Annotated in this window: 50 protein-coding genes and 1 riboswitch (2 of these 51 cut by a window edge); of the genes, 21 read left to right on the top strand and 29 right to left on the bottom strand. The window is 64.6% G+C overall.

Features of this window, described 5'->3' with window-relative positions; genetic code table 11:
- Positions 1-350, top strand: partial view of a cytochrome c-type biogenesis protein gene (locus tag QX135_RS18325; RefSeq protein ID WP_315812609.1) — the 3' portion only. 139 nt of this gene lie to the left of the window's left edge; the window shows 350 of its 489 coding nt (coding positions 140-489); its start codon lies beyond the left edge, outside the window; the stop codon is at positions 348-350.
- Between the two features lie 48 nt (positions 351-398).
- Here the strand turns inward: QX135_RS18325 and QX135_RS18320 are convergent, their stop codons facing one another.
- Entirely contained in the window at positions 399-530 is a 132-nt protein-coding gene (locus QX135_RS18320; protein WP_315739833.1) for a hypothetical protein, read from the bottom strand.
- 152 nt (positions 531-682) lie between these two features.
- On the opposite strand from QX135_RS18320, the gene QX135_RS18315 reads away from it, so the two are divergent.
- On the top strand, positions 683-2,026 hold the full coding sequence (locus QX135_RS18315; protein ID WP_315756466.1) for a methyl-accepting chemotaxis protein: 1,344 nt from the start codon (positions 683-685) through the stop codon (positions 2,024-2,026).
- A gap of 494 nt (positions 2,027-2,520) precedes the next feature.
- On the opposite strand, the gene QX135_RS18310 is transcribed toward QX135_RS18315, so the two are convergent.
- The gene (locus QX135_RS18310; RefSeq protein WP_316179243.1) at positions 2,521-3,294 is read right to left on the bottom strand and encodes a hypothetical protein; all 774 of its coding nucleotides are present in this window, start codon (positions 3,292-3,294) and stop codon (positions 2,521-2,523) included.
- Positions 3,295-3,417: 123 nt separating this feature from the next.
- Here QX135_RS18310 and QX135_RS18305 point away from each other — a divergent pair, with 123 nt between their 5' ends.
- From QX135_RS18305 to QX135_RS18285, 5 genes are all read left to right on the top strand, one after another.
- Positions 3,418-3,684, top strand: a complete 267-nt coding sequence (locus QX135_RS18305) for a hypothetical protein (RefSeq protein WP_316179245.1) — start codon at positions 3,418-3,420, stop codon at positions 3,682-3,684.
- Between the two features lie 707 nt (positions 3,685-4,391).
- The gene (locus QX135_RS18300) at positions 4,392-5,975 is read left to right on the top strand and encodes a Do family serine endopeptidase (protein ID WP_315777576.1); all 1,584 of its coding nucleotides are present in this window, start codon (positions 4,392-4,394) and stop codon (positions 5,973-5,975) included.
- A 259-nt stretch (positions 5,976-6,234) separates the two neighbouring features.
- Complete coding sequence (locus QX135_RS18295) at positions 6,235-6,915, top strand: response regulator transcription factor (protein WP_315739932.1); 681 nt, start codon at positions 6,235-6,237, stop codon at positions 6,913-6,915.
- A complete protein-coding gene (locus QX135_RS18290; protein ID WP_316179248.1) occupies positions 6,899-8,356 on the top strand; it encodes a sensor histidine kinase in 1,458 nt (485 codons plus the stop codon). Before QX135_RS18295 ends, QX135_RS18290 begins: the two co-directional genes overlap by 17 nt.
- A complete protein-coding gene (locus QX135_RS18285) occupies positions 8,353-11,310 on the top strand; it encodes a bifunctional [glutamine synthetase] adenylyltransferase/[glutamine synthetase]-adenylyl-L-tyrosine phosphorylase (RefSeq protein WP_316179250.1) in 2,958 nt (985 codons plus the stop codon). The genes QX135_RS18290 and QX135_RS18285 overlap by 4 nt, the downstream gene beginning before the upstream one ends.
- A 33-nt stretch (positions 11,311-11,343) precedes the next feature.
- On the opposite strand, the gene QX135_RS18280 is transcribed toward QX135_RS18285, so the two are convergent.
- Genes QX135_RS18280 through QX135_RS18260 form a run of 5 tightly spaced genes read right to left on the bottom strand, consistent with a single transcriptional unit; the run spans position 11,344 to position 17,358 of the window.
- Positions 11,344-11,586 carry a formate dehydrogenase subunit delta gene (locus QX135_RS18280; RefSeq protein ID WP_315739826.1) on the bottom strand — a complete coding sequence of 81 codons (243 nt, stop codon included), beginning with the start codon at positions 11,584-11,586 and terminating at the stop codon, positions 11,344-11,346.
- Positions 11,576-12,424 carry a formate dehydrogenase accessory sulfurtransferase FdhD gene (fdhD, locus tag QX135_RS18275; RefSeq protein WP_315785182.1) on the bottom strand — a complete coding sequence of 283 codons (849 nt, stop codon included), beginning with the start codon at positions 12,422-12,424 and terminating at the stop codon, positions 11,576-11,578. The genes QX135_RS18280 and fdhD overlap by 11 nt, the downstream gene beginning before the upstream one ends.
- Before the next feature lies 1 nt (position 12,425).
- The gene (fdhF, locus tag QX135_RS18270) at positions 12,426-15,305 is read right to left on the bottom strand and encodes a formate dehydrogenase subunit alpha (RefSeq protein ID WP_315785184.1); all 2,880 of its coding nucleotides are present in this window, start codon (positions 15,303-15,305) and stop codon (positions 12,426-12,428) included.
- Positions 15,306-15,328: 23 nt separating this feature from the next.
- A complete protein-coding gene (locus tag QX135_RS18265; protein ID WP_315785187.1) occupies positions 15,329-16,885 on the bottom strand; it encodes an NADH-quinone oxidoreductase subunit NuoF in 1,557 nt (518 codons plus the stop codon).
- Positions 16,882-17,358 carry a formate dehydrogenase subunit gamma gene (locus tag QX135_RS18260; protein WP_315739931.1) on the bottom strand — a complete coding sequence of 159 codons (477 nt, stop codon included), beginning with the start codon at positions 17,356-17,358 and terminating at the stop codon, positions 16,882-16,884. The genes QX135_RS18265 and QX135_RS18260 overlap by 4 nt, the downstream gene beginning before the upstream one ends.
- A 261-nt stretch (positions 17,359-17,619) precedes the next feature.
- On the opposite strand from QX135_RS18260, the gene QX135_RS18255 reads away from it, so the two are divergent.
- Positions 17,620-18,513 (top strand): LysR family transcriptional regulator, encoded by an 894-nt coding sequence (locus QX135_RS18255; protein WP_315739822.1) that lies wholly within the window; start codon positions 17,620-17,622, stop codon positions 18,511-18,513.
- A gap of 200 nt (positions 18,514-18,713) precedes the next feature.
- Here QX135_RS18255 and QX135_RS18250 read toward each other — a convergent pair whose 3' ends face one another.
- Together QX135_RS18250 and QX135_RS18245 are read right to left on the bottom strand one after the other, a co-directional pair.
- Positions 18,714-19,055 (bottom strand): antibiotic biosynthesis monooxygenase, encoded by a 342-nt coding sequence (locus tag QX135_RS18250; protein ID WP_316179355.1) that lies wholly within the window; start codon positions 19,053-19,055, stop codon positions 18,714-18,716.
- Positions 19,056-19,311: 256 nt separating this feature from the next.
- Positions 19,312-19,824, bottom strand: coding sequence for an isoprenylcysteine carboxyl methyltransferase family protein (locus tag QX135_RS18245; protein WP_315739821.1), 513 nt, complete (start codon positions 19,822-19,824; stop codon positions 19,312-19,314).
- Here QX135_RS18245 and QX135_RS18240 point away from each other — a divergent pair.
- Positions 19,808-19,954, top strand: coding sequence for a hypothetical protein (locus tag QX135_RS18240; protein ID WP_315739820.1), 147 nt, complete (start codon positions 19,808-19,810; stop codon positions 19,952-19,954). The two genes, QX135_RS18245 and QX135_RS18240, sit on opposite strands and share 17 nt — an antisense overlap.
- A gap of 242 nt (positions 19,955-20,196) precedes the next feature.
- Here QX135_RS18240 and QX135_RS18235 read toward each other — a convergent pair whose 3' ends face one another.
- The 10 genes from QX135_RS18235 to QX135_RS18190 all read right to left on the bottom strand — a co-directional run bounded on the left by QX135_RS18235 (position 20,197) and on the right by QX135_RS18190 (position 32,597).
- On the bottom strand, positions 20,197-22,521 hold the full coding sequence (locus QX135_RS18235; protein WP_315739819.1) for a PAS domain-containing sensor histidine kinase: 2,325 nt from the start codon (positions 22,519-22,521) through the stop codon (positions 20,197-20,199).
- 207 nt (positions 22,522-22,728) lie between these two features.
- The gene (locus tag QX135_RS18230; protein WP_316179253.1) at positions 22,729-24,117 is read right to left on the bottom strand and encodes a cation diffusion facilitator family transporter; all 1,389 of its coding nucleotides are present in this window, start codon (positions 24,115-24,117) and stop codon (positions 22,729-22,731) included.
- A gap of 108 nt (positions 24,118-24,225) precedes the next feature.
- Positions 24,226-25,194, bottom strand: a complete 969-nt coding sequence (locus QX135_RS18225; protein ID WP_316179255.1) for a zinc-binding dehydrogenase — start codon at positions 25,192-25,194, stop codon at positions 24,226-24,228.
- 138 nt (positions 25,195-25,332) lie between these two features.
- Entirely contained in the window at positions 25,333-25,752 is a 420-nt protein-coding gene (locus tag QX135_RS18220; protein WP_315812599.1) for a CBS domain-containing protein, read from the bottom strand.
- A gap of 221 nt (positions 25,753-25,973) precedes the next feature.
- Complete coding sequence (gene oxlT, locus QX135_RS18215; RefSeq protein ID WP_316179258.1) at positions 25,974-27,287, bottom strand: oxalate/formate MFS antiporter; 1,314 nt, start codon at positions 27,285-27,287, stop codon at positions 25,974-25,976.
- 242 nt (positions 27,288-27,529) lie between these two features.
- Positions 27,530-28,816, bottom strand: a complete 1,287-nt coding sequence (gene oxlT / locus QX135_RS18210; RefSeq protein WP_316179259.1) for an oxalate/formate MFS antiporter — start codon at positions 28,814-28,816, stop codon at positions 27,530-27,532.
- Positions 28,817-29,026: 210 nt separating this feature from the next.
- Positions 29,027-30,526, bottom strand: a complete 1,500-nt coding sequence (locus QX135_RS18205; RefSeq protein WP_316179261.1) for a tripartite tricarboxylate transporter permease — start codon at positions 30,524-30,526, stop codon at positions 29,027-29,029.
- Positions 30,527-30,567: 41 nt separating this feature from the next.
- The gene (locus tag QX135_RS18200) at positions 30,568-31,062 is read right to left on the bottom strand and encodes a tripartite tricarboxylate transporter TctB family protein (RefSeq protein WP_315739812.1); all 495 of its coding nucleotides are present in this window, start codon (positions 31,060-31,062) and stop codon (positions 30,568-30,570) included.
- A 9-nt stretch (positions 31,063-31,071) separates the two neighbouring features.
- Entirely contained in the window at positions 31,072-32,058 is a 987-nt protein-coding gene (locus tag QX135_RS18195; protein ID WP_409998124.1) for a Bug family tripartite tricarboxylate transporter substrate binding protein, read from the bottom strand.
- Positions 32,059-32,459: 401 nt separating this feature from the next.
- Positions 32,460-32,597, bottom strand: coding sequence for a hypothetical protein (locus QX135_RS18190; RefSeq protein ID WP_315739810.1), 138 nt, complete (start codon positions 32,595-32,597; stop codon positions 32,460-32,462).
- 449 nt (positions 32,598-33,046) lie between these two features.
- Here QX135_RS18190 and QX135_RS18185 point away from each other — a divergent pair, with 449 nt between their 5' ends.
- Entirely contained in the window at positions 33,047-33,523 is a 477-nt protein-coding gene (locus tag QX135_RS18185; protein WP_316179264.1) for a peptidoglycan-binding domain-containing protein, read from the top strand.
- A gap of 53 nt (positions 33,524-33,576) precedes the next feature.
- Here QX135_RS18185 and QX135_RS18180 read toward each other — a convergent pair whose 3' ends face one another.
- The 4 genes from QX135_RS18180 to QX135_RS18165 all read right to left on the bottom strand — a co-directional run bounded on the left by QX135_RS18180 (position 33,577) and on the right by QX135_RS18165 (position 38,953).
- A complete protein-coding gene (locus QX135_RS18180; protein ID WP_316179266.1) occupies positions 33,577-34,404 on the bottom strand; it encodes a hypothetical protein in 828 nt (275 codons plus the stop codon).
- Positions 34,405-35,120: 716 nt separating this feature from the next.
- On the bottom strand, positions 35,121-36,398 hold the full coding sequence (frc, locus tag QX135_RS18175; RefSeq protein ID WP_315739807.1) for a formyl-CoA transferase: 1,278 nt from the start codon (positions 36,396-36,398) through the stop codon (positions 35,121-35,123).
- A 64-nt stretch (positions 36,399-36,462) separates the two neighbouring features.
- A complete protein-coding gene (gene oxc / locus QX135_RS18170; RefSeq protein WP_315739806.1) occupies positions 36,463-38,196 on the bottom strand; it encodes an oxalyl-CoA decarboxylase in 1,734 nt (577 codons plus the stop codon).
- A 61-nt stretch (positions 38,197-38,257) separates the two neighbouring features.
- On the bottom strand, positions 38,258-38,953 hold the full coding sequence (locus QX135_RS18165) for a GntR family transcriptional regulator (RefSeq protein WP_409998125.1): 696 nt from the start codon (positions 38,951-38,953) through the stop codon (positions 38,258-38,260).
- Between the two features lie 226 nt (positions 38,954-39,179).
- Between QX135_RS18165 and QX135_RS18160 the strand changes: the two genes are divergently transcribed.
- From QX135_RS18160 to hyi, 5 genes are all read left to right on the top strand, one after another.
- Entirely contained in the window at positions 39,180-41,321 is a 2,142-nt protein-coding gene (locus QX135_RS18160) for an acetate--CoA ligase family protein (protein WP_315739805.1), read from the top strand.
- Positions 41,322-41,446: 125 nt separating this feature from the next.
- Positions 41,447-42,280, top strand: a complete 834-nt coding sequence (locus QX135_RS18155) for an IclR family transcriptional regulator (RefSeq protein ID WP_316179269.1) — start codon at positions 41,447-41,449, stop codon at positions 42,278-42,280.
- A 958-nt stretch (positions 42,281-43,238) separates the two neighbouring features.
- Complete coding sequence (locus QX135_RS18150; RefSeq protein WP_316162656.1) at positions 43,239-45,041, top strand: adenine deaminase; 1,803 nt, start codon at positions 43,239-43,241, stop codon at positions 45,039-45,041.
- Between the two features lie 169 nt (positions 45,042-45,210).
- Entirely contained in the window at positions 45,211-46,998 is a 1,788-nt protein-coding gene (gene gcl / locus QX135_RS18145) for a glyoxylate carboligase (RefSeq protein WP_316162654.1), read from the top strand.
- 45 nt (positions 46,999-47,043) lie between these two features.
- A complete protein-coding gene (gene hyi / locus QX135_RS18140) occupies positions 47,044-47,835 on the top strand; it encodes a hydroxypyruvate isomerase (protein ID WP_316162652.1) in 792 nt (263 codons plus the stop codon).
- A gap of 143 nt (positions 47,836-47,978) precedes the next feature.
- Here the strand turns inward: hyi and QX135_RS18135 are convergent, their stop codons facing one another.
- Positions 47,979-48,458: an energy transducer TonB gene (locus QX135_RS18135; RefSeq protein ID WP_316179271.1), complete on the bottom strand. Its 480-nt coding sequence runs from the start codon at positions 48,456-48,458 to the stop codon at positions 47,979-47,981.
- Between the two features lie 189 nt (positions 48,459-48,647).
- Positions 48,648-48,757, top strand: a riboswitch (SAM-I-IV-variant riboswitch).
- A 45-nt stretch (positions 48,758-48,802) separates the two neighbouring features.
- On the opposite strand from QX135_RS18135, the gene QX135_RS18130 reads away from it, so the two are divergent.
- Positions 48,803-49,273 (top strand): GNAT family N-acetyltransferase, encoded by a 471-nt coding sequence (locus QX135_RS18130; protein ID WP_315739799.1) that lies wholly within the window; start codon positions 48,803-48,805, stop codon positions 49,271-49,273.
- 226 nt (positions 49,274-49,499) lie between these two features.
- Here QX135_RS18130 and QX135_RS18125 read toward each other — a convergent pair whose 3' ends face one another.
- Entirely contained in the window at positions 49,500-49,817 is a 318-nt protein-coding gene (locus QX135_RS18125) for a hypothetical protein (protein WP_316162650.1), read from the bottom strand.
- Positions 49,818-50,114: 297 nt separating this feature from the next.
- On the opposite strand from QX135_RS18125, the gene QX135_RS18120 reads away from it, so the two are divergent.
- Together QX135_RS18120 and arr are read left to right on the top strand one after the other, a co-directional pair.
- Positions 50,115-50,747: a glutathione S-transferase family protein gene (locus QX135_RS18120; protein ID WP_316162648.1), complete on the top strand. Its 633-nt coding sequence runs from the start codon at positions 50,115-50,117 to the stop codon at positions 50,745-50,747.
- Between the two features lie 122 nt (positions 50,748-50,869).
- A complete protein-coding gene (gene arr / locus QX135_RS18115; protein WP_316162646.1) occupies positions 50,870-51,283 on the top strand; it encodes an NAD(+)--rifampin ADP-ribosyltransferase in 414 nt (137 codons plus the stop codon).
- A 171-nt stretch (positions 51,284-51,454) separates the two neighbouring features.
- Here the strand turns inward: arr and QX135_RS18110 are convergent, their stop codons facing one another.
- Positions 51,455-52,858 carry an ABC transporter substrate-binding protein gene (locus QX135_RS18110; protein WP_316179275.1) on the bottom strand — a complete coding sequence of 468 codons (1,404 nt, stop codon included), beginning with the start codon at positions 52,856-52,858 and terminating at the stop codon, positions 51,455-51,457.
- Between the two features lie 389 nt (positions 52,859-53,247).
- On the opposite strand from QX135_RS18110, the gene QX135_RS18105 reads away from it, so the two are divergent.
- Both QX135_RS18105 and QX135_RS18100 read left to right on the top strand, forming a co-directional pair.
- Positions 53,248-53,856 (top strand): hypothetical protein, encoded by a 609-nt coding sequence (locus QX135_RS18105; RefSeq protein WP_316186401.1) that lies wholly within the window; start codon positions 53,248-53,250, stop codon positions 53,854-53,856.
- Between the two features lie 859 nt (positions 53,857-54,715).
- Positions 54,716-55,105 carry a DUF1236 domain-containing protein gene (locus QX135_RS18100; protein WP_315718467.1) on the top strand — a complete coding sequence of 130 codons (390 nt, stop codon included), beginning with the start codon at positions 54,716-54,718 and terminating at the stop codon, positions 55,103-55,105.
- Between the two features lie 52 nt (positions 55,106-55,157).
- Here the strand turns inward: QX135_RS18100 and QX135_RS18095 are convergent, their stop codons facing one another.
- The 3 genes from QX135_RS18095 to QX135_RS18085 all read right to left on the bottom strand — a co-directional run bounded on the left by QX135_RS18095 (position 55,158) and on the right by QX135_RS18085 (position 56,789).
- Positions 55,158-55,511 carry a VanZ family protein gene (locus QX135_RS18095; protein WP_315739787.1) on the bottom strand — a complete coding sequence of 118 codons (354 nt, stop codon included), beginning with the start codon at positions 55,509-55,511 and terminating at the stop codon, positions 55,158-55,160.
- 130 nt (positions 55,512-55,641) lie between these two features.
- Positions 55,642-56,241 (bottom strand): thiamine pyrophosphate-dependent enzyme, encoded by a 600-nt coding sequence (locus QX135_RS18090; RefSeq protein ID WP_316179279.1) that lies wholly within the window; start codon positions 56,239-56,241, stop codon positions 55,642-55,644.
- Positions 56,238-56,789: a thiamine pyrophosphate-binding protein gene (locus QX135_RS18085; RefSeq protein ID WP_316179281.1), complete on the bottom strand. Its 552-nt coding sequence runs from the start codon at positions 56,787-56,789 to the stop codon at positions 56,238-56,240. The genes QX135_RS18090 and QX135_RS18085 overlap by 4 nt, the downstream gene beginning before the upstream one ends.
- Before the next feature lie 159 nt (positions 56,790-56,948).
- On the opposite strand from QX135_RS18085, the gene QX135_RS18080 reads away from it, so the two are divergent.
- Positions 56,949-57,083, top strand: partial view of a hydroxyacid dehydrogenase gene (locus tag QX135_RS18080; protein WP_316179284.1) — the beginning only. 915 nt of this gene lie beyond the right edge of the window; 135 of the gene's 1,050 nt are visible here — the first part of the coding sequence; the start codon lies at positions 56,949-56,951; its stop codon lies beyond the right edge, outside the window.

The following is a 57,083-nucleotide window of genomic DNA, read 5'->3' as shown; positions in this document are numbered from 1 at the left end:
GCATGGTCTGCCAGAACCAGTCGATCGACGATTCCGATGCGCCGCTGGCGCGCGACCTGCGCCTCCTGGTGCGCGAGCGTCTCGCCGCCGGTGATAGTGACAATCAAGTGCTGGATTTCCTGGTCGCGCGCTACGGCCAGTTCGTGCTGCTGAAGCCGCGCTTCGAGCGCCAGACCCTGTTGCTGTGGCTGCTGCCGCCGGTGCTGCTGCTCGGCGGCGGCCTCGCGCTGTGGCTGCAGGTGCGCCGCCGCGGCCAGCGCGGCCCGGAGGCCACGCCGAAGCTGACGGCCGACGAGGAGGCGCGGCTTGCGGCGCTGATGGCCGCGGAAAAGCAGCCGCCGGCGACATGAAGTGCGCGACTCATGGTCGATGCGCCGCGCCGGTTTCGGAGCTCACCCTCATGGTGAGGAGGCGCGCAGCGCCGTCTCGAACCATGAGGCCACAGCGCGGGCCTCGCCCTTCGAGACGCCCGCCTGCGGCGGGCTCCTCAGGGTGAGGAGCGGAAGGCAGAACGTGGCCGGAGTGCTCATGGTCAGCGTCCAGCACGCCTTCGATGCTCCATCTTGCTTCGGCCGGTAGCCCGCAAAACCCCGTGCTCGCCCCGCCCCCGTGCTTTCATCTTATTTTACCTTTGTCTGGAAGTGTGCGTTGACATTCCGTCTGACGTACCCGGGCAAATCCGATGTTCTCCAACAGTAATCTGACGATCCGCTTCCTCGTGGGGGGCGTCGTGGCCTCTCTCCTCATGCTGTTGGCGATCGGCGGCGGCACCGGCTTCATCGCGGTGCTCTATCTCAACAACCAGATCACCAGCCTGTCGTCGGATTTCGCCAGTCTCAGCGGCCCCGCGCGCGATCATGCGATGCTGACCTATCAGCAGGCGCAGTCGGCGTTCTCCTACTTCCTCATGGCCTGCGTCGCCATTGCCGTGTTCGCCAGCGCCGTCTGCCTGATGACCTACGCCGCCGTGCAGAACGGCATCCTGCGCCCGCTCGCCGCGATGGTCAGCGCCATGCGCGACGTTGCCGACCAGAAATTCGACACCCGCATTCCCGGCCTCGGCCTCAGCAACGAGATCGGCCAGCTCGCCGGCGCGCTGGAGGTGTTCAAGACCAACGGCATCGAGCGCCAGCGCCTCACGGAGCGCGAGCTGCAGGAGGCGCAGCGCCAGGGTGAGCGCTCGCGCTTTCTCGACGGCCGCATCCACTCCTTCAACGAGCTCGTCGCCAGCGTCGTCGGCAGCGTGGCGTCCTCGGCGGTCCGGCTGAAGAGCAATGCCGAGACCCTGTCGCGCGCCGCCAACGACACGTCAGCCAAAGCCAATGCGGTCGAGGCCGCCGCCAACCACGCCAATCGCAGCGTCCAGACGGTGGCCGGCTCGGCCGAGGAGATGTCGAGCTCGATCGGCACCATCAGCCGCCGCGTCTCCGACGCCACCCAGCGCGCCGAGGGCGCGGCGTCGCAGGCCGAGAAGAGCAAGAACACCATCCATTCGCTGTCGGACGCCGCCGAGAAGATCGGCGCCGTGGTCCAGCTGGTGCAGGCGATCGCCTCACAGACCAACCTGCTGGCGCTGAACGCCACCATCGAGGCCGCCCGCGCCGGCGAGGCCGGCAGGGGCTTCTCGGTCGTGGCGTCGGAGGTGAAGAACCTCGCCAACCAGACCAGCAAGGCGACCGACGAGATCTCCGCCCACGTCGCCAGCATCCAGGGCATCACCGCCGAGACCCGCGGCGCCATCGACGGCATCTCGACCACGCTCTCCGAGATCAGCGCCATCATGTCCGGCATCGAGGTCGACACCTCGCAGCAGCGCAACGCCACCCAGGACATCTCCAAGAGCGTCCAGGAAGCCGCCCGCGGCACCCTCGACGTCTCCAACCACATCGCCCAGATCACCTCCACCTCGGCCGAAACCGGCCGCCTCGCCTCTGAGGCCCGCGACGCCGCCGGCGAGCTGTCGCAACAGGCCGAGACGCTGAAGCGCGAGGTGGATGCGTTCATCGTGAGCGTCAAGGCGAGCTAGTAGTTGCGGGCACCTCGCCCGTAGCCCGGATGAGCGCAGCGACATCCGGGTTCTCACGCGCTGTCGAGGCGAATCCGGACATCGCCGCGCTCATCCGGGCGACGCGTTCGGTCGAGTAGGGCGGATTAGCGCAGCGTAATCCGCCACTGCAGACCGAGCTCGGATCGCGGCGGCTTACGCTTGCGGCTAAGCCGCCCTACAAGTCGTCGTCATAACGTGACACCGCTACCCAGCTCTCCACTGTCGTCCCTGCGAACGCAGGGACCCATAACCCCAGGGAGATGTCGTTGCGCGTGATGCCGGACCAGTCTTGTTTCACCACGAGCGTCACGGAGTATGGGTCCCTGCGTTCGCAGGGACGACAGCGGCGGGTGTGGCGCCCGCTCGCGTCATAGCGGCGGTCTCGTAGCCCGGATGAGCGAAAGCGACATCGGGGGTCTCACGCCCTGTCGATATGAATCCGGATATCGCTGCGCTCATCCAGGCTACGCCTGCTATTCTTTGGTGGCTCGCTTGGTCGGAAATTTCTTTAGTTCTTCTCGCACCACGGTTTCCCAAATTGGCTTGGTCATTTTAATCGCCATTGCGATAAGCACTTTGGCATTAACGCGTGATGTGGCCGAGCGAGTAATTAGCTGCTTGCGCGCGTTTGCGACAGCGACGCGTCCGAAAAACTCGAACACCGGCAGATCCCATTTTAGCAAGTCAATCAGCGCCACTCGTTCTATCTCCCTTGGAATCGTGGCTCTCTGATGCACGTGCACTCCTCGGGCCGCAACCAGATCCCCGAAGCTTTCTTTGTGCGCCTTAAGTACGACCTTTGGAATTGCCTTGTCGAAGTAAAGGCCCCGGGCCTCTGCACACTCGCCTACACAGTTCAAGAAGCGCTTTAATCGCTCTTCGAGGATGTAAGCTTCATGAACCATCAAGAACCAGCAGTTTTCCAGGTGCCTCGCGCGCGAGATTGATGCTTTCCAAGGGTGGCGCCTTGCCATGGGCTCTATGGCTTCGAAGCTCTCTGGCAGCCGAATGAGTTCGAGGAAACGATAGAGGAGATCGGTCACCTTCATATCAACCGACAAGTTACGCGGTATCGGCACCGGGTTGTCGCCGAAGATGTCAGCTAGCAGACTTTCATTGCCAAGACGCTGCCGATCGGGGTCTTCAGGCTGGATCGCCACGATCAGGTCCCTGAAAAGGCTGAAGGCGTCTTGGTTGACCGAAGTGGCGCCTTCTTCAATCAGTGCTTTGGGGTCCGGTGGCTTCACTCGAGCTGTTCCGTCCCATTAGTTTGAGCTATTGCTACAGCGAGAGCATGGACCGAAGGTAGTTGATCACAAGAGGGCGGCGAAGCCCAGATTGTTTCGCAAAGCGCCCTTAGCTTAAATGTCTTGAACATTCGAAAATTCCGTCAATTACTTCTGAAAAACAAAAAATCTCTTGCCTTCATCCCCAAATCACCTTTATCCTCCGCCCGTTCCGTTCCGCTGAGGGGGCGTATCGCGATCGTCACGGACGTCGGGATGGAATGCGATGGACGCGGGCTGCCGCAGCGGGGTTTTTGGCCTCGCCGACGAACGGCGGATCGCGGACGTGAAATCGTGTGGTCCTGGTCGCCCGATGCTGCGGCCAAGCCGGTGGTGATGATCCGCCGGTGACGGGGGCAAGACAGCCGGTCCCCGGGGAGATCACGTATAATCGTTAACACCATCGCACAGGGAGGGCCGGGCGTGTTCGGCCAGACCTGTGGTACCTGCCGCCTGCATTTTTTTCCGCAGGCGGGCCACGGGCGCGGCCAGCGCCCGGTCTTCCCTGTGCCCTTGATGTGAGGGTGCGAGTTTGAAGGGCATGACTCGGGCGCGGGATGCGTCGCGAGGATGTGGAGGCTCGACTCGCGGTTAGTTTTCTCCACATGCTGTTTGATAGTGTGGATCAGGATAGTTGCTCCGGGCGTCATTGCGAGCGCACCGGACGGGTAGGGCGGATTAGCGAAAGCGTCATCCGCCGGGGGCTGGCTCCGGTGCGGGCGGATGCGGCGGCTGGATCGGGGGCTGTTGGAAAGGCGGCGGGTTACGCCTGCGGCTAACCCGCCCTACGGGGGTTACGACTTTGGTCGGACCGGCCAAAATGATGGCCGCTACGGGGCGGCCGGGACGTGGGCAAGCGCCTGGTCTCGCAAGGCTTTTCCGTCGCGCTCCACCATCTGCGCCATTCCGCCGCAGTGTTCGTGTCCGTCCATTACAGAAGTTTAACGCCGCAGCCAGCACGCCGTAAGGCGGCGGCCCCCATCTTCACTGGCGAACGGGGCGCACAGCCCGGGACCCAAGTTTAGACCTTGACCAAAATCGCTTGCGGAGAAAACCGTATGACTGACCGTCCGACCGACCTGTCCTCGCTTCCGTCCTATCGCCAGCCCCGGCGCGGGCTGTTCTCGGCGCGCAAGTTCGCGCTGATGGCCTCCGTGGTCGCGGGCCTCGGCGTCGCCGCCTATGGCCTGTCGCCGCAGGGGGCGCCGGTCGATCTGTTCTCGACCTCGGCGCACGCGCAGGTCGCCAACGAGGTCAGCAAGGTCGCGCGCCCCGTCGGCTTTGCCGACATCGTGGAGCGGGTCAAGCCGTCGGTGATTTCGGTCAAGGTCAACATCGCCGAGAAGGTCGCAAAGGACGACAGCGACGACGATACGCCGTTCCAGCCGGGCTCGCCGATGGAGCGCTTCTTCCGCCGCTTCGGCGGTGAGAACGGCATTCCCGGCATGCCGGGTCGCGGCGGCCGCGGTGGTGGTCGCGCCGTGACCGGGCAGGGCTCCGGCTTCTTCATCTCCGCCGACGGTTATGCCGTGACCAACAACCACGTGGTCGACGGCGCCAACAAGGTCGAGGTGACGACCGACGACGGCAAGACCTACAGCGCCAAGGTGATCGGCACCGACCAGCGTACGGATCTGGCGCTGATCAAGGTCGAGGGTAGCACGAACTTCCCGTTCGCCAAGCTCGCCGACGGCAAGCCGCGCATCGGCGACTGGGTGCTGGCGGTCGGCAATCCGTTCGGCCTCGGCGGCACGGTGACGGCCGGCATCGTCTCGGCCGTGGGCCGCGACATCGGCAACGGCCCCTATGACGATTTCATCCAGATCGACGCGCCCGTGAACAAGGGCAACTCCGGCGGTCCGGCGTTCGATGTCGACGGCAATGTGGTCGGCGTCAACACCGCGATCTATTCGCCGTCCGGCGGCAGCGTCGGCATCGCGTTCTCGATCCCCGCCTCGACGGTGAAGAGTGTGATCGCGCAGCTCAAGGACAGCGGCTCGGTCAGCCGCGGCTGGATCGGCGTGCAGATCCAGCCGGTGACGCAGGATATCGCCGACAGCCTCGGCATGAAGAAGGCCGAGGGCGCGCTGGTCGCAGAGCCCCAGGCCAATGGTCCGGCGGCGAAGGCCGGCATCCAGTCCGGCGACGTCATCACCGCGGTCAATGGCGAGCCGGTGAAGGACGCGCGTGAGCTCGCCCGCACCATCGGCGGCATTGCGCCGGGCGCCTCGGTCAAGCTCAACGTCCTGCAGAAGGGGCAGGAGAAGACCATCAACCTGACGCTCGGCAAGCTGCCGAACACGATCGAGGCCAAGGCCGACACCGGCGGCGACAATGCGAGCCCGACCCGCGGCGCCGACGTGCCGAAGCTCGGCATGACCGTCGCGCCCGCGTCGAGCGTCGCCGGCGCCGGCAAGGACGGCGTCGTCGTTACCGAGGTCGATCCGAAGAGCGCGGCCGCCGATCGCGGCTTCAAGGAAGGCGACGTCATCCTGGAGGTCGCGGGCAAGTCGGTGACCTCTGCCGGTGACGTCCGCGAGGCCATCAACGCCGCGAAGGCCGACAACAAGAACAGCGTGCTGATGCGTGTGAAGAGCGGCGGCCAGTCGCGCTTCGTCGCGGTGCCGCTGGCCAAGGGCTAAGAGCCCTTACGAGATGGGAGGCCGCCGGCAAGTGCCCCCGCGTCGGCGGCTCTTCCTGGGGCGGGCTTAAAGTTCCGCTCCCACAGACCTTCCGTTGGACAACGCCCCCCTCCGTCGGAAGGAACTCGGGCGGTGAGGTCCCCCAACCTCACCGCCCACTTTGCTGCCGATCAACCCCGGGCCCACGCCGCCTTGCACGGAAACCGCGGCCGGTCCATGTAGATGGACACCAACCGTGACCACCGCCCCCGTTTCCGCAATGCGCCTCCTGATCATCGAAGACGACCGCGAGTCCGCCGACTATCTGGTCAAGGCGTTCCGCGAGGTCGGACATGTCGCAGACCTCGCCAGCGACGGCGAGGAGGGGCTCGCCATGGCCGAAAGCGGGGATTACGACGTGCTGGTGGTCGACCGCATGCTGCCCAAGCGCGACGGCCTGTCGCTGATCGGCGCGCTGCGCGACGAGGGCAACCGGACGCCGGTGCTCATTCTCTCGGCGCTCGGCCAGGTCGACGACCGCATCAAGGGCCTGCGCGCCGGCGGCGACGACTATCTGCCGAAGCCCTACGCCTTTGCCGAGCTGCTCGCCCGCGTCGAGGTGCTGTCGCGCCGCCATGGCGGACCGGCCGAGGAGACCACCTACAAGGTCGGCGATCTCGAGCTCGACCGTCTTTCTCACAGGGTTGCGCGCGGCAAGGACGAGCTCACCCTGCAGCCGCGCGAGTTCCGCCTGCTCGAATATCTGATGAAGCACGCGGGGCAGGTGGTGACGCGCACGATGCTGCTCGAGAACGTCTGGGATTATCACTTCGATCCGCAGACCAACGTGATCGACGTCCACATCTCGCGGCTGCGCTCCAAGATCGACAAGGGGTTTGACCGTCCGCTGCTCCACACCATCCGCGGCGCGGGGTATATGATCCGTGACGGCCTTCGGTAAGCTGATCCGCACCACGGCGTTCCGGCTGACGCTGGTCTATCTGCTGTTGTTTGCGCTGTTCGCCGCCTCGCTGCTCGGCTATTTCGCCTGGAACACCCGCCGCCTCATCACCGAGCAGATCTCGACCACGGTCACCTCCGAGATCAGCGAGATGACCGACATCTTCGCCCGCTGGGGCCTGCGCGGAATCGTCGGCGCGATCGAGAGCCGCGCGCTGCGGCCGGGCGCCAATCTCTATCTCATCACCACGCCGACCGGGCAGGCCATCGCCGGCAATGTCGGCTCGCTGGCGCCGGGCGTCATGGGCTCGTCCGGCTGGTCGGAGACGTTCTACCGGCGGCTCGACGACAGCACCGAGCATAGCCACCGCGCGCTAGTCTATGTCACGCAGCTCTCCAGCGGTTTTCGGCTTTTGATCGGCCGCGATCTCGAGGAGCGCCGCCGCCTGTTCGGCATCGTCGCCAAGGCGGCGCAATGGTCGGTGCTGGTGGTGGTCGTGCTCGGCATCGGCGGCGGCATCTTCGTTGCGCGGCGCGTGCTGCACCGGATCGATGCCATGACCGGCACGACGCGGCGGATCATGGATGGCGATCTCTCCGGCCGTCTGCCGGTCGGGCGCAGCGGCGACGAGCTCGATCGCCTGGCCGAAAATCTCAATGCGATGCTCGAGCGCATCGAGGCGCTGATGACCGGCCTCAAGGAGGTCTCCGACAACATCGCGCATGACCTGAAGACGCCGCTGACGCGGCTGCGCAACCGCGCCGAGGAGGCGCTGGCGAAGTCGCGCTCCGAGGACGAGTATCGCGCCGCGCTGGAGCGCACGATCGAGGAATCCGACGGCCTGATCCGGACCTTCAACGCGCTCTTGATGATCGCGCGGGCGGAGTCCGGGCAGGCGCGCGGCGACATGGTCGAGTTCGATGCGGCCGAGGTTGCCGGCGGCATCCACGAATTGTACGAGCCGCTGGCCGAGGACAATGAGATGACGTTGCGGGTCAAGGCCGCGGCCGCGCCGGTGCATGGCAATCGCGAGCTGATCAGCCAGGCGCTCGCCAATCTCGTCGAGAACGCGATCAAATACGGCAAGCCGGCCGCGCTGCCGCTCGATGCCGCCGCCGCTGATAGCCGCGAGATCCTGATCGAGGCGCGGCGCGAGGGCGGGCAGGTGCTGCTCAGCGTCACCGATCATGGCGAGGGCATTCCCGAGGCCGAGCGCAAGCGCGCCGTCGAGCGTTTCGTCCGGCTGGAGGCGTCCCGCACCTTGCCCGGTTCCGGCCTCGGTCTCAGCTTGGCGTCCGCCGTCGCGACCCTGCATGGCGGCGAGCTCCGGCTCGGCGATGCCAGGCCGGGCCTTGTCGCGACCCTGGTGCTGCCGGCCGGTGCCGGCGTGCCCGCGAAGCTTGCGGCGCCGGCGCAGGATGTGCCACAGAAGGCCGCATGACCTCCTCCGCGCCGGGAAACGCGGACGGGCAGATGCTGGCCGAACGTTTCGTTGCCGGCCCGCATGTCCGTGCGCCCGACAAAGCCGAACACCGCCTTCACGAGTGGCTCGCCGAGCTCGAGCCGTCCTTGGCGGTCTCGCTCCGCGCGCTGCTCGCCGGCGGCTGGCCGCGAACCATCCTGCTCGGGATTGCCGAGTGCTCGCCCTATCTGTTCGATCTCGTGCGCGCCGACGGCCATCGTCTGGACCGTCTTTTGCGCTGCGACCCGCAGGCGCACCTTTCCGAGCTGATCGCCCGCACCGGCCGCGAGGTGTTTGCCGCCTCCAGCGAAACCGAGGTGATGAGCCTGCTGAGGCGGCTGAAATCCGAGGCGGCGCTGCTGATCGCGCTGTGCGACATTGGCGGCGTGTGGCCGGTGATGCAGGTGACGGCGGGGCTGACCGACGTCGCGGTGTCCTCGGTGCAGATGGCGCTGCGGTATCTGCTGCGCCTGGAGACGGTGCGCGGCCGGCTTGCGCCCGTTGATGCCGACGATCCGGAGCAGGGCAGCGGCCTGTTCGTGCTCGCGATGGGCAAGATGGGCGCGGGCGAGCTCAACTATTCGAGCGACATCGACCTGATCGTGTTCTTCGATCCCGAGATCAATTCGCTGGCGCGCGACATCGAGCCGCAGCCGTTCTTCGTCCGCGTGACGCAAGCAATGGCGCGGCTGCTGCAGAGCCGCACCGCGGACGGCTATGTATTCCGCGTCGATCTCCGGCTGCGGCCGGATCCGGCCTCGACGCAGGTGGCGATGTCGACCGAGGCGGCGCTGCATTACTACGAGCGCGAGGGCCGCACCTGGGAGCGCGCCGCGATGATCAAGGCGCGGGTCTGCGCCGGCGACGTCGTCGCGGGCGAGGCGATGCTGGCCGAGTTGTCGCCCTTCGTATGGCGCAAGCATCTCGACTTCCAGGCGCTGACCGACGTCCACGACATGAAGCGGCAGATGCAGGTCTATCGCGGCCACAGCGAGATCGCGGTCGAGGGCCACAACGTCAAGGTCGGGCGCGGCGGCATCCGCGAGATCGAGTTCTTCGCCCAGACCCAGCAACTGATCGCCGGTGGAAGACACCCCGAGCTGCGGGTGCGTCCGACCCTGCAGGCGCTCGACGTGCTCACCGCCAGCAAGTGGATCACGGAGCAGGCGCGTGACGAGCTCACCACGGCCTATGAGTTCCTGCGCCGGGTCGAGCACCGGCTGCAGATGATGGCGGACGAGCAGATCCACAGCCTGCCCGACGATATCGAGGGCGTGAGCCGCTTCGCATGCTTCTTCGGCTACGACAGCCGCGAGCGGTTCGCGACCGATCTGCTGTTTCATCTCGACGTCGTGCAGGGACACTACGCCCGGCTGTTCGAGGGCGATCCCACCGGCACCGTCAGCCTGCCGGCGGTGAACTACGGCGCCGGTCCCGACGAGCCGCGCCTGATGGAGCATCTTGCCGCATTGGGCTTCCGCGATCCCGTGATGGTCGCCAAGACCCTGCAACAATGGCTCGCGGGCGAGTACCGCGTGTTCCGCACTGATGCGACGCGCACCGCGTTCACCGATTTTCTGCCCGCGCTGATCGATGGCCTCGCCCATGCCGACGAGCCGGATCGCGCGGTCGTCGCCTTCGACCGTTTCCTGCAGGCACTGCAGCTCGGCGGCCGCCTGATCACCCTGCTCGGGCAGAACCGCGACCTCGTTGCGCTCGTTGCTCTCGTGCTCGGGGCGGCGCCTCGGCTCGGCGACATGCTTGCGCGGCAGCCGCGGCTGATGGACGGCCTGATCGATCCGCGCTTCTTCGGCGCCATCCCGGACCGGCGTGAATTGTCGGAGCGGCTGGCGTCGACGCTGCAGGATGCCGGGACCTATGAGGAGTTTCTCGATCGTCTCAGGCTGTTCGGCCAGGAGAGCCTGTTCCTGATCGGCACGCGCATCCTCTCCGGGACGGTGTCGGCGCAACAGGCCGGCACCGCGTTCGCCGATGTCGCCGAGGGCATCGTGCACACCGTGCATAATCTCGTGACCGACCGCTTTGCCGCCCAGCATGGCCGCATCAAGGGCCAGGAGACCGCGATCGTCGCGATGGGGCGGCTCGGCGCGCGCGAGATGACGGCCTCGTCCGATCTCGACCTGATTTTGCTGTATGATTTCGATGCCGACGCGCCGGATTCCGACGGCGAGCGCTCGCTGCAGGGCGCGCACTATTTTGCACGCTTCACCCAGCGGCTGATTTCAGCCTTCACCTCGCGCACCAATTACGGCGTGCTCTACGACATCGACATGCGGCTGCGGCCGTCGGGCCGCGCCGGTCCGCTGGCCTCGCACATCGACTCCTTTGCGCACTACCAGGAGCACGAGGCGTGGACCTGGGAGCACATGGCGCTGACGCGCGCGCGGGTGATCTCGGCGTCGCCGGCGTTTCGGGCCCGCATCGAGGAGATCATCCAGGCCGCGCTGCGGCGGCCGCGCGACAGGAGCGCGATCGCGCGCGACGTCGCCGACATGCGCCGCGCGATCGCCGCCGAGAAGGGCGAGGCCGATCTGTGGGATCTCAAGCACGCCGCCGGCGGCATGGTCGACATCGACTTCGTCGCGCAATATCTGCAGCTCGTCCATGCCGCGGCGACGCCGGAGATTCTCGATGTCAGCACGCTTGCGGTGCTGGACAATGCCGAGCGGCTCGGCGTGCTACCGCGTGCTGAAGCCGTGATCCTGCGTCAGGCTGCGCGGCTCTATCACGATCTGACGCAGATCGTGCGGCTGTGCGTCAGCGACAAGTTCAAGCCGGATCAGGCCGGCGAGGACTTGCTGCGGGTGATGACCCGGGCGGGCGACGCGCCGGATTTCTCGGCGCTCGAGGCGAGGCTGCGCGAAACGCAGACCGAGGTGCGGCGCGTGTTCACCGCACTCGTGGAGGGATGACCGGACCAGGCGCGCGGTAGGACAGCCGGCCGCCTATGCCTTTTCCTTGGTGACCGCCGCCTGCTTCAGCCGGCCGATCGCTTCCTTGACCGCCGGGTCGAGGCCGGCGCCGCCGGCGTCGTGGTGCGCATAGATCGTCTTGAGCATCCGCGGGTCCCAGAACTTCTTGATGTGCTCGGCGACGCCGGCGACCTCCTTCTCCTGGCCCTGGCTCTGGAAGAACTTGCCGATCTGGTTGGCCATGTAGACGAGGCGCTCGGAGGGGTTATGCGACATGGGTGTTGTCCGTCTGTGTTGATCGCGCGCCGGTCTCGGCGCTCGCGACGATCCGGTCGGGATGGGTGAAGATTTCGAAGCCGTCGTTGCGGGCCACCGCAATCAGTGTGATCCCCGCGGACTCGGCCATGCGGATGGCGAGCGCGGTCGGTGCTGACACTGCGACCAGAACGGGGGCGCCCATAGCCGCGGCCTTCTGCACCAGCTCGACGGAGACGCGGCTCGTCATGAGCACGATGCCTTCGGTCGCAACGCTTCGCGCCTGCGCGAGGTGGCCGGCGAGCTTGTCGAGCGCATTGTGGCGGCCGACATCCTCGCGGAGCGCAACGATGCCGCGCGCCGGCGTCCAGAACGCCGCGGCGTGCACGGCGCGGGTCTCGCGATTGAGCTTCTGCAGCGGCTCGATCGCGGCGAGCGCGGTCATGACGTCGCGCGGCGCGAAGCGCCGGCCCGCGGGCACGCGCGCCACCGGCCGCACCGCTTCCGCGATGGAGTCGATGCCGCATAGTCCGCAGCCGGTGGGACCGGCGAGGCTGCGCCGGCGCTCTGCCATGCGCGCAGCAAGCTCCGGCGGCAGCCACATCCTGAGCTCGATGCCGTCGGTGAGCTCGACGACATCGAGCGAGATGATGTCGTCGCGGCTGGCGATGATGCCCTCGTTGAGGCTGAAGCCGATGGCGAAGTCGGTGAGATCCTGCGGGGTCGCCATCATGACGGCCTGGGTGCCGCCATTATAGGTCAGCGCGACCGCGGTCTCCTCCGGCACGCGGCGGTGGCCCTCGGTGAGGGCTCCGTCGCGCCAGACCAGACGATCCGCGATGCGCACTGCATCGGTCATGCTACTCCGCCGCCTCCACGATCGGGGCGATGCGACGCGAGTTGCGGGCCTGCTCGTCATAGGCCTTCTGCCAGTCCGACGGGCCGTTGGACTGCGACACCTGCACCGCCGTGACCTTGTACTCCGGACAGTTGGTCGCCCAGTCCGAATAGTCTGTCGTGATGACGTTGGCCTGGGTCAGCGGGTGGTGGAAGGTGGTGTAGACCACCCCCGGCGCCACGCGCTCGGAGATCAGCGCATGCAGCGTGGTCTCGCCGGCGCGGCTGGTCAGCCGCACCCAGTCGCCGTCGCGGATGCCGCGCTGCTCGGCGTCGTGCGGATGGATCTCCAGTACGTCCTCGCCATGCCACACCACGTTGTCGGTGCGCCTTGTCTGGGCGCCGACATTGTACTGCGACAGGATGCGGCCGGTGGTCAGCAGCAGCGGGAAGCGCGGGCCGGTGCGCTCGTCGGTCGCGACATACTCGGTGACCACGAACTTGCCCTTGCCGCGGACGAAGCCGTCGACATGCATGATCGGCGAGCCCTCGGGGAACTTCTCGTTGCAGGGCCACTGCACCGAGCCCATCTCCTCGAGCTTCTGGTAGGAAACGCCGGCAAAGGTCGGCGTCAGCGCCGCGATCTCGTCCATGATCTCGGACGGATGGTTGTACTTCATCTCGAAGCCCATCGCCTTGGCGAGACCGATCGTGACCTCCCAATCGGCGAGGCCGTTGCGCGGGCTCATCACCTTGCGCACGCGCTGGATGCGGCGCTCGGCGTTGGTGAAGGTGCCGTCCTTCTCCAGGAAGGTCGAGCCGGGCAGGAACACGTGGGCGTAGTTGGCGGTCTCGTTCAGGAACAGGTCCTGGACGATGACGCATTCCATCGACGACAGCGCCTGCACCACATGCGTGGTGTTGGGATCCGACTGCAGGATGTCCTCGCCCTGCACGTAGAGGCCCATGAAGGTGCCTTCGATCGCGGAGTCGAACATGTTCGGGATGCGCAGGCCCGGCTCAGGGTTGAGCTTGACGTTCCACATCGCCTCAAACTGGTCGCGCACGGCGTCGCCCGAGATGTGCCGGTAGCCCGGCAGCTCGTGCGGGAACGAGCCCATGTCGCACGAGCCCTGCACGTTGTTCTGGCCACGCAGCGGGTTCACACCGACGCCGCGGCGGCCGATATTGCCGGTCGCCATCGCGAGGTTGGCGATCGCGATCACCGTGGTCGAGCCCTGGCTGTGCTCGGTCACGCCGAGGCCGTAATAGATCGCGCCGTTGCCGCCCTTGGCGTAGAGCCGGGCCGCGCCGCGGATGGTCTCGGCATCGACGCCGGTGATCCCGGCGACCGCCTCCGGGCTGTTCTTCTCGAGCGCGACGAACTCGGCCCAGTCCTGGAACTCGCTCCAGTCGCAGCGCTCGCGCACGAAGGTCTCGTTGACGAGGCCTTCGGTGACGATGACATGCGCCAGCGCGGTCAGGATGGCGACGTTGGTGCCGGGCAGCAGCGGCAGATGATAGTCCGCCTTGATGTGCGCTGACTTCACGAGGTCGATCTTGCGCGGATCGACGACGATCAGCTTGGCGCCCTGGCGCAGCCGCTTCTTCATGCGCGAGCCGAACACCGGATGCGCATCGGTCGGGTTGGCGCCGATCACCATGATGACGTCGCTGTCCTCGACCGAGTCGAAGTCCTGCGTGCCGGCGGAGGTGCCGAAGGTGGTGGCAAGGCCGTAGCCGGTCGGCGAGTGGCAGACGCGGGCGCAGGTGTCGACATTGTTGTTGCCGAAGCCCGCGCGGATCAGCTTTTGCACCAGATAGGTCTCTTCGTTGGTGCAGCGGGACGAGGTGATGCCGCCGATCGAGTCGCGGCCATGCTTCGCCTGGATGCCGCGCAGCTTGTCGGCTGCGAACTTGAAGGCCTCGTCGTAGGAGACCTCGCGCCAGGGCTGGTCGATGGTCTCGCGGATCATCGGCTTGAGGATGCGCTCCTTGTGGGTCGCATAGCCATAGGCGAAGCGGCCCTTGACGCAGGAATGGCCGCGATTGGCCTTGCCGTCCTTGTAGGGCATCATGCGCACGACTTCTTCGCCGCGCATCTCGGCCTTGAAGGTGCAGCCGACGCCGCAATAGGCGCAGGTGGTGACGGCGGAATGCTCGGGCTGGCCGATCTCGATCACGCTCTTCTCGGTCAGGGTCGCGGTCGGGCAGGCCTGCACGCAGGCGCCGCAGGACACGCATTCCGAGCCGAGGAAGCTCTCGCTCATGCCCGGCGACACCCGGCTGTCGAAGCCGCGGCCGGAGATGGTCAGCGCGAACGTGCCTTGCACTTCCTCGCAGGCGCGGACGCAGCGCGAGCAGACGATGCACTTGGAGGGATCGTAGGTGAAATAGGGGTTCGACTCGTCCTTCGGCAGCCAGGCCGGATTGGCCTCGCCGCAGGCGTCGGCGAACACGTGGTTCTCACCCTGGTTGCCGTAACGGACGTCGCGCAGGCCGACCGCGCCGGCCATGTCCTGCAGCTCGCAATCGCCATTCGCGGCGCAGGTCAGACAGTCGAGCGGATGGTCGGAGATGTAGAGCTCCATCACGCCCTTGCGCAGCTTCTTCAGCCGCTCGGTCTGGGTGTGGACGACGAGGCCCGCGGCCACCGGTGTGGTGCAGGAGGCCGGGGTGCCGGCACGGCCTTCGACCTCGACGAGGCAGAGGCGGCAGGAGCCGAACGCATCGACCATGTCGGTCGCGCACAGCTTCGGGATCTGCGTGCCGGCCTCCATGGCCGCGCGCATGATCGAGGTGCCTTCGGGAACGGTGATGCTCTGACCGTCGATGGTGAGCGTGACCATCGTCTCGGACTTGGAGCGGGGCGTGCCGTAATCGGTTTCGTGGATGAGCGACATGGTCGGTGTCCTTTCCCGATAGCCTATTCCGCGGCCTGCAGGCGCGGCTGCTGGGGTCCGAAATCTTCGCGGAAGTGCCTGAGCGCTGATAGCACAGGGTAGGGCGTGAAGCCGCCAAGTGCGCACAGCGAGCCGAGCTTCATAGTGCCGCAGAGGTCCTCGACCAGAGCGATATTCTCGGCGACGCGCTCGCCGCGGCGGATCTTGTCGATGGTCTCGGCGCCGCGGGTCGAGCCGATGCGGCACGGCGTGCACTTGCCGCAGGATTCGATGGCGCAGAACTCCATCGCGAAGCGTGCCTGCTTCGACATGTCGACGGTGTCGTCGAACACGACGATGCCGCCATGGCCGATCAGGCCGTCCTTGGCCGCGAACGCCTCGTAGTCGAACGGCGTGTCGAACAGCGCACGCGGGAAGTAGGCGCCGAGCGGCCCGCCGACCTGCACCGCGCGGACAGGGCGGCCAGTGAGGGTGCCGCCGCCGACGTCGTCGACGAGTTCGCCCAGCGTGATGCCGAACGCGGTCTCGAACAGCCCGCCGAACTTGACGTTGCCGGCGATCTGGATCGGCATCGTGCCGCGCGAGCGCCCCATGCCGAAATCGGCATAGGCCTTGGCGCCTTCATTGAGGATGAAGGGGATCGCGGCGAACGATAGCAGGTTGTTGACCACGGTCGGCTTGCCGAACAGCCCATGATGGGCGGGCAGCGGCGGCTTGGCGCGAACCAGTCCGCGCTTGCCTTCGAGGCTTTCCATCAGCGCGGTCTCTTCGCCGCAAACATAGGCGCCGGCGCCGGTGCGCACCTCGAGATCAAAGGTGTGGTTGGAGCCGGCGATCTTGTCGCCGAGCAGGCCGGCCTTCCGGGCGATGTCGATCGCCTTGGTCATGGTGGCGATCGCGTGCGGATATTCCGAGCGCGTGTAGATGTAGCCCTTGGTGGCGCCCACCGCGATGCCGCAGATGGTCATGCCTTCGATCAGCACGAAGGGATCGCCTTCCATCAGCATGCGGTCGGCGAAGGTGCCGCTGTCGCCCTCGTCGGCGTTGCAGATGACGTATTTGCGGTCGGCCGCCGTCTGCGCCACCGTCTTCCACTTGATGCCGGTCGGGAAGCCGGCGCCGCCGCGGCCGCGCAGGCCCGACGTCGTGACCTCGGCGATCACCGCATCCGGCGACAGCGTCAGCGCGCGCGTGAGACCCTTGTAGCCGCCATGGGCGCGGTAGTCCTCGAGTGACAGCGGGTCGACGATGCCGCAGCGGGCGAAGGTGAGGCGGGTCTGCCGCTTCAGCCACGGGATCTCCTCGGTCAGGCCGAGCGAAAGCTTGTGCGACTTGTCGGCGATGATCGCATCCAGCAGCGACGGCACGTCCTCAGCGGTCACGGGACCAAAGCCGAAGCGGCCCTGCGCCGTCTCCAGTTCGACCAGCGGCTCCAGCCAATACAACCCACGCGAGCCGTTGCGGACGATCTCGATGTCGACATTGCGCTCCAGCGCCGCCTTGTGCAGCGCCTGCGCGACCTCATCGGCGCCGACAGCGAGCGCGCCGGCATCACACGGGACAAAAAGACGCACGCTCATCGCTGGGCCTCCGAGACGAGAGCATCGATCCGGGCTTCGTCGAGCCGGCCGACCAGGCGTCCATCGAGCATGGCCGACGGCGCGGTTGCGCACAGGCCGAGACAGTAGATCGGCTCGAGCGTGACGCGCTCGTCAGCCGTGGTGTTGCCGAGGGCGACGCCGAGCTTGGCCTCGGCGCGCGCCGCGAGCGCATCACCGCCGGCTGCCTGGCAGGCTTCGGCGCGGCACAGCTTCAGCACGTGACGACCGGCCTTCTTGGCGCGGAAATCATGGTAGAACGTGAACACGCCGTAAACCTCGGCGCGCGACAGGTTCAGGGCGGACGCGATCATCGGAATGGCATCCTCCGGCACGTAGCCGAACGTCTCCTGCAACGCATGGAGGATGGGCAAGGTTGCGCCCTCCATGCTGCTATGTTCGGCGATGATCTCGGCGCCGCGCGCCGCGTCCCAACTTTCGTACACCGGCGTCATCCTGATCCCGATTCTGCGTTGCAAGCGTTTCGCACATCCAAATTGGAATTGCTCGAGATATCAATAAAGCAGTCCCGTGCTGCGATAGCGAAACGCAATCGAGAGATAGCTAGAAGTTGACGAAAAACAGGCGTTCGCGCGACAGGGCTGCGGCGTGTTTTACCATGTCGGCGCCCCCCTCGTCGTGATAGGGTTTCACCATGGCTGGCAACGCCGAAAACGTGCGGAACCGGGCCGTTCAACCGCTGGAAGGCCGACCTCTTGATCGACAAGCTCGAACTGCTGCTGGCGTTGGCCAAGGAGCGTCATTTTGGCCGGGCGGCGGAGGCGTGCGGTGTCACCCAGCCGACCATGTCGACCAGCATCAAGCAGCTGGAGGAGATCCTCGGCGTCATGCTGGTGCAGCGGGGATCGCGGTTCCAGGGGTTCACGCCCGAAGGCGAGCGAACGCTGGATTGGGCGCGCCGGATCGTCGGCGACTTCCGGGCGATGCGCCAGGAGATCAACGGCCTCAAGGACAAGCTGTCGGGCGAGATCCGCATCGCGGCGGTGCCGACCGTGCTCGGCATGGTGGCCTCGCTGACGACGCCGTTCCGCGCCAAGCATCCGGAGGTCCGGTTCCGCATCATGTCGTGCACGTCGGCCGACGTGCTCGGCCTCTTGGAGAATCTCGAGGTCGATGCCGGCCTGACCTACATCGAGAACGAGCCGATCGGCCGTGTCCGCACCATCCCGCTCTACAACGAAAGCTACCGCCTGCTGACCGCGCCCGACGCGATGTTCGGCGATCGCGAGCAGGTGACTTGGCAGGAGGTCGGGCAGGTGCCGCTGTGCCTGCTGACGCCGGACATGCAGAACCGCCGCATCATCGACCGCGCGCTGCGCGCCGCCGGTAACGACGTCACGCCAACGCTCACCTCGAACTCGCTGCTCGTGCTCTACACCCATGTGAAGACCGGCCGCTGGGCCAGTGTCATGCCGGCCAAGCTTGCCGAGACGCTCGGCCTCGCCGACAAGGTGCGCTCGATCCCGATCATCGATCCCGTAATCAACTACCAGATCGGTCTCGTCATCCCGCAGCGTGACCCGATGACGCCGCTGATCGCAGCCCTGGTGCAGGTCGCGCGCGAGGTCGCACCGAGCCTGCAGGCGTGAGGCGCATGTCCGGCAGCTGAGTTGCCGCTGACGCCGTGTCTCACCACCGGCGGTGAACAATGGCCTGGATTGCGCTCGCCATGACGGCGCAAATTGCCTCCTCTCGTCATTGCGAGCGCAACGAGGCAATCAGGTTGCTGCCGTGGCGACGGTCGGCGTCGTCACCGACCTCGCTGGCGTCATCGGCAGACTTCGGGCTCTCATGCGGTTGGGGAACCCTGACCTTGCGCGTGGCGCGTGGTCTTCAGCTCATAATGCGCGGCATGGCTGTCATAGCGGCTGAGCAGCTTCCGCGCCGCGGGCGGCACCACCGCCGTGTCATGCGCTGGACCCGCAAATCGAACCACCGCCGCCTGATCGACGAAGGTCATGATCGTCACGAATTCGACCTCGGCCTCCAGCGGTCTGCGCAGCAGCTCGATGCCTATAAATCCTTCGATTGCCTGATCCACAATGGCCGGAAAGATTGTCGACCTCAGCAGCTCCTCATAGGCGTCGGCATCCGCCGCCCTGGTCCAGCCGCGCCATATACGCTTCAGCATCTGATCGTCCTCCGTCGTGACGATGTTCACCCGAGAACTCGCACAGGCCGGTGGCAGTGCACTTGGTCAAAATTGCGCTTTCTGCGACCGACGTGTCAGACAGCCACCATCGTTCCGGGGCAAGACCTATAGGCCTTGAACCCGGAATCCGCCGTCCCGAACCATATGGAGATTCCAGCTTCCATCGTCAGCGAGGCCGCTTCGCGCCCTCCCATTGACGCCCCCCCGAATTGAGGGTGATCGTGGCGTGGAAGGACTAATAGCCCGCAAACCTCTCCCGCATCACTTTCTCCTCCTGCCGGATGCGCAAGACGAGCGGCACGGCATAGATGGTCATGCCGACCACGAGCGTGACATAGGCGTGCAGCGTCAGGGCGTAGCCGATCAGCTCGGGCAGGATGTTGAGGAAGTAGTTGGGATGGCGGACCATCCGGAACAGCGGATGCGTCACCAGCGCATGGTCCCGCGCGATCATCAGCTTGACGGTCCAAAACCGGCCGAGCAGCCGTGACACCACGAACAGCATCACCGCACCGAACAGATAGATCACGAACCCCGTGATGCTGACGGCGTCGACCGGGGCGTCGCGGACAAGGCCCTCGGTCGTCGCGGCGAGGTAGAAGGCGACATGGGCGATCGCAAGCCAGCGCGAAACCGATGCTCCGTATTCGGTCGCGCCGTTGGCGCGCAGCCGCTTCTCGTTGCGGATCGAGACGGCGAGCATGGCGAAACGATAGGCAAAGGCGGCGACAATGAAGGCGATGATCACGCTCGGCACTCCAGATTTCGGAGCGATTGCCTTAGTTGCCGATGCGCAGGTGCGTCAATACCACATTCTGCTAATGTTGCTTACTAAGTGCGAGGCCGATGTCAGCGCACGCGGCGAAAAGGGCAGCTGATTGCAGACCTTGGGCGTCATGTACCGCGAGAGGTTGCTGGGACGACAGCGGTCTTTGTCGATGCAGCCGTGCACGACGACGTTCTTGTAGCTGGCGTAGGGTGGGCAAAGAGCCGCCCGCAGGGCGGCGCGTGCCCACCGTCTGCGTCGCGAACATCGGTGGGCACGGCGCGCGAGAGAGCACAGCTCAACGCGCGTCTCGCGGGCGCGCCTTTGCCCACCCTACGGCACCACGCACGCAACTCATGCCGCGACGGAGATGCTCGCTGTTGCCTTATGGGCGTCGCGGGGCAGGGTGACGCGGACCACGGTGCCGAACTCCAGCCGCGAGCGCAGCCGCATCGAGCCGCCGTGCAGCTGGGCCAGCGAGCGGGCGATCGCGAGCCCCAGGCCGGAGCCGTGATAGGTCTTGGTCATCTGGCTCTCGACCTGCTCGAACGGTCGGCCGAGCCGCGCCAGCGACTGGGCGGGGATGCCGATGCCGGTGTCGGCGATGATGAGCACGACCTTGTCCTCGAACACGCGGCTGCGCATCGTGACCCGGCCGCCTTCGGGGGTGAACTTCACCGCGTTGGACAGCAGGTTGACCATGATCTGCTTGGTGGCGCGGCGGTCGGCGACGACGGGGATGCTGCCTCCGATGTCGGCGTCGAGCACCAGGCTCTTGTCCTGGGCGCGGCCGGAGACGACGCGCAGGGATTCGGCCAGCGTCTTGGCGAGGTCCAGCGGCTCCATGTCGAGCTTCATGCGGCCGGCCTCGATCTTCGACATGTCGAGGATGTCGTTGATCACTTCGAGCAGATACTGACCAGAGGTCAGGATGTCGTGGCAGTACTCCTGATACTTCTCCGAGCCGAGCGAGCCGAACATGCCGCTGCCCATGATCTCGGAGAAGCCGATGATGGCGTTGAGCGGCGTGCGCAGCTCGTGGCTCATGTTGGCGAGGAATTTCGACTTGGTCTGGTTGGCTTCCTCGGCGCGGGTCTTTTCCTGCGAGTACTTCTCGGCGAGGTCGGCGAGCTCGATCGCCTGGCGCTCCAGCGCGCTCTGCGAGCGCTGCAGGTCGATCACGGTGGCGCGCAGGCGCAGGTCGTTGTCGACGAGTTTCTGCTCGTGCTCCTTGATGCGGGTGATGTCGGTGCCGACCGAGACGTAGCCGCCGTCCTTGGTGCGGCGCTCGGAGATGTGCAGCCAGCTGCCGTCGTCGAGCTGGGCCTCGAAGGTGCGCCCGCCCGGCGCCTGCTGGCTGTGGTCGTGCAGCCGGGTGCGGATCTCCGGCATCTTGCCGACCTCGATGACGGTCTCGTAGGAGGTGCCGGGGATCACGGCGGAGTCCGGCAGCTTGTGCAGCTTCTGGAAATGCGAGTTGCACAGCACGAGCCGGTTGTTGGCGTCCCACAGCACGAAGGCTTCCGAGATCGTCTCGATCGCGTCCCGCAGGCGGAGGTCTGCCTCGACGGTCTTCTCGACCAGGCTCTTCTGCTCGGTGACGTCGACCGCGATGCCGATCAGGTGCAGGCCGGAGTCGGAGGTGCCCTGGCTGAGCTCGCAACGGACCCGGAGCCAGATCCAGTGGCCCTCGGTGTGGCGCATCCGGAAGCTCTGGTCGATCTGGTGGATGCCGCCGGCGACGAGCTGGTCGGCGATCGCGAACAGGTCGATGTCGTCCGAGTTCACCAGCGCGTTGACCTCGCCGAAGGTGAGGAGGTCGGTGCGGTTTTCGAGGCCGAGCATCGCGAACATCGAGTTCGACCAGAAGATGCGCCCGCGCGACAGGTCCCAGTCCCACAGCCCGCAGCGGCCGCGGTTGAGCGCGGTGTCGATGCGGCCACGCACCGCGTCGTTGATCAGGTCGCCTTCGCGGGCGCGGGTCGACTGCCAGTGGAAGGCGAAGCCCAGGATCAGAACGACGAAGCCCGTCGTCGCCGACAAGGTCACCGAGAGCGCGGCGTCCGAGCCCCAGATCGGCTCGAGCTTCTCCTGGATCACGACGACGCGGCCGGGCAGCGCCTTGATCAACTGCGACACCGCGAAGGCCGGACGGCCGTTCGGCAAGGTGATCTCGGTGACCGCGCCCTGCAGGCCGGGCGTGGCCAAGAGCTGCGCGGTCGAGATCAGATCGAGGATGCGGTCGTTCTCGCCGAGCGCTGCGTCGACCGGAACCCGGGCCAGGATGCGGTGGTCGGCGCCGGTGACGATCACGTGGCGTCCGGCCGCCGCTCCCCAGGCGGGGATCAGGTCGGGCAGCAGGCTCTGCAGATGCTCGATGTGGGCGATGCGGTCCGGGCGCATCGCCAGATGACCGATGCGGTCGGCGAGCAGGTCGGAGATCGCGGCCAGGTCGCGCTTGGTCGCGCCGCGCTTCTGACGGCTCTGGTCGAGCACCTGGACGAAGGCGCCGAGACAGATGGTGACGAGAAAGGCGATGATCAAAGTAGGGACAGCACGACGCAATACCGGCTCAGCAGTCAGCAGTCTTTGATAGGCCGGTTTCGCGATCGATTGCGCCAACCCTTTGATGGAATCAGAAGATTGGACGCACGCGTTCGCGGCATGCGCACGCGCCATGCTGTAGACCCCCGAAACTTCTTGGATACCCGAATTTCGAAAGAGCTCCAGCCGCTTCCGAATCAAGTTGATTTGAATCCAGATTTGTCGGGCTGTCGAGAGTCAACGATTTGGCAAAAGCTAATAAATCTTATCCAATGCGGAATTGCCATGGCGAAAAGCCGGCAGAGTGAGTCCGAAGCGGGAACGCAGCATGACTTTCATGCTTCAGCCGTGCGGCGGCTCGGCGTGACTGATGACGCGCTTGACGCTCGGGAAGGCGCGACGCACCCCGCGCTCGATGTGGTCGACATTGTCGTGCACCTTCAGCACGCTCATCGACGGCGCGGCGCGGCAGTGGAAGTTGACGATCTCGCCGGCCTCGGTGTTGCGGACGCGGACATTGTGCACGTCGTACATGTCGGTCTCGGCGGCGAGGCGCTGCAGGGCCTCGGCGATCTCGGCGATCCGCTGCGCTGGCGCATCGACGCCGAATGGCAGCTCGGGCTCGAGCGGCTCGATATGGGTGTCGACCTCGACGTCGGCGCCGAATTCGGCGCGGATGCTGCGTTCCAGCTCGTGCGCGATCGCATGCGCTCCGAACAGGCTCATGTCGCCGTCGACCTCGAGGTCGATCGCGACGATCAGGCGGCCACCGACGTCATGGACGGTGACGTGATGGATCGCGAGGCCGGAATTGCGCGCGATCACCATGATGCGCTCGCGCACGCTCTCGTTGCTGAGCGCGACCGGCACCGTCGTGAAGGTGACGTCGGCGCCGGACAGGCTGGCATCGACTGCGGCCTGCGCATCGCGCTTGATCTCGTGCACGCGGTCGATCGGGTAGGTGCGCGGCACCTGCACCGTGGCGTCGACGAAATGCGTCGCGCCGACGAGCCGGACCCGTAGCCGCTCGACATCGACGACGCCATTGATCGAACGGATCGCGGCGCGCGCCTTCTCGGCCGCCCCCTCTGGCGCGCGGTCGAGCAGTGTTTCTACGGTGGAGCGCGCCAGCCGCAGGCCGAGCACGGAGATCATCAGGGCGACCGCGACCGCGGCGGCGGAATCGCCCCACCAGAAGCCGAGCGCGGTGAGGACGAGGCCGGCGATGACGGCGATCGAGCCGAGCACGTCGGAGGCGAAATGCAGCGCGTCGGCGGCGAGCGCCTGGCTGTGGGTCTCGTGCGCGGCCCGGTGCAGCGCGCGGGCGCGCCAGAAGTTGACGGCGATGTCGACCAGCAGCACCACGAACGGAATCGCCGACAGCGACGGCGGCGCCGCCGCCTCGCGCAGCCGGCTGACGGATTCCACCAGCACGCCGCCGGCCAGCACGTAGAGCAGGGCGATGACGCCCAGCGCCGATAGGCTCTCCAGCTTGCCGTGGCCGTAATGATGCTCGTCGTCGGCCGGCCGGTCCGATACCCGAACCACCATCCAGGTGATCACGGTGGCGACGACGTCGACGGCGCTGTGCAGTGCCTCGGAGACGAGCGCGAGACTGCCGATCAGGATGCCGACGATGAACTTCGCCGCGGCCATGCTGGCGCTCGCCGCGATCGAGATCGCGGCGACACGGGTTTTCCCGGAATCGACATGGGGGGCGGCGTCTCTCATGGCGGCGGATGTAGCAGCCGAGGCCGCACCATGAAAGCCGGGATCGCGCGGTCCATGGGCGTGGACCGCGCGCTGTTTCGAGTGCTTCTAAATCTCAGAAGCTTGCGTTCACAAGGTCACCACGATCTTGCCGAGATGCTTGTTCGCCTCCATGTGCGCGAACGCCGCGCCAATGTCGTCGAAGGCGAAGACGCGGTCGATCGGCAGCCGCAGCGTGCGCTGCTCGACCGCACTCCAGATGTCCTTTTTCACTTCGTCGAAGATCGTACGGACCTCCTCGATCGAACGGGTGCGGAAGGTGACGCCGACATAGGTGATGCGGCGCGCCGCGTGCAGGTCGAAGTTGAAGTCGGCATGGGTGCCGCCGAGCCGGCCGACATTGACGATGCGGCCGAGGACCTTGGTCGTGGCAAGGTTCTGATTGGCGACCTTGCCCGACACCTGGTCGATGATCAGATCGACGCCCTCGCCGTTGGTCGCCTGTAGCACCTGATCGACCCAGGCGGGATCGCTGGAGTCGATGGCGAGATCGGCGCCGAACTCGTTGAGCCGTTGGCGGCGCATCGCATCGGTCGAGGAGCCCACCACCAGCGAGGCGCCCTTGAGCTTTGCGATCTGCATCGCCATCAGGCCGACGCCGGAGCTCGCGCCCTGCACCAGCACGCGCTGGCCCGGCTGCAAAGCGCCGTTGCTGACGACGGCGTTGTGCATCGTGGTCAGCGCGATCGGCAGCGTGGCGGCCTCGTCGAAGTTCATGTTCGACGGCGCGTGGAACAGGCGGCCATGGTCGGCAAGGGTGTATTCGGCGAACGCCGCGCTGCCCGAGCCCATGACCTTGTCGCCGATCTTGACGCCCCTGGCGTCGGGACCGAGCTCGGCGACCTCGCCGGCCCATTCCATGCCGAGCACGGTGCCGACGCCGCCGGCGGCACCATGCACATGCCCCTTTGTCATGCCGAGGTCGGCGCGATTGAGGCCGCAGGCGCGCACGCGCACCAGGACCTGCGTGCCCTTCGGCGCGGGCTTGGCGATATCGGTGATCGCGGCGCCCTGGGCGCCGTAGACATAGGCTTTCATCGCGAGGAATCCTGTCGGGTCGGCATGAGCGGCGACCTTACTGTGCCGCTCCTCTCTGCGCACCGCCTAACAGGCGGCGCGCTGCTCCGACAAGACTCTCTCAGTCATGAACCGGTTCCGCTGACCGGGCTGGACGCGTCAGGCGGCGACCGGAGCTTCCGCTTCGTCGAAGGCGCTGGAGACGTCGCGCATGCTGATGACGCCGGCGAGCGCGAAGTCGACGATGACGGGGAGGTGGCGGATGTGGTGCACGCTCATCAGGTGCCGCACGTGCTCGAGCGTATCCTCGGTGCTGCAGGAGATCAGCCGCTGCGGCGAGATCAACTGCGAGACCTTCAGGTTGACGCCGGCGGCGCCATGCTCGGCGATGGCGCGTACGACGTCGCGTTCGGTGAACATGCCGGCCGCGGTGTTGCCTTCGGTGCGGACGACGTCCTTGACGACGAGGGCGCTGACATTGCTGGCGCGCATCAGCTGCGCCGCGACGCCGACGGTCTCGTTCATTCGCACCGTGATCACGCGCGCCGTCTTGTTGCGCAGGATGTCTCCGACTTTCATGGCACCCTCCCGTTTGTTGATAGTGAACGGAGGGAAGTCTGGTATACGTTATGCCAGAAGTCAATCGGGTTTGACGGCTTTTCGTGCGCTCGGCCACCGAAAAAACACGTCAGCGACACTGCCGGAGCTGCCGAATATGACGCGCCAGCGTCCTGCTCCGGCGCAAAAAAAGGAGGCGCACCGTGGTGCGCCTCCTGAAGTCGCGGGAAGAAACAGTGGCGTCACGCCATCCGGGCGTCCTGCGTCACCGGCTCGGTAACCGGCTCCTTGCCGAGGATGAAGGCGCGGCGCAGCGGCTTGATCACGAACAGCGCCGTCAATGCGGCCGTCGCGTTCAGCCCGACGCCGATCACGAACACGGCCTGCCAGCCATATTTTGCGGAGACGAGGCTCGCGAGCGGGACCAGCAGCGAGGCGGTGCCCTTCGCGGTGTAGAGCATGCCGTTGTTGGTCGCGGCGTATTTGCTGCCGAACGTATCGCCCGAGGTCGCCGGAAACAGGCTGTAGATTTCGCCGAACACGCCGAAATAGACGGCGGTCGCGAGCACGAACACGATCGGATTGTGCCCGTAGCTCGACAGCGTCAGCAGCATCAAAGCGGCCGTGCCGAAGGCGATGAACATGGTGTGCTCGCGACCGATCGTGTCGGAGATCCAGCCGAACACAGGGCGGCCGAAGCCGTCGAAGATTCGATCGAGCGAGATCGCAAACGTCAGCGCCGCCATCTGGAAGCCGGCGAGCGTCACCGGCTCGTTGGCGATCTTGAAGTCGTGGGCGATCGGGGCGATCTGGGCGGCGGTCATCAGGCCGCCCGAGGCCACCATGACGAACACCAGATACATGATCCAGAAGATCGGCGTGCGCAGCACCTGCGGCGGCGTGTAGTCGATCTTGCTCTGCGGCAGATTGAGCTGCTTCTTGCGGGCCGGCGCCGCAACCGTCGGCGGCCGCAGGAAGATCGCGAGCACGAACACGACCAGCCCCTGGCCGATGCCGAAGGTGAAGAAGGCGCTCTGATAGCCGCTCGAGGCGATCATGCTGGCGATCGGCACCACGGTCAGCGCGGCACCGGCGCCGAAGCCCGCGGCGGTGGCGCCGGCGGCGAGGCCGCGGCGGTCGGGAAACCATTTCAGCGCATTGCCGACGCAGGTGCCGTACACCGCGCCCGCGCCGATGCCGCCGATGACGGCGCCGGCGTAGAGCAGGGTGAGCGAGTCGGCGTAGGAGTTCAGCATCCAGGCTAGCGAGATCATGACGCCGCCGAACATGATGACGACGCGCGGACCGTATTTGTCGACGAACCAGGCCTCGACCGGCACGAGCCAGGTTTCGGTGACGACGAAGATCGTGAAAGCCAGCTGGATCGCCGTGCGACCCCAGTGAAACTTCGCGTCGATTGGATCGACGAACAACGTCCAGCCATATTGCAGGTTGGCGATCATCGCCATGCAGACGATGCCCATTGCGAGCTGGATCCAGCGGAAGCCGCTGGACTGTGCCTGGACAGGCGGTGTTGCCTCTGTGCTGGAAACCATGTGTCCTCCCAAACGCGCTCTCTTGGAGGATGCCGCTGCAAGCGCGCTCCTCATCTGCGCACGGAACCATTCTGGTATAATATATTCCAGTCTGCAATATGGCCTGCGACACAGGGTGCGACATGTTGCTTTGCAGCGAGACCGAAATCGTCCGCCAAGCAAAAGAAAACGCTCGGCAAAATGCCGAGCGTCGTCAATCTGGACGCGTTTTTTATTTTTTTGTTGCAGCGCGAAGGGATGCGTCAGAGCGTCGATTTCTGCACCACGACCCTCCGCCAGGGCTTGAGCACCGCGATCGCGAGGATCGATGCCAGGATGTTGGCGCCGGCCGCGATGATGAAGACGCGATCCCAGTTGCCGCTCGATTGCTGCATGTAGTTCGCGATCGGCACCAGCAGCGCGGCCGTGCCCTTGGCGGTGTAGAGCAGGCCGGCATTGGTGGTGGCGAACTTGGTGCCGAACGTGTCGGTGCAGGTCGAGGGGAAGAGCGAGTAGATCTCACCCCAGGCGAAGAACACGAAGCCGGAGAGGATCACGAACCACACGGGATCATGGCCCAGCATGTACAGCGCCCAGATGCCGATGCCTTCCATGCCGAACGCGATGAACATCGTGTTCTCGCGGCCGATGTTGTCGGAGATCCAGCCGAAGAACGGACGCGTCAGGCCGTTCAGCACGCGGTCGATGGTGGCTGCGAAAGTCACCGCCGTCATGGTCATGCCGATCAGCGTCACCGGAATGTTGTCGACCTTCCAGTCGCCGGCGATCGGCTTGAGGTTGGCCGTCACCATCAGGCCGCCGGCGCCGACGATCACGAACATGAAGTACATCAGCCAGAAGATCGGCTGACGGATCACTTCGGTCGGGTTGTAGTTGCGACGGCTCTGCACCAGGTTCGTGTTCTGAGCAACGGCCGGCACCTGGCCTTCCTTGGGCGCGAACAGGAAGAAGGCGAGGATGATGATGATGATGCCCTGGCCGAGACCGAAATACAGGAAGGTGGTCTGAAAGCCGGAGTCGCGGATCATGGCCTGGATCGGCGCGACTGTCAGCGCCGAGCCGGCGCCGAAGCCGGCTGCCGTGATGCCTGCCGCGAGGCCGCGCTTGTCGGGAAACCACTTCAGCGCGTTGCCGACGCAGGTGCCGTAGACGCCGCCGGCGCCGATGCCCGCGATGATCATGCCGAGATAGTAGCCGTTGAGCGAGGTGGCGTAGGCGTTGATCATCCAGCCGATCGCGCAGAGCACGCCGCCGACGAGCACGACGATGCGCGGGCCGTATTTGTCGACGAACCAGCCCTCGACCGGCACGAGCCAGGTTTCGAACAGCACGAACAGGGTGAAGGCCCACTGGATCGAGGCGCGATCCCAGCCGAACGTCTTGGCGATATCCGGGACGAAGAAGGTCCAGCCATATTGATAGTTGGCGATCATCACCATCGCCAGGACGCCAACCGCGAGCTGCGTCCAGCGATAGGCGTCGCTTACTCTTGCAGATGCGGGCGCCCCCGCGTGAGCCAAGTCCGTCATGTTTCCTCCAGGGCTGTCTATTTTTGTCCTAACAGCTATGCGGAGTTTGGTATATGATATGCCAATAGACAAGCGGATTCATCGACCCCGTGCTCGCTGGTAGCCCAGCGATCGACGAAAAAAGCCCTGTAGAAGCAAGGCAAATCGCTGCAGCGACAATACGACGCAGCAGAGGATATTTGTAGCTCAACTATCGGAGTAGGGGCGAGTTTATGCGGCTACGGCCCGCAACCGGTTGTAGCCCTGCTGGATCGCCGACCAGAACAGCGCGATCAATCCGAGCGCCATGATGGTGCCGACCAATCCGTTGGAGAAGAATATCGCGAGCGATCCCTGGGATCCCAGCAGCGACTGCCGGAAGGCCTCCTCGGCCTTGTCGCCGAGCACGATGGCGAGCACCAGCGGCGCGAGCGGATAGCCGCACTTCTTGAACAGATAGCCGAGCACGCCGAACACCAGCATCAGCACGACGTCGAACGTGCTGCTGTGCACCGAATAGGCGCCGATGGCACAGAGCACCAGGATGAGCGGGGCGATGATGCTGAAGGGAATGCGCAGGATCGCCGCGAAGACCGGCACGCAGGTCAGCACGACGAGCAGGCCGGCGAGGTTGCCGAGATACATCGAGGCGATCAGACCCCAGACGAATTCCTTCTGCTCGACGAACAGCATCGGGCCGGGCTGGAGGCCCCAGATCAAGAGGCCGCCGAGCAGCACCGCCGCCGTGGGGGAGCCGGGCACGCCGAGCGACAGCATCGGCAGCAGCGCAGCCGTGCCCGCCGCATGGGCCGCCGTCTCCGGCGCGACGACGCCCTCGATCTCGCCGTTGCCGAAATTCCTGCCGCGCTTGGAGACGCGCTTGGCGATGCCGTAGCTCATGAACGACGCCGGCGTCGCGCCGGCGGGCGTAATGCCCATCCAGCAGCCGATCAGGCAGGAGCGCAGCGACGTCAGCCAATACGCCGGCATCTCCTTCCAGGTGTGCAGCACCACCCGCAGATTGATCTTGGCATTGCCGCCGCGGAAGCTCAAGCCTTCCTCCATCGTCAGCAGGATCTCGCCGATGCCGAACAGGCCGATGACCGCGATCAGGAAGTCGAAGCCGTTGAGCAACTCGGTGATGCCGAAGGTGAGCCGGAGCTGGCCGGTGATGGAATCGAGCCCGACTGCGGCGAGCGCGAAGCCGATCATCATCGCCGCGATCGTCTTGAACGGCGGCTCCTTGCTCAGGCCGACGAAGCTGCAGAAGGCGAGGAAGTAGACGGCGAATTTCTCGGCCGGGCCGAACTGAAGCGCGAAGCCGGCCACCAGCGGCGCGATCAGCGTGATCATGATGACCGCGAACAGCGCGCCGACGAAGGACGAGGTGAACGCCGCCGTGAGCGCCTCGCCGGCCTTGCCCTGCTGCGCCATCGGGTAGCCGTCGAACGTGGTCGCGACCGACCATGGTTCGCCGGGTATGTTGAACAGGATCGAGGTGATGGCGCCGCCGAACAAGGCGCCCCAATAAATGCAGGACAGCATGATGATGGCCGAGGTCGGCGGCATGCTGAAGGTCAGCGGCAGCAGGATCGCGACGCCGTTGGCGCCGCCCAATCCCGGCAGCACGCCGATGATCACCCCGAGCACGATCCCGAGGATCATCACCATGATGTTGAAGGGCTGGAGCGCGACTGCGAAGCCGTGAAACAGATTGGCGAGTTCTTCCATGCCAGCTTGGTCCTGCAACCCTCAGCGGATGAGTTTTCGTGTCAGAGTCCGAGCCAATCCTCGACCGGCCCCTTGGGCAGTGGGACCATGAACCAGCGCTCGAAGATCAGATAGGTCACCACCGGCATTCCGATCGCGACCGCCGCCACCGTGAGCCAGCCATATTTGCCAAGCCAACGCATGAACCAGGCGATGAAGATCATGGAGGCGACGTACAGGCCGGTGAAGGGCAGGGCGCCGACATAGATCGCCGTCGGCACCACCACGCTCATGACCTGGCGGAGCTGACGCCATTCGGCGAAGACGCTGCCGTCAGCCTCGCGCAGCGTGTTGCGGACATTCATCGCGCTCGCCGCGATGATGAACAGGCCGACATAGAACGGGAAGAATCCCGCGCGCGGCCCCTCGGCGCCCCAATTGATCCCCGCCTTCACGCTGCCGAGGATCACGATGATCCCGAACAGCGCGATCGCGAGCGTGACGCCGAGTTCGACCGCCTTGTGGCTGGGCCCGGCGGATCCTCCCTGGCTTCTCATGCGAGCCGCTCAGTTCGAGGCGAGGAAGCCGGCTTCCTTCATCAGGAGCTCGTGACGCTTCTCTTCGGTCTCAACCCACTTCGCGTAGTCCGCACCGGTCATGAAGGTGGTGTTGAAGGCGCCGGTCTTCATGAAGTCCTGCCATTCCGGGGTTTCCCGCACCTTCTTGAACAGGTCGACATAGTATTCGATCTGGTCCTTGGTGGCCCGCGGCGACATGAAGATGCCGCGCAGCATCAGGTATTCGATGTCGAGGCCCTGCGACTTGCAGGTCGGAATGTCCTTCCAGGCCTTGCCGTCGGTGATCTGCTCGCCGTAGCCCATCGGCTTGTCGTCGAACACGCAGAGCGGCCTGACCTTGCCGCCGCGCCATTGCGCCACCGCTTCGATCGGATTGTTGACGGTGGAATCGATGTGGTTGCCGACCAGTTGCACGGCCACTTCGCCACCGCCCTTGTAGGGGATGTAGGTGAACTTGGCGCCGGTCGCCTTCTCCATGGCCACCGTGATGATCTGGTCTTCCTGCTTCGAGCCGGTGCCGCCCATCTTGAGGATGCCCGCGCCTTGCTTGACCGCGTCGATGTAGTCCTTGGCGGTTGTGTAGGGCTTGTCGGCGTTGACCCAGAGCACGAATTCGTCGAGCGCCAGCATGGCGACCGGTGTGAGGTCCTTCCAGCTGAACGGAATGCCGGTCGCGAGCGGCGTCGTGAACAGGTTCGACAGGGTGATGATGATCTTGTGGGGGTTGCCGGCTGACGCCTTGACGTCGAGGAAGCCTTCGCCACCGGCACCGCCGGACTTGTTGATGACGACCAGCGGCTGCTTCATCAGATTGTGCTTGGTGACGATGCCCTGAATCGTCCGAGCCATCTGGTCGGCACCGCCGCCGGTTCCGGCCGGAACGATGAACTCGACGGGCCGGACGGGCTCCCATCCCGCCAGAGCCGGGATATGCCCCACCATCAGGGCGACGCCGGCCACAACGGCCACGCGCATGGAACGCTTCATCGACGCTTTCTCCCCTTCATTCCCGGACCGCACGGCTTCTTCCGGCCGCTATGCCCAATCGAACCACTGACCCGTCGAGTCCGGCCGGTGTCATCCTCCACCGTGACGCGCTTCAGGTCGTCGTCGGCCTTGGACTCTCTCGCAATGCCCATGCAGCCAAAAGTTGTAGTAGCGGCCTGGGTCATGCAGCAAGACGTGCATCCGCAGCAAATCGACCGATTTGATTTTGGTATGAAGAGGTGACCGACCGCAATTGAGGAGATCGGTTGGGATGCTCACGGGGCCAATTTGTCGCAGGCCGCGGGGGGTGTCGCAAAAGCAAAAGCCCCGGAGGTCCGGGGCTTTTGATTGGGCTTCGCTGCTGCTTGCGCGCGCGAAGCGCGCCGGCCTCAGAGGCCGAAATACGGCAGGTCGCCGTTGCGGTTGGCGGCGCGGGCGCTCGTCATGAGAACACGATCGAGCGTCGCCAGCAGGCGGCCGAACAGGGACACGGGCTGAACGAGGGGGAGGGCGGCGGTCTTGGCCATGGTTTGTCTCCATCAGTTGGGCGGTACGACGTTCTGACTGAGGAGAATTTACGTATACCAGATGCCAGATACAACGCGTGATATTGCATAGCGGCATGAGGATTTTGCGCTGCAGCAGGAATGCCACAATTTGGATTTCCAATCGAAGGCAGCATTTTCATATGGAAAGAGCCGCCCAACCTGGCACCGGATCGTCTCGATCCTGCTTGGCGGACCGAGCCGGCAAAGTCGGGGTATCTCGGCGACTGCTGAGAGCTGCCATCCCGTTCGTCGATCCCCCCGCGTGCAACGCGACGGAACAATCGGCCCGAGGTGAGGGAACTGTGCTGCCCGGGCCGCAGTTACTCTGCAATGAAGCGGAGTGGCGCCGCCGGATGTTGATCGTTCAGTCCGTCGCGCTGTATTCCTCGAAACGTATCATCAGCAGACCTGAGGGCGAAGGAAAGGCCATGCGCGCCTTGATCCTGGCACTGTCCATCCTGGCGATCGCCGGAAGCGCGCAGGTCGCTCACGCTGGTCTGAGCAGCACACCTCGTGAAGCGTCGGCACCCACCGATACCGTGATCGCTGCCCAGGACGCCAATCAGCAGGCCGAGAATCAGATCGGCCTCACCAAGGCGAAGCGTCGCGCCGTGCAACGAGGGCTGACCCGGCTCGGGTTCGGCACCAAGATCAACGGGACGTTCGACGATTCGACCCGCGCCGCCCTCGTCCATTGGCAGGAGGAGCGCGGCTACCCCGCGACCGGCTTCCTCAACGCCGCCCAGCACAAGGCGCTGATGGACGCGGCCACCGAGGCTGCCAAATCCGACCGCCAGGCCCGTCGCAGCGCGGGGCGCGCGCGACATCAGCGGAATGTGGGAGGTCCCATCGGCGCGATCGGCGGCGCGATGCATCGGGTGGTGGGCGGAATATTCGGCAGGTGATGGGGCTGTCCGACAGCTTGACCGCTTTGCCGACCGACAGGCACTTGCGGCGCTCATGGATCGTAGATGATCTTCGCCGTGATGCCCAATCGGGCCGCGACCGCATCGACCTCTTCCTGACTTTGTGGATAGTCTTCAAAGACGATGTTTGCCTTAAAGAGACGCGGGTAATATCTCGGGTTGAGCGTCCATAGGATATCGTGATCCACCCCTGTCTCTGCGTAGAGGCTGGCCACTCTTCGTCTCACGTAGATGCTGTCGGGCGGCATCACAGACGAGGGATCGATGGCTCTCTCCCAAAGAAACCGAGCTTGGCGCGCCGATGAGTATTCGACGGTGTCGCTTCCCTCGCGACATGGTCCACGCCGCAAGCCCCTCGGACCGCCGTCGCGTGGTGTCTTGAGGAATGCACAATAGGGATGGGCCGGGTCGCTGCTTTGGGGATTATGCCAGAGAACGAGGGCGTCCTTGAGCACGTAAGTTTGGTCGGGAGCGGTGATGATGAATTCGGCGCAGGCCGAGAAGCAGTAGTCATAGACGACAACGGTCGCATGCCGCTCGCGAATGAGATCGGCGAGTTCGAGGGCTTTGTCTTCCCTCCCGCCGGTGCTGCGGATGACGAAGAGCCCACCAAGCTCGAGTGCTTTCGTCAGTGATACGTCGACTTCTGGAAGCATCGTCGTGTCGAAACACATGAGGCGCTTGTCCGGGCTCAGCGTCATGGCTCTCGGCGGCCAGATCGACCGGCAATAGGAGACCGCACGGTCATAGCTCTCGCGATCACTCGCGTCGTCCAGAGCACGTGCAACGCCGGTCGGCGCTGAAAGCACGGCGGACATCAGGGAAATGAGCAGCCAGCCTTTTTGAAACCAATGGGCCACTGGGAGGCCTCCTCAACGGACGTCTCGCTTTCATTTCGGAAGTCGATGGTTTCGCTAACAGTGCACCCGGTGTTCATTGGCCCCGAGATTCTACGATTTCCCGCGAAAGCTCAAGGATAGCGTTTGCACCTCGCTGGTAGGTCGAACCATCAACTGAATACATGGTCGTGCCGTCCCGGATCGTGATTCGGCTTACGACCGTTCGCCCAAGCGCGGTGGCTAAGTTCAATAGTGTTTGCTCAATTTTTTCCCTGGCCGGTAGGTCTCGGTTCTGTAGTGTAGAATGGATGTATTCTCTCTCTGACGGCTGGGCGTCCACGAGTTTCGCGCGCTGTTTCAGCCGCGCATTGTCGACATGTCGCATAATTCGCTTTTCGGCAAAGAAGGGGCAGAATTGCCCGACACGGCCAGTCTGCAAGCGTGCCCGAGGGTCTGGCAATGTGTTCGATCGCACGAGACTAACATGAAGTCGCGACCAAGGTCAGCTCTGGGTTATACGGTCGAAACGTCGGCGACATGCGTCATGTCCGCTTCACCCTGAGGCCGGCCGTGGCCCGTAATGGTGATCCGCAGCGCAGGCCGAGACCAAGGTCCCCGCCGGTGTCTGCGGAAGAGACATCAATCTTTCACCGCAAAAGTCAAAAAGCCGCCGGGCGATGCCGGCGGCTTTGAGTCGATGGAACGCATACGTGCGGCGTTCGCGCCGCGTCCGTCCTTTACTCCGCGGCTTCCTTGCGCGGCGGATCGAGCGCGCCGGAGTCGTGGATTTCGGCGACCTGGTGGTCGCTGAAGCCCAGCACCTGGCGCAGGACCTCGTCGGTGTGCTCGCCGAGCAGCGGCGAGCGGGTGACGTCGGCCGGGCTGTCCGACAGCTTGATCGGGTTGCCGACCGAGAGATACTTGCCGCGGGTCGGATGGTCGACCTCGACCAGGGTGCCGGTCTTGCGCAGCGACTCGTCCTCGGCGATTTCCTTCATCGATAGGATCGGGCCGCAGGGGATGTCGAACTCGTTCAAGATGTCCATGGCCTCGAACTTGGTCTTGGTCATGGTCCACTGCTCGATGCGGCCGAAGATCTCGTTCAGGCGCGGCAGGCGGGCGGCGGGCTTGGCGTAGTTCGGATCGGTCTTCCAGGTCGGCTCGCCGATCACGTCGCAGATCTTCTCCCAGACCGGGGCCTGGGTGATGAAGTAGATGTAGGCGTTCGGGTCGGTCTCCCAGCCCTTGCACTTCAAGATGCGGCCCGGCTGGCCACCGCCGGAATCATTGCCGGCGCGCGGCACGGCATCGCCGAACGGCACGCCCTCGCCGAACTGGCTGTATTCCTTGAGCGGACCGTGGTCGAGGCGCTGCTGGTCGCGCAGCTTGACGCGGCAGAGGTTGAGCACGCCGTCCTGCATCGCGGCGGTGACGCGCTGGCCCTTGCCGGAGTGGGTGCGCTGATAGAGCGCGGTGACGATGCCGAGCGCGAGGTGCAGGCCGGTGCCGGAATCGCCGATCTGCGCGCCGGTGACCAGCGGCAGGCCGTCACGGAAGCCGGTGGTCGAGGCGGCGCCGCCGGTGCACTGGGCGACGTTCTCGTAGACCTTGCAATCCTCGTAGGGGCCAGGGCCAAAGCCCTTGATCGAGGCGACGATCATCTTCGGGTTGATCGCCTGGATCTTCTCCCAGGGGAAGCCCATGCGATCGAGCACGCCGGGGCCGAAATTCTCGACCAGCACGTCGCACTTCTTGATCAGCTCGGTCAGAACCTCCTTGCCCTTGGGGTTCTTGGTGTCGAGCGTAATCGACCGCTTGTTGTGGTTCAGCATCGTGAAATAGAGGCTGTCCACGTTGGGAATGTCCTGGAGCTGGCCGCGGGTGATGTCACCCACGCCCGGCCGCTCGACCTTGATCACGTCGGCGCCGAACCAGGCCAGCAGCTGGGTGCAGGTCGGTCCGGACTGGACGTGGGTGAAATCGAGAATGCGAACGCCCTCGAGCGCCTTGGTCATGTGTTGCTCTCCGTAACGATTGGTCATCCCGCATCGGCGGGCAGGTGATGTCTTGCGGGTGGCCTTACTTCTTCTTCGTCAGCACGCTCTGCGGATTGAGGTTGCCGATACGGCCGCTCTCGGATCCGGCTGCAGGATCGATCACGGCATTGATCAAGGTCGGCTTGCCGGAATCCATCGCTTCGTTGACGGCGCGCTTCAGCTCATCTGGCGAGGTCGCGTTGACGCCGACGCCGCCGAAGGCTTCCATCATCTTGTCGTAGCGGGCGCCCTTGACGAATACGGTGGTCGCCGGATCGTCGCCCGCCGAGTTCTGGTCGGTGCCGCGATAGATGCCGTCATTGTTGAAGATGACGACGCAGATCGGAAGATTGTAGCGGCAGATCGTCTCGACCTCCATGCCGGAGAAGCCGAAGGCGCTGTCGCCCTCGATCGCCAGCACCGGCTTACCGGTCTCGACCGCGGCGGCGATGGCCGAGCCCATGCCGATGCCCATCACGCCCCAGGTGCCGACGTCCAGGCGCTTGCGCGGCTGGTACATGTCGATCACGCCGCGGGCGAGGTCGAGCGTGTTGGCGCCCTCGTTGACCAGGATCGCGTCCGGACGCTCCTTGATGATGGTGCGGAGCACGCCGAGCGCGCCGTGATAGTCCATCGGCGAGTTGTTGTTCATCAGCCGCGGCGCCATCTTGGCGACGTTGTCCTCGCGCTTCTTCTGCACCGAAGAGGTCCACTCGACCGGTGCCTTGGCCCAGTTGCTGCCCATCGCCTCGGAGAAGGCCGTGACGACCGAGCCGATGTCGCCGACCACGGGGGCTGCGATCTCGACGTTGGAGTCCATCTCCTTCGGCTCGATGTCGACCTGGATGAACTTCTTAGGCAGCTCGCCCCAGCTCTTGCCCTTGCCGTGCGACAAGAGCCAGTTGAGGCGGGCGCCGATCAGCATGACGACGTCGGCGTCCTTCAGTACCGTCGAGCGCGCCGCGCCGGCGCATTGCGGATGCAGGTCGGGCAAGAGGCCCTTGGCCATGCTCATCGGCAGGAACGGCGCGCCGCTCTTCTCGACGAAGGTCTTGATCGCCTCGTCGGCCTGGGCATAGGCAGCGCCCTTGCCGAGGATGATCAGCGGGCGCTTCGCGTTCTTCAACAGATCGAGCGCGCGCTTGACCGAGTCGGGGGAGGGGATCTGCGCCGGAGCCGGATCGATCACCTTGACCAGCGAGGCTGCGCCGGCCTGCGCATTCATCACCTGGCCGAACAGTTTTGCCGGCAGGTCGAGATAGACGCCGCCGGGGCGGCCCGAGACGGCGGCACGGATCGCGCGGGCGAAGCCGATGCCGATGTCCTGGGCGTGCAGAACGCGGAACGCCGCCTTGCACAGCGGCTTGGCGATCGCGAGCTGATCCATCTCTTCGTAGTCGCCCTGCTGGAGGTCGACGATCTCGCGCTCCGAGGAGCCCGAGACCAGGATCATCGGGAAGCAGTTCGTCGTCGCATGCGCGAGCGCAGTGAGGCCGTTGAGGAAGCCGGGAGCCGAGACCGTGAGGCACACGCCCGGCTTCTTGGTGAGGAAGCCGGCGATCGCGGCGGCGTAGCCGGCGTTCTGCTCGTGACGGAAGGAGAGCACGCGGATGCCTTCAGCCTGCGCCATGCGACCGAGATCGGTGATCGGAATGCCCGGCACGTTGTAGATCGTGTCGATCCCGTTCAACTTCATCGCGTCGATGACGAGATGAAAGCCGTCCGTGAGCTCCTCGTGCGTGTCCGGTGCCTCGGTCTTAACAGCAGTCTGCGCCATGCGCCTCTCTCCCTGGTCGTCTGTGAAGGCGCTTTGCGGCGTCTTCTTCTGTTTGAACCTGTCAGCTGAATAGTTCCTGGCCGTGCGTCTCGACATAGGTCGCGAGGCCCAGCGTGTGATCACGGGCGCGCTTCTCGGCGAGCTCGGTGTTGCGTTCCTCCAGCGCCTCGATGATCGCTAGATGCTCGGGCAGGGACGCGGCGATTCGATCGGTGCGCCCGATCGTGAGCTGGCGATAGCCGCGCACGTGAAGGAGTATGTCGTTGGTCATGTCGACGAGCACGGGCGATTCCGACAGCGAGATCAGCGCCTGATGAAACGCGATGTTCGCCTTCGAATATTCCTCGATGTGCTCCTGCGGCGGGCGGTCCTTGCCGAAATCCTTGAAGTAGTCGCGCAGCGCGCTGATGTCCTTCTTGCGCGCGATCGTCGTGATCAGGCGCGCCGCCATGCTCTCCAGCGCCGCCCAGGCGCGGATCATGTCGACGATTTCGGTCTTGGTCCGGCGCACCACGACGATGCCACGCCGCGGCACGGTCTTCACGAAACCGTCCTGCTCCAGCATCGCGATCGCTTCGCGGATAGGCGTGCGGCTGACACCGAGGCGCTCGGACAGAGCGCGTTCGTCGAGCATCACCGGCTCCGGCGACGCGTAGATGTCCATCTTGAGAATGGCTTCTTTCAAGGCCTCGTAGGCCTTATTCTTGAAGCTCGTCTCCGGGGCGATGCGAGTGATCGCGATGTCGGCCTCGGCCATGATGGGCAATGCCTTGTTTGTTTTCTCTGTAGACAAGACCGATCTCCTCTCCTTGGGAGATGCCTGTGTACAGCATTTTGCGTCCAATATTTTTGGCATGCCAGATGCCAGACTGTCAAGGCGACCGATTTTTCCGCGTTTCCACATCTTCGATGCGCTTGACAAAGTTTGCTTCTGGCATACCAAATGCCATAAACGACGACCAGTCCCCAGGAGGAAGCCCCCAATGTCTGACGCCATCCCGAACGCCAAGGCCACGATCCGCGAAGTGCTCGATCGGGTGAAGGCCGACAAGCGCACCAGCCTCACCGCCCCCGAAGGCAAGGTGGTCTGCGACGCCTATGGCATTCCGGTGCCGAAGGAGGGATTGGCCAAATCCGCCGCCGAGGCGGCCAAGCTGGCCGGCGACATGGGTTTCCCGGTCGTCATGAAGATCGTATCGCCCGACATCCTGCATAAGACTGAAGCCGGCGGCGTCATCGTGGGCGTCAAGACCGCTGACGACGCGCAGAAGGCGTATGAGACCATTCTCGCGAATGCGAAGAAGTACAAGGCCGACGCCAAGATCGAAGGCATCCAGGTACAGCAGATGCTGACCGGCGGGACCGAGGTGATCGTCGGTTCGATCACCGACGGATCGTTCGGCAAGCTGGTGGCCTTCGGCCTCGGCGGCGTGCTCGTCGAGGTGCTGAAGGATGTGACATTCCGTCTCGCCCCCGCCACCAAGGAAGACGCACTGTCGATGCTCGACGGCATCCAGGCGCATGAGATGCTGAAGGGCGTGCGCGGCGGCGACGCGGTCAGCCGCGAGGCGCTGTCCGACGTGATCGTCAAGGTGTCGCAGCTGGTCAGCGATTTCCCGGAGATCGTCGAGCTCGACCTCAACCCCGTGTTCGCGACCAAGAACGGCGCGATCGCCGCCGACGTCCGCATCGTCGTCGATTTCGACTACAAGCCGCGTCCGGCGCCGCGCTCGAACGAGGAAATCGTGACCGCGATGAAGCGGATCATGATGCCGAAGGCCATCGCCGTGATCGGCGCCTCCGCCGAGGACGGCAAGATCGGCAACTCCGTGATGAAGAACCTGATCAACGGCGGCTACAAGGGCGAGATCTATCCGATCCATCCCAAGGCGTCCGAGATCCTCGGCTACAAGGCCTATAAGAGCGTCAAGGACGTCGCCGGCGTGATCGACACGGCGGTGTTCGCGATTCCCGCCAAGTTCGTCGCCGGCGCGTTGATCGAATGCGGCGAGAAGCAGATCCCCGGCGCGGTGCTGATTCCCTCGGGCTTTGCCGAAGCCAACGAGCCCGAGCTGCAGGCCGAGATCGTCGAGATCGGCAAGAAGTACAACGTCCGCCTGATGGGGCCGAACATCTACGGCTTCTACTACACGCCGGCCAATCTCTGCGCGACCTTCTGCACGGCCTACGACGTCAAGGGCCACGCGGCGCTGTCGTCGCAGTCGGGCGGCATCGGCATGGCGATCATCGGCTTCTCGCGCTCGGCCAAGATGGGCGTCTCGGCGATCGTCGGCCTCGGCAACAAGTCCGACATCGACGAGGACGATCTGCTCGCCTTCTTCGAGCAGGACCCCAACACCAATTTGATCGCCCAGCACTGCGAGGACCTCAAGGACGGCCGCGCCTTCGCCGAAGCCGCCAAGCGCGTTTCCAAGAAGAAGCCGGTCATCGTGCTCAAGGCCGGCCGCACCTCGGCTGGCGCCAAGGCCGCCTCGTCGCACACCGGCGCGCTTGCCGGCAACGACAAGATCTACGAGGACGTGCTCAAGCAGTCGGGCGTCATCCGCGCCCGCTCGCTGCGCCAGTTGCTCGAATTCGCCCGCGGCGTGCCGGTGCTGCCGACGCCGAAGGGTGAGAACGTCGTCATCATCACCGGCGCCGGCGGATCGGGCGTGCTGCTCTCCGACGCCGTCGTCGACAACGGCATGTCGCTGATGGCGATGCCCGCGGATCTCGATGCCGCGTTCCGCAAGTTCATCCCGCCGTTCGGTGCCGCCGGCAACCCGGTCGACATCACCGGTGGCGAGCCGCCGATCACCTATGTGAACACGGTCAAGCTCGGCCTGTCGGACGACCGCATCCACGCGCTGATCCTCGGCTACTGGCACACGATCGTGACCCCGCCGATGGTGTTCGCGCGCAACATGGTCGAGGTGAAGAAGGAGATGGAGGCGAAGGGCTTTGTCAAGCCGATCGTTGCCTCGCTCGCCGGCGACGTCGAGGTCGAGGAGGCCGCTGAATATCTCTACCAGAACGGCATCCCGGCCTATGCCTATTCGACCGAGCTGCCGGTCGAGGTGCTCGGCGCCAAGTACAAGTGGGCGCGCGGTGCCGGCCTGCTCTGATTGATCTGATGCGAATGCCGCTCCGGCCCCTCGCCGGAGCGGCACTTTCTTTGTAGGCATACCCAAGCAAGATCCGTCCGTCCTGCAACGGCGCCGCCTTCGATGACGGTGCAAAGAGGCGCCACGTGATCCGTCGCAAGACGATTGAGTCCCGCGCAGATGCCGCGGCCGAGCCCCGCGACGGCGGCGTGCAATCCGTCGGACGCGCCCTGCAGATCCTTGAGATTCTCGCCGAGGACGATGAAGGCTATCGCCTCAGCGATCTCGCCGTGCGTGCGGGCTTGTCGACCTCCACCGTCCATCGATTGCTGACGACGCTGGAAAAGCGCCGCTTCGTGCAGTTCGACCGCATGGAGTCGAAATGGCATGTCGGCGCGCAGAGCTTTGCCGTCGGCGCAACCTTCACGCGCCGGCGCAATTTCGTGGCGCTGGCGATTCCCTACCTGCGAAGGCTGCGCGACCAGTCGCGCGAGACCGCCAATCTCGCCGTCGTCGACGATGAATCGCTGATGGTGCTGATGCGGCTGGACAGCCGCGAGATCATGCGCTCGCTGACCAAGGTCGGCGGCCGGCTGGCGATGGTCGCCTCCGGCATGGGCAAGGCCGTGCTCGCGACCTATTCCGACGACGACGTCAACGGCATCATCCACCGCCAGGGCATGCCGCGCCTGACCGAGAAGTCCATCATCCGCGCCAGCGACCTGTTCCGCGAGCTGGAGACCGTCAGGCGTCAGGGCTATGCCGTCGACGACGAGGAGGCGCGCATCGGCCTGCGCTGCATCGCCGCCGTCGTCCACGATTCCTGCCGCGAGCCGTTGGCGGCGATCTCGGTCTCGGGCCTGGCGAGCCGGCTGACCGATGAGCGGGTGGCTGTGATCGGAGCAATGGTGCGGGATGTCGCGGCCGAGCTCACGGCGGCGCTCGGCGGCGTGACGCCGCCGGCCGGAACGTTTCGGTAACAGGACGTTTCGGCAGGGTGCAACGTTTCGATGACAGTGCAACTGACTCCAACGCACGGGCGGAGGGGTGAGTGCACCATCACCGGAATGATTCCCTCGTTCGTCGCTTGGGGCGCCTTCTGTCCAAAATTCAGCTCAACCCTTTCCTCGCGTGCCGTTGAGCGATTTCGCGCTTCTGCTCGTTGCCGATATGCAATCTATATGATATTATGATAGTAAATGTAATTTAAAGTTGCTGTCGCACTTACTAGGCTAAGCGGCGTCGGTGCGACCGTCCCGCAAAGCTGGAGCGTCGGGCGATGACAAATGTTGTTCGCCCTGAAGCTGGCCAACGTTCTGAAGCCGCGGCCTCATTGTGAAGGCCTTGCAAACGAAGGGAGCTTGATATGGCCACTCATGTGCGGACGAAATCGCGATCAACCAACCACGGCGACGACTTGACTGCGTGGCATCGACGAAGGAGGGGCGGGAGCATTCCGATCATCGGTGCCTTGGCCCTGGGCCTGTTATTTGCCTCCGAATCGGCATTTGCCCAAGCCCCAGGGACTTGCACAGCCGTCAAGCGTGCGCACCCGAAGGGACCTCATTGCGTCCTCACGCAAAACCATTGCATCAAACCCAACAAGCCGCACATGAGGCTCACGGCAAACGGCTGCACCTGCGACTGCGCGCCGTAGCAGCAGTGAGCATTCCCGCGTTGTGAAGGAGCGTCCGTAAGGACGCTTCGGCGCCGCCTGAGTTGCTGTCTAGCTCCCTTGGTCGTCGGCTCGAGCGTTGGGCAATCCGATGTTGCGGTCCGTCTCCGACGACAATGGGCATTTCGAGGGGAGGGAGGAGGGGGCTATTCACCCGCTGCTCAAGCCGTGGTCAGGGCTGCCGATCTATTTGGGCTTGCCGGGACGCGTGCATCGCGCAACCATCGCGGTGCATCGCCCAACACGTCCAGCGAGTTCGTGCCATGACCAAACTCACCCGCTTCTCGGTCGCCCCTCTGCACACGATGACGCGGCGCCTCGCCGATGTCGCTTCGGGCCGCGTTGCGCCCGATCTCGTGATCACCGGCGCGCGCGTGCTTTCGACCTATTCGGAGCGCATCCACCCCTCGCGCGAACTGTGGATCACCGGCGGGCGGGTCGCGGCGGTGAAGCCGGCCGGTGCCCACAAGGCGCTCGGCAGCGGTTTCGCGCTCCATGACGCGGCCGGCGGCATCATCGCGCCGGGGCTGGTCGATCCGCACATCCACATCGAATCCTCGATGGTGACGGCCTGCGCCTATGCGGAGGCCGCGCTGCTCAACGGCACCACGACGATCTTCTGCGACAGCCACGAGATCGGCAACGTCATGGACGTCGCCGGCGTCGAGGCGATGCTGGAGGATGCGCGGCAGGCGCCGCTGTCGATCTTCCTCACCGTGCCCTCGACCGTGCCGGCGACCTCGGCGGCGCTGGAAACCGCGGGCGGCGACCTCACGCCGGACAAGATCGCCGGCCTGTTCGACCGCTGGCCCGAGGCGGTCGCGCTTGGCGAGAAGATGGATTTCGTGCCGGTCTGCATGGGCGACGAGCGCAGCCACGCCATCCTTGCGGCGGCTTTGCAGCGCGGACGGCCGGTGTCCGGGCATGTCTATGGCCGCGAATTCGTCGCCGCCTACGCCGCGAGCGGTGTCACCGACACGCATGAGGCGATCGACCGCGACATCGCCGATGATCTCCTGGATGCCGGCGTCTGGATCTTCCTGCGCGGTGGTCCGCCCACGACCCCGTGGCACAGCCTGCCGCAGGCGATCCGCACCATCACCGAGCTCGGCGCCTCGCATAAGCGCACGGCGGTGTGCACCGACGATCGCGATGCCGACGATCTCATGCTGTTTGGACTCGACTGGGTGGTGCGCGAGGCGGTGAAGGCGGGGATGTCGCCGGAGCAGGCGTGGTCGATGGGCTCGCTGCACGGCGCGACGCGCTTTGCGATGGATGGCGAGATCGGCGGCCTCGGCGGCGGCCGCCGCGCCGATCTGGTTTTGCTCGACGACGGCCTCAAGCCGCAATCGACCTGGTATGGCGGCGAGCTCGTCGTCGACAAGGGCAGGATCACGCCGCGTCTCGATCAGGCGCTGTCGCAGCGCTATCAGTATCCGAAGGCCGCCTATGCCACGGTGAAGCTGCCAGCAAAGATGACGCTGACGCCGGAGCTGCCGACCAAGGCGTGCACCGTGAATGCGATCAAGACGGCGCTGCCCGGCATCACGCTGATCCACGACAAGGTCGCGATCGAGCCGGCCAACGATTGGGAGACGCTGTTTGCGCGCTATGGTCTCTGCTTCGTCGCCGTGATCGAGCGCCACGGCAAATCGGCCGGCAATGTCGCGCATGGCCTCCTCAAGGATTTTGGCCTCAAGCGCGGCGCCGTCGCCTCCAGCGTCGGCCATGACAGCCACAACATCATCGTCGCCGGCACCAACGAGGCCGACATGCAGGCCGCCGTCGCCGCGATCGGCGCGCAGCAGGGCGGCGTCTGCGTCGTGGCCGACGGCAAGGTGCGGGCGATGGTTCCGTTGCCGATCGCCGGCCTGTTGTCGGACAAGCGTGTCACCGAGGTCGCCGAGGAGGTGAAGCTGCTCAAGACCGAGTGGGCCGAGGCCGGCTGCACCATTCCCTACATGGGCTTCAATTTGATTCCGCTATCGGTCATTCCGGAAATTCGTATCACCGACAAGGGCCTCGTGCTGGTGCCGCAGATGGAGCTTGCGCCGCTGTTCGAATAGCGTGCGCGAGGCCTCATCCTGTTAGGACATGTCAGCTGACTTCTGTCCTAACTAACTGAGGCCGCCGGTGTTTTGCCGAGCGTGCCGCATCGTGGGAAAAATCGACGAGTGAATTGAGATCGTAGCTGCCAGCAGCGAAGCTCGCGCATCAACCAGAGGGAGGCGCGAGATGGCGAAGATGCGGGCGATCGATGCTGCGGTGCGTATCTTGGAGAAGGAAGGCGTCACCTGCGCCTTCGGCGTTCCCGGAGCTGCAATCAACCCGCTCTATTCCGCGCTGCAGCGGCGCGGCTCGATCCGCCACATTCTCGCCCGCCACGTCGAGGGCGCCTCGCACATGGCCGAGGGCTACACCCGCGCCAAGGCCGGCAATATCGGCGTGTGCATTGGAACCTCAGGCCCCGCCGGCACCGACATGATCACCGGGCTCTACGCGGCCATCGCGGATTCGATTCCGATCCTCTGCATCACCGGCCAGGCGCCACGCGCGCGGCTCTACAAGGAGGATTTCCAGGCCGTCGACATCGAGCAGATCGCCAAGCCCGTCACCAAATGGGCAGTGACGGTGCGCGAGCCGGGGCTGGTACCGCGCGTGTTCAGCCAGGCCTTCCACATCATGCGCTCGGGCCGCCCGGGACCGGTGCTGATCGACCTGCCGCTCGACGTGCAGCTCGCCGAGATCGAGTTCGACGACGAGACCTATGCGCCGCTGCCGGTCTACAAGCCCGCCGCAACCCGCAAGCAGATCGAGAAGGCGCTTGAGATGCTCAACGCCGCCGAGCGCCCGCTGATCGTCGCCGGCGGCGGCGTCATCAATGCCGATGCCAGCGACCTGCTGGTCGCCTTCGCCGAGACCGTCAACGTGCCTGTCGTGCCGACCCTGATGGGTTGGGGCGCCATTCCCGACGATCATTTGCTGATGGCCGGCATGGTCGGCCTGCAGACCAGCCATCGCTACGGCAATGCCAACTTCCTCGAGTCCGATTTCGTCCTCGGCATCGGCAACCGCTGGGCCAACCGCCACACCGGATCGATCGAGACCTACACGAAAGGGCGCACCTTCGTGCATGTCGACATCGAGCCGACCCAGATCGGCCGCGTGTTCAATCCCGAGCTCGGCATCGTCTCGGATGCAAAGGCGGCGCTGGAGATGTTCCTCAGCGTCGCGCGCGAATGGCGCAAGGCGGGCAAACTGCGCGAGCGGCAGGCCTGGCCCGCGGCGTGCCAGGACCGCAAGCGGACCATGCTCCGGCGCAGCGATTTCGACCAGGTGCCGATCAAGCCGCAACGCGTCTATCACGAGATGAACAAGGCGTTCGGTCGCGACACCTGCTACATCAGCGTCATCGGCCTGTCGCAGATCGGCGGCGCCCAGTTCCTCAGCGTCCACCGCCCGCGCAACTGGATCAATGCGGGGCAGGCGGGGCCGCTCGGCTGGACCTTGCCGGCCGCGCTCGGCGTGCGCGTCGCGGATCCGAAGCGTGAGATCGTCGCGCTCTCGGGCGACTATGATTTCCAGTTCCTGATCGAGGAGCTCGCGGTCGGCGCCCAGTTCAACCTGCCTTACATCCATGTCGTCGTGAACAACGCCTATCTCGGCCTCATACGGCAGGCGCAGCGCGGCTTCTCGATGGACTATCAGGTCCAGCTGTCGTTCGAGAACATCAATGCGCCGGAGGTCGGCGGCTATGGCGTCGACCACGTCGCGGTCGCGCAGGGCCTCGGCTGCAAGGCGATCCGCGTCACCGACCCTCGCCAGGCGCAGGCTGCGTTCGCGACCGCGCGCGAATGGATGGCGGAATACCAGGTGCCTGTCGTGGTCGAGTTCGTGCTCGAACGCGTCACCAACATCGCGATGGGTACCGAGATCGACAACGTCGTGGAGTTCGAGGAGGTGCTCGACCTGCCGGTGGACGACACCCCGGCCGAGCCGCCGCGCACCTTGCTGCCGGCCTGATCGCAGCAACCGCTCTCATTCGAGGACCAATTCGAGGACCATGACATGCCGCGCTTTGCTGCCAATCTCACCATGCTCTTCAACGAGCTCCCGTTCATCGAGCGCTTCGCGGCTGCCAAGGCGGCCGGCTTCAGCGGTGTCGAGTATCTCTTCCCGTACGACTTCGACAAGGCGGAGCTGAGCGAGCAGCTGACGCGTCACGGGCTGACGCAGGTGCTGCACAATCTGCCCGCCGGCAACTGGGCCGCGGGCGAGCGCGGCATCGCGATCCTGCCGGATCGCGTCGACGAATTCCGCGACGGCGTTCGTCGCGCCATCGAATACGCGCGGGCGCTCGACTGCCGCCAGGTCAACTGCCTCGTCGGGATAGCGCCTGATGATGCCGACCCGCGCGAGCTCAACCAGGTGCTGGTCCGCAACCTGCGCTTTGCCGCAACCGCGCTGAAAGCGCAGGGGATCAAGCTCTTGATCGAGCCGATCAACACGCTCGACATTCCCGGCTTTGTCCTCAACCGCACGGCACAAGCGCTTCAGCTGATCTCGGAGGTCGAGTCCGACAATCTGTTCCTCCAGTACGACATTTACCACATGCAGATCATGGAGGGCGATCTCGCCCGCACCATGCAGAAGCATCTCGCCCGCATCGCGCACATCCAGCTCGCCGACAATCCGGGCCGCCACGAGCCCGGCACCGGCGAGATCAACTATGCGTTCCTGTTCCGGCATCTGGATGCGATCGGCTATCGCGGCTGGATCGGTTGTGAGTACAAGCCGCAGACGACGACGGTGGACGGGCTGGGCTGGCTGACCGATCGCGCGATCGTTCCCGCGAGCTGAGTTTACTACGTGCCATTCAGCCCGGGTTTGCTGCCGAGGAAGATGCCGCCGCTCCTGTCTCTTCACGCGAGGCTTATGGATTGCATCGAGCGCTACAGGATGGCGCAGCTTCAATGTTGTTGCGCGTGAGTTTCACTCACGCCTTAGCAGCCACGACAGATGCCGTGAATTTTTGTGTCAATCTTCTTCTGCTCGTCGACCCACTCAGCAGGCCATTGTCCGCCTGCCCAAGGCAACTGCTTCCTGTTGGCAAAGTTGATGGGTACCGTAAAGGTGAAGCTATCGTCGCTCATCTCTGCGGGCGGCTCCGGAAATGGTTCCGCTCGCTCAATCATACTTAGGGCCGCCGTATCGAGTAACTCGGAGCCGGCGCTTTCCACCAGTTCTCTGGAAATCAGTTTCCCCTGCCGATCAATGACAAACTTGACCTTGGCCGTGCCACTTTGACCGGCCGCCCCTGGCGGAAACGTTCTCTTGCTCACTAATAGTATTACAATCTTCTTTTTCCACGCTTCGCGAGCGCTTGCCTGAGCGCCGACACTTTCCGTTTGCGCATATGAGAAAGACGCCGAAGCCAGTAGCAGTACGAACACACCGGCCAGCGAAGGAATTCTCGCGTTCATAAGCGGATTCCATCACACGCGAAGATAATTCACAACCAAAAATTGCCGGTATGGCGCAGTTGCGCGAAGCGCCCGTCCCGTACGTCGCCAGCGTCGGCTGAAAAGGTCCGCGTTGGGCCAGGAGCGGCCGCGCGTTGTTCCTCAAACTGGGGCGTGCTTGCCAAGCTCGATCGTGCCAGCTATCGTCAACTCCAACATCAAGAGTTGGGCCGACGCCCAGCGCCAACCTGCTCCCCGAGCAAGGTGGCTTTCTTCCTTCGGAAGAAGATGTGGCCGGTCCGGCAACTAAACGGGACAAGCCACCACGGCGTCATGCGCTCCTCTCTTCGAAGAAGGGGACGAGAATGACTGTCGATAGAATCGAAATTGAGCCGGCCGATGCAAGGTCCCAGGACCTGATTAACCTCGTAACCGCGCTGGACGATTTCTTAAACAAGGTCTGCGGGGTGGAAAGGAATCACGGCTCTCCAATTGATCGGCTAGCGCACGACGACACGCAAATGTTTATCGCGCGGATTGCCGGACAAGCCGTTGGCTGTGCGGGGCTGCAGGTGTTCGCTGATGGTACCGGGGAGGTGAAGCGCATGTATGTCGTCACCGAGGTTCGTGCAACTGGAATAGGCAGCAGGCTCTTGACGCGCGTCGTGGAAGCGGCCCTGACCGCCAAGCTGCCGGTTCTGCGGCTGGAAACCACGGAATTTCTTCCCGATGCCCAGAGGCTCTATCGGGCGAAGGGGTTCGTTCCGTGCCCAGCGTATGGCGCTTACGTTTCCAACCCGATCAATTTGTACTTCGAGAGATGGCTGACGAAATGATGGTCGAGGGCGATGTGCCGACAAGGAATAGATGATCAAGTCTGCTTTTAGATTGCTCAAATCCCCATAGCGCTTGCCGCGCCACCCCGCTCAACATGCGCGGTTTCCTCCCTTGGAGGGTTTCGGACGCCGGCCGCCCGAATATGCCGCGCCGTCAATCATGCGGCCGGCATCCGAAACCCTTCACATAACCGGACATCGCTAAACGACATGATGGCGATCCCGGTCATCTATCCAACGGGTAAAATCGTTTCAAGAACCCGTCGATCTCGCTATCGGCTGCCTGCCAGCGTGCTCCACGTTCGCTTCTCAAGAGACAGAGGCCGAGAAGTTCTAGCGGGCCATCGGCAACAAGCTCAAGCGTCCCTTTCTTCGCGATCCAGTGCTCTTCACCGCCCTTATCGAGGCGGTCGACCGAATATCCGAGTTCAACAAGCGTGAGATACGCTGGGACTTCCGTATTGCCCGCTGCCGCAATAATTTCTTGCGCCATCTCATTTCCCCTACCGCGCGCGGATAGGCGTCCGAGCATCGCCTCGTTCACTGCAACCTTCCTTGCCCGCAGTCCGCGATGATCGCAATGGGTCAAATGCAGCCATTGAGGGCCTTGGTCGCCTGCTTCTGCTTCAGACCTGAAAGCGGGCTGTGCTCCCACCTGTTTGGACGGTTTGGGATGGGCTAGCCGCCGACATCTTTAGTGCGTCTTTTCATCTTCGAGTCTGATCATGATGTGCTGCGCCAAGCCGGAGTTCGAGGAGCCGCTGAGAAAATCTCCGGCCGCATGTCGGGCTGACGAACGGAGGGCCGTCCTGGGAGCGGACAACGGAGGAGGTTGCGAGCGATGATCACTGTGTTCGGAGAGGGCAGAGGCTTCCGTGTCGTCTGGTTGCTCGAAGAGATGGGGCTGCCGTACCGGCTTCGGGACGTGGATCTCCTGGCCGGGGTCGAGAACGACGCCGAGTTCCTGACGATCAATCCCGCCGGATTCATTCCGGCGATCCGCGATGGCGACGTCACGATGGTCGAGTCCGTTGCGATCATGGAATACATCTTGGGGCGGTATGGGCCGACAGCGCTGGCGCCCGCGGCACATGATGTTGCTTTTCCTGCCTATCAGCAGTTTCTCCACCTCGGTGAGGCGGGCCTCGCAGCCTCGCTTTATTTCGTTTCGGGAGCCCGGCACCTTGCGCCTGAAAGCGAGCGCAACAACTGGAGCGCGCGGCAGGCGATGGACGTGTTCACGACCCGATTGAGCCTGGTGACGCGACGGCTGGAGCGCGGGCCATACATGGCCGGCGATGCGTTCACCGCGGCGGACATTTCGGTGGGCTACGCGCTCGAGATGGCGCGGAAGAACGTCGGTGTGGTGTTCGGTGATGCGGAGCAAGCATACATGACCCGGCTGCGAGTCCGCGCCGGCTACCAGCGGGCGCTGGAGACGTGCCAGGCCACGCGGCGCTGGTGGACCAGCTAGGTTGCGGAACGAGAGAGGCGAGTAGGTCGCCGACAATGTCTTCAACAGACGAAACGATCATTTGCATTCGACCGTCGCTCCGCGGCAGATGACGAGTGCTGGAAACCCATCCGAGGTCACCGATGCCATCTGTTGCGACCGTGTTTGCGCAATCCTTCTTCCACGGCACGCGCGCCGATCTGCGGCCGGGCGACCTGATCGCTGTCGGGTATCCGTCCAACTTCACCGAGGCGGAGCCGATGTCCTGGGTCTACTTCACGGCGACGCTGGATGCGGCGATCTGGGGCGCCGAGTTGGCTGCCGGTGACGGACGGGGACGGATCTACGTCGTCGAGCCCACAGGTCCGTTCGTTGACGACCCGAACCTGACGGACAAGAAGTTCCCGGGGAATCCGACGCGGTCTCATCGATCCCGCGCGCCGCTGCGCGTCATTGCCGAGGTCGTTCATTGGCAGGGGCACGCGCCGGATGTGGTGAGGCAGATGAAGGAGGGCGTTGCGCGCGCAATGACCGAAGGGCCGGGCATCATCGACTGAACGGCGCGGCGGCATCGCACTGCCGTCGATCCGTCGCGCCCGATGGCTGTTTGCGGATGCTGCGACGCGCTCGCCACGCGGCGCCCTCCGTCCAGAACATCGAAAAAGTCCGGTGGCAAGGTGCGTTCGAACTGGTGTCGACGCACGAAATCTCCTCCTCATGAGCCGAGCCTATCGCCGAGAGGCGAGGGTTGGACTTGGCGTCCATGATTGATCGGGGGCGCCGCTCGGCAGCGTCGCTCGCCTTTCGGCGACGGCATGGTTGAAGAGTTCGAGGACCAAGCCGAATGCCGCCAAGTCCTCTGGTTCGATGGCTCCATCGTCATAGCCCTTGAGTGTCTCGGCGATGATCCCGTCGACCTCTCGTTGCCAGCTCAGCAGATCGTGTTCCGAGCCGGCATTGCGCACCTCCGAAACCACCGCAAGAATGCGGTTGCGGCCGCTGGTGTCGTCCTCCAGTTCATCCCGGTTCAGATAGCGGCGCAGCCATTCGGCGGCCGAACCGATGCCGGAAAGTACGAGCAAGGCGAACCAGAAATAGTCGCTGTACTTGTCCAGAAAGGTTCGCTCCGTGCCGTTGATCACCGCCGCGGCGCCTCGATGTACGGAAGGCTCGGTTTCCTTCTCGGTATCGGGCTTCATGATGTGCGAAGCGCCGGCGAGGCCTTGCGTGATCGTGTCGCGGACCGCGAAAAGCTGCCGGTAGAAGGCCGCCGCCTTGGCTTCGGAAAGCCCCTTCCTGGCGAGGATCAGGTGATTGACGCTGATCGTGTCGACCTTGTCCTCCGGCCAGGCCGGTTTCGCGTTGAAGACGCTGGCTGGAATTTCCTCGGCCTCGTAGCGCGGATGCTTCAGGGCAATGGCCTCCGATGCTTCGATCGGAAGAAACGTGGGTGCTCCGCGTGCCCGGGAGGTCGCGGTGATCGCGTCCACCGTGATCTTGCTGTCGAGCGGACCGACGGCGAGATACGCATCGAGGGTGGGGTCTTGCGCAAGCTTCTCGATCTCGTCTGTCCCGAATTGAGCCGTGGCAACCTTATCGGGCTGCACGCCGGAGCCCTCCAGAATGGTCTGGAGCACTGCGACGTTTGCTCCGGTCCGCCCGATGATGCCGACCTTGTGACCTGCCAGATGGGCGATATCTGCGATCTTGCCGCTGGCCTTCTGCTTGGGCTCGTTGCCGCGTCGCCCGGAGGGCGACCACAGCACGACATAGTTCTTGCGCAGGACCGCCAGTGTTTGCGCATCGGGCGGCATGCCGAGGTCGCCGCGGCCGACCGCCAGATCGGTTTTGTCGGCGGCCAGCAGGGCCAGGGATTCAGCCGCTCCGCCGGTCGTGATCGGGGAGAGCCGGACGGTCCTGCTTTCCTCACCGAAGGCGTCGGCCATCGCCTGGACCACCTTGTGGTCGTCGCTCCCCGCCGGTCCGACGGCGATCCGGAGAGTCTCGGGCTGCAAGACGTAGAACAGGCCAGCCGCGGCGGCGCCAAAGGCGACAAATCCCAGAGCCAGCACGATCAGCAGCCTTCGCTGACGGCGATCGTGAGCACTCCTGACCACATCGGACGATGACATCAGCGGACCCTCTGAGAAAACGCGTGGCGGCTCCAAGCGCACTGGAACTTGGGCGAACCGGTGTCAACCCGGAATGTTCCGCCGGCTGGATCGGGTACAGGGAACTTGGGGTCGACCTCTTCGATGTGCAAATGTCCGGTGCGCCATGGACCAGCAAGCTGTGGATGAAGCCCCCGCAACGGTGCTCTCAGAGAACAGACGTTTCTTGCGTCCAGTCGGAAGGTCCGCCGCCTCGGGCCGCAAGCAGACATGACCATCGCGCGTCTTTCGAAGCGATCATTTCATGGCTTATCAATCTGCGGTCAATATGATTGGAGCTTGATAGAGGAGTTGGAATGAAGCCCAGCCGATCATCTCAGCCGTGCCTTATGATTCTACGCATCTTGGTCATGGGTCTCGGGCTTCTCCACCCGCACCGGGCGACGGCCGCTGACGAGCTGCAATATTTCCACGACTGCGTGAAGCACGAACTGCCCGCGGCTTTGCGCCGCTTCGTCATCGCAAATGGTCCAGACAGACTGAACCGCGCGGAGGACAGTGCAAGAACTGACATTGTTAATGACCTGTTTTCGGCCTGTCGGCAGAGCGCATTGGATAGCGCGCACCGCGCAGATGAGCGGTCCTACGTTGACGAGGCCGTAGGATCATTCTTCAAGGAGATCCCCTGGATCGTCGAACTGCAGCACCGGACGGAGCAGCTCTTGAAGACGGATCCAGATAAGGCGTTCGAAGAGCAAGCTGTGCGCGCCTATTCCTTCTGTCTCGAGGGTACTGCTCGGCGGTTGGCTCAAACGTCCGAAGATCCTATCGACACGATTGAGCAAGGGGCACTCGTAGGATGCAGCAGAAACAGACAAGTTGTCTTCGATACATATTCAAGTCATGGAAAGTCCTTTGCTCCAGTGGAGATGAAGGCTTTGGAGAAGGAGTTTCATGATAAAGTGTCTGCCATCGTGACAAAAATCAGGAACGATGTGCGTAAGACAAAGCAGCAGTAGCTGTGTCTGCTGTCGTCATTGATTTCAACGTCTTTGGAAACGTCAGAGTTGAGCTCGTGCCGCGGCCTTCTTTCGTGCTCGTCGGGCAAATCACTGATGGGACTTGGCATGCGCCGTCCCATTTCGCGGTCGGATCGCCGAAGGTGTGTCCTTGAATCGATTCGAAAATCGCTAACTTGCTCAATCAGATGTCATCGATCGCCGTTGAGGAAGTGAGAATAGATGTTTCTTTTTTACAGAAATCATGCATGATGCACCCATCCTGTCTCGCCGAGAGGGGCGTTGCGCGCGATCGTCACGACACGTGAGGCAGGGATGCGGTGGCCGTGTTGTGTCGCAGCGTGCGCTTGGCGCATGTGGACGAACGATGCATCACGGACGCGAAGTCGTGTGGTCCTGGCCTCCCGGTGCCGAGGTCAAGCGCGCGACGAGGGCACTGCCCTCGCGCGGGCGACGGGGTCAATCAGCCGGTCCCCGAGGAGAGCTCGAAGGAAGCGTTAAGACCGCCGCGCAGGGAATGCCGGTTGATCGGCTGAACCTGTGGTACCTGCCGCCTGCATTCTTTTCGCAGGCGGGCCATGGGTGAGGCCTTCACCCGGCATTCCCTGCGCCCTCTCGATTCATCGAAGGGCGGTCGATCGCAGGACTCGGGCGTGATCAGCCGCGAGAGTGCGAACCTGCGCGCAGTTGTTTGAAACGTGGATAGCGACTGAGCAATCTCTCCATCATCTCCGACGATGGTGAAGGGTTCGAGGTTTGGTTCCGGTGGCATGATGAAGTTTCGGCCATTTGGAACCGGAACTGCAGGCGATCCCTTGGTGTTGATCGGCATCTCGAAAGCACTGGAGGAGAGACAATGATGAGAACCCGTCTTGCCGTTTCGCTGATCGCCACCTCGCTGCTGGCGTCGACCGCTGCGTTCGCACAGTCCACGACCGTCGAAGGTGCCGCCAATGGCGCTGCGGCCGGCGGCGCCGTTGCCGGTCCGGTCGGCGCCATGGTGGGTGGCACGGTCGGCGCCGCCGTCGGTGCGGGCCTGGAAATTCCGAACGCGGTGATCAACTCGATCGAGGCCGAGCGCGCGCCGTCGGTGGTCGTCCATGAGCGCGTCGTGGTCGGCGAGCCGCTGCCCGCCACCGTCGAGCTGCGCCCGGTGCCGCGCTACACCGAGTATCGCTACGCCGTCGTGAACGATCGCCGCGTGATCGTCGATCCGCGCACGCGCCGCGTCATCAAGATCATCGAGTGATCTGACGTTCTGACGGACAGGGGCCTCGTCGCATCAGCGGCGGGGCCTCTCGTCATGCGGTCTGCGTGCGGATCTGTCGGATGAGCCAGTCGATGGCCGCGGACAGGCCGAATCCGAGGCAGGCGGCCGCGGCGTCGACGATGAAGTCTTCCAGCCGCGCGTGACGTCCCGGCGCCAGGAACTGCGAGAGTTCGAGTGCACCGATCAGGATCACCGCAATCCCGGTGGTCAGCAGCCGATGACTGCGATAGGCGAGGCCGAAGGCAAGGCCGATCAGGATGAAGGCGAGGGCGTGTTCGCCGTCCTGTCCCAGGTGCGAATGTGGCCTATAGTTGGGCGGGCCCAGCGTTGCGAAGGCAACGGCTGCGGCGAGCAGCCAGGCCGAGAGGCGAATGACGATCATCATGGACGCTGCTTAGCACGTTCCGGGCCACGAACCGGGGTCACGGTCGCTTGAGGCACCGGTTTAGTTAACGTGGCTCGGAAGCCGGAACATGGCCTTCTCATCGTACCGCGAACAGCTTTCGTCCGGCGCCTCAGATCGGCTGCCGGACTCCCAGACCCTGCATGAAGCGCTCGCGGATCTGTGCCGGATCGCGCCTGGTGGCGCCCACACCGGGCCTATCGTCGATCTTCGCCGCGATCAGCACCGGGCCGGGCGCCTCGAGCGCAAGAGCGATCAAGCGTTCGAAATCTTCCTCGTCTGCGGCCCAATGGCTGGCGCCAATGCCGCAGCCGGCGGCAATGGCGACAATGTCGGCCTGCCGGGCCGAGGTCGGCTGGTTTCCGGTGATCTGGTAGACGCCATTGTCCATGACGATGATGGCCAAATTCTTCGGCGCCAGCGTGGCAATCGTGGTCAGGCAGCCCAGTTGCATCAGCAGCGAGCCGTCGCCTTCGAGCGCAAACACAGGGCGTTGCGGCTGCGCCAGCGCGACGCCGAGCGCGATCGGGCAGGCCAGCCCCATGCTGCCGAGCATGTAGAAATTCTGCGGCCGCGGGCCCGCCGCCCACAGATCGAAATTGGTGTTGCCGATGCCGCCGATCACCGCTTCCTCGTGCGTCAGCCGCGCGACCAGCCGGCAGGTGAGGTCGTAGCGGTTCATGATCTTGGTGTTGCTGTGAGGGGCGCTCATGCGAACACCTTTCCGCCGGTGAGCAAAGGCGAGAGGATGAGCGCCACCGGCGCCTGGGTCGCCACCGCCTGCTTGATCGAGCGGTCGACGACGAATTCGAGCTCGTCGAGCCGCGTCATGGTGTGGTGCTCCATGGCCAGCGCATCGAGCACCGGCCGCATGGTTCGGCACACCAGCGACTGGCCGACATTGAACTCGCCCAGCGTGCCGCGCTCGGACACGATCATGATCAGCGGGATCTGGCAGGGCACGATCAGCGAGGCCAGCACGTTGGGCAAGGTCGCGAAGCCCGATGTCTGCATCAACAGCGCGCCGCGCCGGCCGCCCATCCAGGCCCCAGTGAGAATGCCGACCGCTTCCTCCTCGCGCGCCGTCGCAAAGGTCGTGAAGAACGGATCGTCGTGCAGGTTCTGGATCAGCGGCGTCAGCACCCGGTCGGGAACGTAGGGGATGAGGTCGACGGCGTTGTGCTTGAACGTCTGCAGCACGATCTCGTGCCAATTCGGCACAGCGGTTGCTGATCGCGCCGCATCGGCATCGGCGGCCATTGCTGTTCCTCCGGTCGTTCCTGATGGGGGCCCGGCGCACGGGGCTTGGCGCTGAGCTTGACGGCACCGGAACGATTGTCAACATGCCGGCCCGGCCGGTCAGGCATCCGCCTTTCAAGTCCGAAATCAAGAACCAAGAAACCAGGAGGTCGGCTGTTCATGGCCGCGAATTCCAAGCGCGTCTTCTACGTCAAATACCTGGCCCACCCGATCTTCAGCGAGCTGCTCGCCGCGCGCCCCGACGTCCGGCTCGACCGGCTGGAGAACGAGAGCTCCGAGGCCGAGACGGCGCCG

Source organism: Bradyrhizobium sp. SZCCHNR1098, assembly GCF_032489375.1.
Classification (GTDB): Bacteria; Pseudomonadota; Alphaproteobacteria; order Rhizobiales; family Xanthobacteraceae; genus Bradyrhizobium.
Note: the sequence above shows the minus strand (reverse complement) of the source record. Positions and strands in the feature narration are given on the sequence as shown.

Excerpts from the sequence above, each read along its gene's own strand:
- QX135_RS18320 (WP_315739833.1), bottom strand. The coding sequence starts at position 530 with ATGAGCACTCCGGCCACGTTCTGCCTTCCGCTCCTCACCCTGAGGAGC.
- QX135_RS18315 (WP_315756466.1), top strand. The coding sequence starts at position 683 with ATGTTCTCCAACAGTAATCTGACGATCCGCTTCCTCGTGGGGGGCGTC.
- QX135_RS18300 (WP_315777576.1), top strand. The coding sequence starts at position 4,392 with ATGACTGACCGTCCGACCGACCTGTCCTCGCTTCCGTCCTATCGCCAG.
- QX135_RS18295 (WP_315739932.1), top strand. The coding sequence starts at position 6,235 with ATGCGCCTCCTGATCATCGAAGACGACCGCGAGTCCGCCGACTATCTG.
- QX135_RS18285 (WP_316179250.1), top strand. The coding sequence starts at position 8,353 with ATGACCTCCTCCGCGCCGGGAAACGCGGACGGGCAGATGCTGGCCGAA.
- QX135_RS18280 (WP_315739826.1), bottom strand. The coding sequence starts at position 11,586 with ATGTCGCATAACCCCTCCGAGCGCCTCGTCTACATGGCCAACCAGATC.
- fdhD (WP_315785182.1), bottom strand. The coding sequence starts at position 12,424 with ATGACCGATGCAGTGCGCATCGCGGATCGTCTGGTCTGGCGCGACGGA.
- fdhF (WP_315785184.1), bottom strand. The coding sequence starts at position 15,305 with ATGTCGCTCATCCACGAAACCGATTACGGCACGCCCCGCTCCAAGTCC.
- QX135_RS18265 (WP_315785187.1), bottom strand. The coding sequence starts at position 16,885 with ATGAGCGTGCGTCTTTTTGTCCCGTGTGATGCCGGCGCGCTCGCTGTC.
- QX135_RS18260 (WP_315739931.1), bottom strand. The coding sequence starts at position 17,358 with ATGACGCCGGTGTACGAAAGTTGGGACGCGGCGCGCGGCGCCGAGATC.
- QX135_RS18250 (WP_316179355.1), bottom strand. The coding sequence starts at position 19,055 with ATGCTGAAGCGTATATGGCGCGGCTGGACCAGGGCGGCGGATGCCGAC.
- QX135_RS18240 (WP_315739820.1), top strand. The coding sequence starts at position 19,808 with ATGAAGGCGATGATCACGCTCGGCACTCCAGATTTCGGAGCGATTGCC.
- QX135_RS18235 (WP_315739819.1), bottom strand. The coding sequence starts at position 22,521 with ATGGCGCGTGCGCATGCCGCGAACGCGTGCGTCCAATCTTCTGATTCC.
- QX135_RS18230 (WP_316179253.1), bottom strand. The coding sequence starts at position 24,117 with ATGAGAGACGCCGCCCCCCATGTCGATTCCGGGAAAACCCGTGTCGCC.
- QX135_RS18225 (WP_316179255.1), bottom strand. The coding sequence starts at position 25,194 with ATGAAAGCCTATGTCTACGGCGCCCAGGGCGCCGCGATCACCGATATC.
- QX135_RS18220 (WP_315812599.1), bottom strand. The coding sequence starts at position 25,752 with ATGAAAGTCGGAGACATCCTGCGCAACAAGACGGCGCGCGTGATCACG.
- oxlT (WP_316179258.1), bottom strand. The coding sequence starts at position 27,287 with ATGGTTTCCAGCACAGAGGCAACACCGCCTGTCCAGGCACAGTCCAGC.
- oxlT (WP_316179259.1), bottom strand. The coding sequence starts at position 28,816 with ATGACGGACTTGGCTCACGCGGGGGCGCCCGCATCTGCAAGAGTAAGC.
- QX135_RS18205 (WP_316179261.1), bottom strand. The coding sequence starts at position 30,526 with ATGGAAGAACTCGCCAATCTGTTTCACGGCTTCGCAGTCGCGCTCCAG.
- QX135_RS18200 (WP_315739812.1), bottom strand. The coding sequence starts at position 31,062 with ATGAGAAGCCAGGGAGGATCCGCCGGGCCCAGCCACAAGGCGGTCGAA.
- QX135_RS18195 (WP_409998124.1), bottom strand. The coding sequence starts at position 32,058 with ATGCGCGTGGCCGTTGTGGCCGGCGTCGCCCTGATGGTGGGGCATATC.
- QX135_RS18190 (WP_315739810.1), bottom strand. The coding sequence starts at position 32,597 with ATGGCCAAGACCGCCGCCCTCCCCCTCGTTCAGCCCGTGTCCCTGTTC.
- QX135_RS18185 (WP_316179264.1), top strand. The coding sequence starts at position 33,047 with ATGCGCGCCTTGATCCTGGCACTGTCCATCCTGGCGATCGCCGGAAGC.
- frc (WP_315739807.1), bottom strand. The coding sequence starts at position 36,398 with ATGACCAAGGCGCTCGAGGGCGTTCGCATTCTCGATTTCACCCACGTC.
- oxc (WP_315739806.1), bottom strand. The coding sequence starts at position 38,196 with ATGGCGCAGACTGCTGTTAAGACCGAGGCACCGGACACGCACGAGGAG.
- QX135_RS18165 (WP_409998125.1), bottom strand. The coding sequence starts at position 38,953 with ATGGCCGAGGCCGACATCGCGATCACTCGCATCGCCCCGGAGACGAGC.
- QX135_RS18160 (WP_315739805.1), top strand. The coding sequence starts at position 39,180 with ATGTCTGACGCCATCCCGAACGCCAAGGCCACGATCCGCGAAGTGCTC.
- QX135_RS18150 (WP_316162656.1), top strand. The coding sequence starts at position 43,239 with ATGACCAAACTCACCCGCTTCTCGGTCGCCCCTCTGCACACGATGACG.
- gcl (WP_316162654.1), top strand. The coding sequence starts at position 45,211 with ATGGCGAAGATGCGGGCGATCGATGCTGCGGTGCGTATCTTGGAGAAG.
- hyi (WP_316162652.1), top strand. The coding sequence starts at position 47,044 with ATGCCGCGCTTTGCTGCCAATCTCACCATGCTCTTCAACGAGCTCCCG.
- QX135_RS18135 (WP_316179271.1), bottom strand. The coding sequence starts at position 48,458 with ATGAACGCGAGAATTCCTTCGCTGGCCGGTGTGTTCGTACTGCTACTG.
- QX135_RS18130 (WP_315739799.1), top strand. The coding sequence starts at position 48,803 with ATGACTGTCGATAGAATCGAAATTGAGCCGGCCGATGCAAGGTCCCAG.
- QX135_RS18120 (WP_316162648.1), top strand. The coding sequence starts at position 50,115 with ATGATCACTGTGTTCGGAGAGGGCAGAGGCTTCCGTGTCGTCTGGTTG.
- arr (WP_316162646.1), top strand. The coding sequence starts at position 50,870 with ATGCCATCTGTTGCGACCGTGTTTGCGCAATCCTTCTTCCACGGCACG.
- QX135_RS18110 (WP_316179275.1), bottom strand. The coding sequence starts at position 52,858 with ATGTCATCGTCCGATGTGGTCAGGAGTGCTCACGATCGCCGTCAGCGA.
- QX135_RS18105 (WP_316186401.1), top strand. The coding sequence starts at position 53,248 with ATGGGTCTCGGGCTTCTCCACCCGCACCGGGCGACGGCCGCTGACGAG.
- QX135_RS18100 (WP_315718467.1), top strand. The coding sequence starts at position 54,716 with ATGAGAACCCGTCTTGCCGTTTCGCTGATCGCCACCTCGCTGCTGGCG.
- QX135_RS18095 (WP_315739787.1), bottom strand. The coding sequence starts at position 55,511 with ATGATGATCGTCATTCGCCTCTCGGCCTGGCTGCTCGCCGCAGCCGTT.
- QX135_RS18090 (WP_316179279.1), bottom strand. The coding sequence starts at position 56,241 with ATGAGCGCCCCTCACAGCAACACCAAGATCATGAACCGCTACGACCTC.
- QX135_RS18085 (WP_316179281.1), bottom strand. The coding sequence starts at position 56,789 with ATGGCCGCCGATGCCGATGCGGCGCGATCAGCAACCGCTGTGCCGAAT.